The sequence below is a fragment of the Oribacterium sp. HCP3S3_B9 genome (genome assembly GCF_052064255.1).
Lineage (GTDB): Bacteria > Bacillota > Clostridia > Lachnospirales > Lachnospiraceae > Oribacterium.
This window is the reverse complement of sequence record NZ_JBQHVY010000010.1, coordinates 1-57,671: the sequence shown is the minus strand read 5'-3', so window position 1 is coordinate 57,671 and position 57,671 is coordinate 1. Positions and strand designations below refer to the sequence as shown.

Genomic DNA, 57,671 nt, shown 5'->3' with positions numbered 1-57,671 from the left:
GCAGCGACATAAGCATTACCGCCCTCGATCAGGGTCTTGATCAGATCGATCATGCCCTGGATCTCCTCGGTCGCCTTCGGGTGTGCGCTCGCCGGCTCGATGTTCATCGCATCCATGTCCTTCTCGACCTCGGCGATGTACTTCTTCGTGATCTCGCCGCAGCTCACGCCCTCTTCGATGGACTCCTTGATGATCTTGTCGTCGACATCGGTATAGTTCGACACATAGGTCACCTTATAGCCCTGATACTCCATATAGCGACGGAAGGTATCAAACACGATCATCGGACGCGCGTTACCGATATGGATGAAGTTGTAGACCGTCGGTCCACAGACATACATACGGATCTTGCCCTCCTCGATCGGCTTAAACTCTTCCTTCATGCGGGACATCGTATTAAAAATCTTCATAGTATCTCCTCTGCCCATGATTTCTGCCCGCCCGGTAAAATTTCTATGACGGCACATCCTGCGTTCGCCAATGCTTCTGGCGCTACATCATCGCTTCTCATAGGGTCATATAAAACTATTTTAAGGCTTAAAGGCGCGCGCGTCAATGACAATGAGGCCCTGCCGGACGGCCCTCTCATGGAGTAACAAAGAAGCCTTGCCATAGGCAAGGCTCTGAATACGTTCGCCACTAAGGCATCCATGCGCCGCTCCGTCCTTCGGACGGCCCTCTCATGGATTAGCAAAGAAGCCTTGCCATAGGCAAGGCTCTGAATACGTTCGCCACTAGGGCATCCATGCGCCGCTCCGTCCTTTGGACGGCCCTCTCATGGATTAGCGCTGATACTGGTTGAAGAACTGCTGGAACTGCTGCCACAGCTGCTCCTGGTCGCTGCTACCGGAGCCGTTCGAACCCTGGCTGCCGTCCGAGCCGTTGCCGTTTGAGCCATTACCGTTCGAACTGCTGCCGCCGTTCTGAGAGAACGGGTCGTTTGCGGAGCCCTGGTTCTGCTGACTCTGTGTGCCGGACTTCTTGTTGGTGTTCGAGGTCTCGGAGGAGCCCAGGGTGACGTCGACGGTTACCTCGTCATACTGGCTGCCGTTCGGACGCTTGACGGTGACCTTGACAGTCTCGCCGGCCTTATACTTCGAAAGAAGGTTCGAGAGATCGTCGAAGGTGTTGACGCCCTGACCATCCAGTGCGGTGATGATATCCTTCTCCTGGAGGCCGCTGTTCTCAGCATTGGAGCCCTCAGTGAACTTATAGATGAAGACGCCCTGCGGCATGTCGAAGGTCTGTGCGGTCTGCGCATCGATGTTCTTGACCTGGATGCCGAGGTAACCACGCTCATTCTCCGGAACGGCCTGACGTGTAGTCAGTGTGGACAGTGAATCGATGACCTTCTTCGCCTTCGCGGATGGGATGGAGTAGCCCATACCCTCGACATCGGTATCACTGTACTTCGCGACGTTGATGCCGATCAGCTCGCCCTGCATGTTGAGGAGTGCGCCGCCGGAGTTGCCCGGGTTGATGGCGGCATCCGTCTGGAGAAGTCCGGACTCGCTGCTCTCACTGGTCTGTACATCTCTGTCCTTCGCGGAGATGATACCGGTGGTGACGGACTGACCGTAGCCCAGTGCGTTACCGATCGCCACGACCTGATCGCCGACCTGTATGTCATCGCTGTTGCCAATGCTGATGACCTTCAGCGCATCCATCGTCGCCTGAGGAATATCGGAAAGCTTTACAGCGACCACGGCGAGATCCGCGGAGGCATCGGTACCCTTGATTTCAGCATCGACACTCTCGTTATCACAGAAGGTGACGGAGAGGGAGCTCGAATCGGCGACCACATGGTTGTTGGTGACGATCAGAAGCTCGGTATCATTCTTTCCGACGATGACGCCGGAACCACTCGCCGGTACCTCGGTCTCATAATTCTGGTAGTTCCCGAACAGGGAGAAGCCGTTCGCCTGATACTTCATCATATTGGTGATGGCGACAACCGACGGCATCGCGTTCTTCGCGACCTCACTGACGGAGCCATAGCCAAGCGTGGATGCCGGAGCGGTACCACTGCCCGCTGTGCCTGCCGCCTGTGTTTCCGCGGCAGCCTGGGTCGCGGCGGCGGTGGTCTCCGGTGTGACGGCCTGGGCGCCACTGTCACTCTGGTAAGCGATGCCGGCCTTCTGGGCGGCGACATTGACCCCGACCATGGATGCACCGGCGACGGCACCGAACAATACAGCACCTAAAACGATTCCTGCTACTTTTTTCATCATGAACCTCCTGAGAAAGTGTAGTTCCTGATCGATCGTATATGTTCATTCATCGTGATCTGGTAAAGCCGGACTGCGATCGCAACAGACCTTCTGCGTTCTGCTGCCGACCGCCGCTTCGACGATCACGGATGATGCTCATGCACATCAGCTATCTTTCTGTTTACATCGAGTATGATACGTGATTTCTGTGTTGAATTTGTGTCTTAGATTTGGAGAATTTGTGAAAAACGCGCTCGTGTACAGTCGATATAGAAGGTATTCTGAAGCGAAGATTTTCACAGGTGAAGCATAGAATTTCGAAGGGATTCGAAGGGGCAGTTTATAGTCTTTTTAGAGATGAAGCGACTGAAAAATGCTATAATTTTTTCATATAAAGCTTCGGAGGAAGTATGTATTATTTCATCATCAATCCGGAGGCCTCAGGTGGCCGCGGACGAAAAATCTGGGATAAGGTACTCAAATATTTAAAACGGACACATAATACGGAGAACTACGAGGTATATCTTACGGAGAAGGCCGGCGATGCGCGCCGCTACGCACAGCAGCTGTCCGAGCGCTGTCCGGAGAAGCGGACGATCACCGTCATCGGTGGCGAGGGTACGCTGAACGAGGTCGTGGACGGACTGCACATGGACGGTGACCGTGTGTCCGTCGCCTATATTCCGACGAAAACGGATAACGACATCGCGCGCTGCTATCGGAAGCGCTATACACTGCGCGCGCAGCTGAAGCGTCTCCGGAATCCGTCGGATGAGCTGCTGCTCGATTATGGTGTGCTGAACTGTGCGACCATGAATCGCCGCTTCGCGGTGAGCTCCGGGATCGGCTTCGATGCGGCGCTCTTTCCAGCGCTGTATGCCGAGGGGTATGACGGTGCGGGCGACACAAAAAAGCCGTTCTTCCAGCGACGGCGGGCGAGCTATTTCCATATCTTCGTGCGGGAGCTGATCCATGCGCGTCCGAGTCATGGCTATGTGATCCTCGATGGCGATAAGCGCCACGAGTTCAACAACATCCTGTTCATCTCGGCGCATGTACATCCCTTCGATGGTGGCTATATGGTCTGCCCGAAGGCCGACGGAGCGGATGGTTACCTCGATATCTGTATCGTGAGCACGAAGTATAAGTGGCGGCTCCTCCTGATCATGCTGGCGAGCATCTTCGGAAAGCATGTCACCCATACCGGTGTGCATCTCTACCGCTGCCGTGAGGCCGTGATCCATACGGATCGGGCACTTCCGGTGCATGTGGATGGCGAGTCGATCGGTGAGCAGACGGACTATACGCTGACCTGCATTCCGAAGAAGCTGCGGCTGCGGCTCTGAGCGGATATACACTTTCGTCAAAAGACCCGGAGGGCCAGCCCTCCGGGTCTTTTGACGGAAACTTAAATCAGCAGTGCGACGGCCTGTGCGCTGATGCCTTCGCCACGACCGGTGAAGCCGAGATGCTCCTCCGTGGTGGCCTTGATGGACACCTGGTCGACGGAAAGGTTCAGGGCCTTCGCGACATTCATACGCATCTCCGGGAGATAGCTCATCAGCTTCGGACGCTGCGCGATGATAGTAGAGTCGATGTTCTCGATGCTGTAGCCATGAGCGGCGAGGATGAGGCCGACCTCATGAAGCAGCTGTACGGAATCAGCGCCCTTATAGCGCGGATCCGTATCCGGGAAGTGCTGCCCGATATCACCGAGGGCGGCTGCACCGAGCAGTGCATCCATGATAGCATGCACGATAACATCCGCATCGCTGTGACCGTCGAGACCACGCTCATACGGGATGGTCACGCCGCCGAGGATCAGTGCACGTCCCTCGACCAGTTTATGTACATCATATCCTGTTCCGATTCTCATAAATACCTCCATTCATTACATATAGGACTGTGGATCCACATAGCTTCCGTTTTCACGGATGCCGAAGTGGAGATGTGGTCCGGTAGAGTAGCCGGTGGAGCCGACGGAGCCGATGCTCTCGCCCTGCTTGACTTCCTGCCCCTCGGAGACACCGAGGCTTGCCATGTGCATGTAGACGGTATACACACCGCTGCCATGGTTGATCATCACGTAGTTTCCGGCCGAGGCAGAGTAGGTCGCGATCACGACCTCACCGCCGGCGGCCGCCACGACCTTCGAGCCACTGGATGCCGCGATGTCGATGCCCTTATGATAGGTGCTGGCACCCTCGGTCGGCGCTTCACGGGAGCCGAAGCTACTGCTGATGCGTCCCCCCGACGGAACCGGCCAGGTGAATCCGCCACTCATCGTCCGCGACGTGTAGTCCGGCTTCACCTTCTCGACCGAATCCGGATCCTTACCGGCAGCGACGGCCGCCTTCCGGGCCGCCTCTTCCTTCGCCTTCGCCTCGGCTTCGGCCTTCTTCCGTGCCTCCTCTTCCTGCCGTTTGATTTCCTTCTCCATCGCGGCGATCGTGCTCTCCTGCTCCTCGATGTCCGCGTAGAGTGCATTGATCTCACCCTGCTGCTGGTTCGCCGTCGACTGCGCCGAGCGGATCTTCTGATTATAGGCGGCGAGCTCCTGGTTCTTCTGTGCGAGCAGGGTCGCCACGCTCTGCTGCTTCGCGCTCGCGGATGCCTGCATCGTCACCAGCTGCGCCTGCTCCGCCTCGAGCTGCAGATTCGTGTTCGTGATAAACTGCTTCGTCGCCGCAAACTCGTCCAGCTTCTGCCGGTCATACTCCGTGATCTTCGCGATGTACTCCGCCTTGTTGAGGAGATCTGCCCAGCTTTCGGCATTCAGGATCATGTCGATGAAGCTCGTATCACCCTTCTCGTACATGAAGCGGATGCGCAGCTTCATGCTGGCATACTGGTCCGACTCGGTCTGCGCCGCCTCGGCGAGCTGCCCCTGCGTGAACTGGATGTCCAGCTGCTTCTGCGCGATGGAAGCATTGAGCTCGTTCACCTCGTTCGTGAGCTCCGTCATGCTCTGGTCGAGTGCTTTGATGTAGCTCGCGGTATCTGCCTTCTGGTCCTTGAGCCCGCTGATGGTATCGTTCACCTTCGCCTGCTCTTCCTTCAGTGCATCGATGGCCGCCTGATTCGCGTCGATCGTTTTCTGCGCCGACGCGATCTGCTTCTTCTCCGTCTCCGCCGCGAGGTTCGGCTTCGCCGTGCAGCAGAGGGACAGCACGAGCGCCGCCGCAAGCATATTCAGTTTCGCTGATTTCTTTTTTCTCATGTCTTCTTTCTTTCGGCTGATGCCTTCGTCCTTCGCATCCGCATGTCGCGGATCGTCTTCCAGACCTCGATGCATCGACGAGGCTTCGCGCCACCTTGTATTATACCCGGAGCGACTTTCGGATCGTCACGAAGGAGACGACGAAGCCGACACCGACACCGAGGCCCAGCGCGACTGCGACCATCTGCGGATAGATGGTGCTGATCGGAATAGGCTGGAACAGCGTCGAGATCGAGACAAAGTGGCTTGTGACATAGTGGACAGCCTTTTCATAGATGAAGTAGATGCCGGCCAGCGGGATCAGTGCACCGACGAGGCCGAGCATCACACCCTCGACGAGGAACGGCAGGCGGATCATGAGGTTCGTCGCGCCGATCATCTTCATGATCATGTTCTCGCGTCGACGGAACTGTGCCGCGACGGAGATCGTGTTGCTGATCAGGAAGACCGACACCGCCAGCAGTACCGCGATGATCACGGCGCTGAGCAGCGAGATGATGCGGTTCAGCGAGCTCAGTCCCGTGACGGCTGCGTTCGAGTAATTCACCTGACGGACGACCGGGAAGCTGTGAAGCCAGTCCACGATGCTCTGCTGATCCTGGATGTTGTTGAGGAAGATCTCGTAGCTTTGGGAGTTCGCGAGCGGGTTGTCCTCGGCGAATGCCTCTGCGAGCAGCTCGTTGTTATCGAAGTAATCGCTCTTAAACGTTTCCCAGGCCTCCTCGGCAGAGGTATAGTGGGAGCTCTTCACCTCCGGACGCGCCGCGATGGCCTCGCCGACAGCATTGACCTCCTCAGAACTTGCGTCATCGGTAAAGAAGACGGTGATGCCGACGGTGGTTTCTGCGGTTTTCGCGATGTGCTGTACGTTCGTCACGATCGCGAAGAACAGACAGAACAGGAAGATGCAGGCCGCGATCGTCGCTGTAGAGGCGGCGGAAAACAGCTTGTTATGCAGTATGTTTTTGAATCCGGAATGGATACAGTAACCGATGGCGTTCGCTTTCATCTGACGTCACCTCCCTTTCTCCGGCTGACATGACGCGGGCGGTGGCTGCCACCGAGACCGCGCGGGCGTTCCGTGGAAACTGTTTCAGAACTGAGCTCCGACACGTTTTCACGGATGGACGCGGTCTCTTCCGACATACTTTCCTCCGCTGTCGATCGTTTGCGTGATCGACGACGTTGCATCTCCGGGACAGCCTTCTCTGCTTCTGCAGAAGCGACAGACTCGCTCGCCTCTTCTGCAGCGGAATCCGAGATGATCTCGCCGTCGGCCATGTGAACGGTGCGCTTGTTCATCATACGGACGAGCTCGAGGTCGTGCGTGATGACGATGACTGTGGTGCCCTGCGCGTGGATGCGCTCGAGCAGCTTCATGATGCTGACGGCGTTCTCGTGGTCGAGGTTGCCGGTCAGCTCATCTGCGATCAGGATCTCCGGACGGTTGATCAGTGCGCGGGCGATGGCGGTACGCTGCTGCTCGCCACCGCTGAGCTCGCGCGGATAGGCATCGTGCTTCTCGCTGAGACCGACGCGTTCGAGCATCTCCGCGACATCTGCGCGGATTTCCGGGGTGGATTTACCGGCGATCAGCTCGGCGAAGCCGACGTTCTCATAGACGGAACGGTCCTCGAGGAGCCGGAAGTCCTGGAAGACGACACCGAGACGGCGACGGTACTTCGGGACGAGACGTCGCTTCATGTGCTGCAGGGCGAGCCCGTTGACGGTGATCTCGCCCTCCGTCGGCTCGAGCTCCTTCGTGAGGAGGCGGACGAGCGTGGATTTACCAGAGCCGCTGCGCCCGACGATGAAGCAGAACTCGCCATCCGCGATGGTGAGACTGACATTTCGGAGGGCCTCAACGCCGTTTTTATAGCTTTTGGAAACGTTTTTGATTTCAATCATTCTTATAGAAGGTCCTTTGGTGGGGTGTTGCACATCGTATATCGCGCAAGGGCTCGATGCACCTTGCGTCCGGGTTGCCTTCAGAAACAACGCAAGGGGGCTTCCGGAAGACGATGCCGCACTATATAAAATAATAGCAAAAACCGGTCCGTGGTGTATACACCATGGACCGGCTAATTCATGTCAATAATCTTAAGATTTTTTCAGAGACAGGGCTGTCTCCGGACGCTGAGTGAAGCGTCGATGGATCGAAGACTCGAAGAATTAATAGTCGATGGTCTCCATATACTTCATGTACTTTACAACCATGAGTGCGATCTTGAAGGTAATCGCGTCATCAAATACACGAAGGTCCAGACCGGTGGAGCGCTGCAGCTTATCGAGACGGTATACCAGGGTGTTTCTGTGGATATACAGCTGACGGGAGGTCTCGGAAACGTTCAGGTTGTTCTCGAAGAACTTGTTGATCGTGGTCAGGGTCTCCTCGTCGAACTCGTCCGGAGAGACGGTCGTGAAGATCTCGCGGATAAACATCTTGCACAGTGGCAGTGGCAGCTGATAGATCAGACGGCCGATACCGAGACGGTTGTAGGCGATGATGTTCCGCTCTGCATAGAAGATCTTACCGACCTCGAGGGCCATCTTCGCTTCCTTGTAGGACTTCGAAACATCCTTGATCTCGTTCACGACGGTACCGTAGCTGACACGGGCATCGATCATCGCCTCGGTCTCGAGCATATCGAGGATCGTCTCGGCTACATGGTGGAGCTCATCCGAGGTCTCGGTCGGCTTCACTTCCTTTACGACGATGACATTTTTCTCATCGACCGCAGTGACGAAATCGTGAGTCTTTGCAGCGAACAGTGTCTTCAGTGCTTCGAGGGCGCCGGAATCGCTGGTGCTCTTCTTGGTTTCGATGATGTAGACCACGCGCTTCACGCTGACATCGATATGCAGCTTCTTCGCACGGTTATAGATGTCGACCAGAAGCAGGTTGTCGAGCAGGAGGTTCTTGATGAAGTTGTCCTTATCGAACTTCTCCTTATATGCAACCAGCAGGGTCTGGATCTGGAAGGCGGCGAGCTTGCCGACCATGTACACGTCGTCGCTGTCGCCCATCGCGATCAGCACATACTCGAGCTGGTGCTCGTCGAAGATCTTAAAAAACTGATATCCGCCCACGGCCTGGCTGTCTGCCTGTGATTCCGCAAAGGACGAAACCATAGATTCTGTATACTGGTTATCGGTAAAGGTCGATGCAAGCACCTTTCCATCAATGTCCGCAATGGCGATATCAACTCTTGTAATACTCTTGAGAGAATCAATCGTGCTCTGTAAAACCTGATTTGAAATCATTCTCTACTCCTTCTGCACTTAACGACTAGATACGACTAGTACTCCATAATTATTGATATTTTACTAGATTCGATTTCTAAAATCAATCATTGTATCGACCTGATGACTGTCATTTTCCGTCGTTTTGTAAGCGTTCAGGCAGTGCCGCCCCGCCCTCCCTGAGCGTTTCCGTCATTTTTCAGCCTCTTTCGGCCTCTTTTCCATGCATGGCTGTATAAAATGATACGATGAACGAAAAAACACCCGGTGGATCTCCCACCGGGTGCGCTGTGATTCTTTTAGTTTGTGATGGTCTGCTCTGTTTCCTTATCGAAAACGTGGATCTTCGCCTCATCGAGTGCGAACGTAACGGTAGAACCGGTACGAGCAGCGGTCTTCGGGTTTACTCTTGCAACCCAGCCTGCATCGGCGAGGTCGAAGTAGAGAAGGGTCTCTGCACCGAGCATCTCGTATACCTTGATCTCAGCCTGTACGGTCTGCTTCGGGTGAGCAGCTACGAAATCTGCCTCATCGTGCAGATGCTCCGGACGGATGCCGAGGATGACGGTCTTACCGATGTATCCGCCGTCCTTCAGCTTGGCAGCCTTGGCAGCGTCGAGGGTGATGGTGTGGCCTGCGAAGGTAAGGGTTACATCATTACCCTCGGCCTTGCACTCTGCGTCGATCATGTTCATCTGCGGAGATCCGATGAAACCTGCAACGAACTTGTTGCACGGTGTATCGTAGAGGTTCTCCGGTGTATCTACCTGCTGGATGATACCATCCTTCATAACGACGATTCTGGTACCCAGTGTCATCGCCTCGGTCTGGTCATGTGTTACGTAGATGATGGTGGTCTCGAGGGACTTGTGGAGCTTTGCGATCTCTACACGCATCTGTGCTCTCAGCTTCGCATCGAGGTTACTGAGCGGCTCATCCATGAGGAATACCTTCGGTCTACGAACGATCGCACGTCCCATCGCTACACGCTGTCTCTGTCCACCGGAAAGAGCCTTCGGCTTTCTGTCGAGGAGATGCTCGAGATCGAGGATTCTCGCAGCCTCATGCACCTTCTGATCGATCTCTGCCTTCGGAACCTTACGAAGCTTCAGACCGAATGCCATGTTGTCATATACGGTCATATGAGGATACAGAGCGTAGTTCTGGAATACCATCGCGATATCTCTGTCCTTCGGCTCGACGTCATTTACTCTCTTGCCGTCGATGATCAGGTCACCGCTCGAGATATCCTCGAGACCTGCAATCATTCGAAGGGTGGTTGACTTACCACAGCCAGATGGTCCGACGAAAATGATGAATTCCTTATCCTTGATATCGAGGTTGAAATCCTTAACAGCGACGAAGCCGTTCGGATACTTCTTGGTTACATTCTTAAGCTCAACACTTGCCATAATTTTTTCTTCTCCTATAGGGCACAAACGTTTAGTGATCAGGTTCCCCAAGCCTTTTTCAACTGTACTCATCGTACACTTGTGGAAACATTTTCTCAACGGCATTTGTTCCTAGAAAAGACCGGTTGAATTTATACAAACTGTCGAGCGATTTTTTAAAACGGTCAATATACACAAAAGATCGAGGTCTTCGTGATTTTAATTCTTCCTTCTTTCAGCAATTTGCCCACAGCACGCTTGAAAGCGGCCTTTGACATGCCGAAATCCCGCATAATTTCGTCAGGTTGAACAGTTTTATCGGTGTAAGGTACATGTCCTTCGAACTTTTCCGTCAGGATCGCGAGAACCTCATCGGCATTTCGCTCATAATGATAGGTCTTAATTTGATCATTCTGTATAACCGTCGCCTCTTCGTGCTTCTTTGTATACATCGTGGCGGCGAGACGCTGGCTGTGATCGACGTACAGATAGACCTCGACCTGGTCGCCGGCCTTAATCTCGTGGCGCATCTCGTGGTATGGCAGAAGCACATCACGCTCGAGTCCGATGTCCACGAACGCACCGATCTTCGTCACATCCTTTACGAGCACCTTCGCGATATCGCCGACCTGCATGAGCGGCTTTCGGGTCGTCGCAATCAGACGGTCACTCGAATCCTTGTACACAAACACGGAGAGCTCATCTCCGATCGTCTTCCCTGCCGGCACCTGCTTCTTCGGAAGCAGCACCGAAGCACCCTCACTGTCTGCGAGGTACACACCGAAGTCCTTCTCTCGCGCGATCTTCAGTGTCTGGATCTTTCCTAATTCAATCATGTTTTTCCTCTTCTTTCTATTACGTACAGGCTGTCCGCATGCCGCGGTACGCCCTTTTTTTATACTGTATTTCAGGCCAATGTCTCCATCGGCATGCCGCCCGTTCAGCTGCGGATAAACTCTACATTACAGTAGACCTCGCCGGCAGGGCTCTGGAGGCTGACGATCAGCCCGCCGTCTGGTGACGATCCATATTTCGGAAGCATTGTATCCCCGAGCACGGCCGCCTTACGATACTCTGCGCGGATGCGACCAGCGTGAAAACGCTCTTTTCCACCGGCTGCCTCGGTGAGCACCTCGTCGGCGATCGCGATGTACTGTGCGTTGTTGACGTGATGATTACTGTCGATGTGATGCGGCTGCACGAGGATCGGTGCGGCTTCCGTGAGCACTTCCAGTTCCGTGATCTTTCGCTCGCTGGCCGGGAGCGCCAGCACATCCCGCATCTCGCCGAACGGCGTCAGCATATCCTCGGTGATTTTCGCAGGACGCATACGCTCGGTGTCATAGCAGAACCAGAGGCTGTCGGCGCGCAGGATGTAGGCACCGGCTTCGTCCTTGATCCAGAAGTTACGGTGTGCCAGCACGCCGCGGAAGGCATGCGGGCAGGTGCCGATCGTGAGGCGCTCACAGAGCTTCGGCATGCGCTCGATATAGATGTCCCAGTAGCTAAGCAGCCAGGCGCGCTTCATCTCCCGCAGATAATCGACCGTGAGGCCGACCTCCGTCGAGTGGAAGGTACTGCAGTCCTGCAGGTAATTCACGACCGAAAGTATCGTCGCCTGCTCATGCTCGTCTGTCTCGGAATAGCGGACCCGCTCGTTAAATTCGTACATGCGTTACTCTCCTTCTGTGCTGTTGTATGGAACTGTCTTCGCTTCGTCTGTGCCTGCAGTGCAGCCATCATGTGGCTGGACTGCGTCTGTGCCGCCAGTGCCGACGGCACCTTACTGCTTATGTTCTGTGCCCTCTGGCTGCTCTGTGTGTTCGAGATCCTCCGTAGCACGTGCCCGTGCTTCGGCGTCCTCCTCGGCGGAGTGCGTGTGCATGTACGGCTTATCGAGCTGGATGATGCAGCGCACATCCGGATTCTCGATCTGCATCCGGTTCTGGATGCCGTGCAGGAGCTGGTTTTCTTCTTCCTTCGTCAGGTTCCATGGTGTGATGAGATCGAACACCAGGTAGATGAGCTTCTGCGTCTGCGCACCGTTGCTGCCCGCGACGAAGCTGTGCTTCGTATGCTTCTCTTTTACGAGCTGCGCGACGTCGGAGCTGTGCCGGATACGGAAATCGTGGAAGCTGCTCTCCGGGGAGAGCTCGGCGAGGATGTTCGCCAGCATTGCCCTGTAAAAGCGGGTCTCATCGTCGTTATGAATCGGGTCCATGTGAATCACCAGGTGGACGCCGAGCCGTGTTTCGCAGTCATGCTCGATCCGGTCGATGAGGTCATGGGCGCTTTCGATGTCGCTGCGGCCGTCCACCTCGGCATGGATGGTGGCCATGTACTGGTTCGGACCGTAGTTATGGACGATCAGGTCATGACTTCCGAGGATGCCCGGATAGCGCTCGACGAAATCGATGATGGTATAAAAGAGCTCCGGATCGATGGAGTCGCCGATCAGCGGTGCCAGGGTCTCCCGTGCGATGCCGACACCGTTCCAGAGGACGATCAGGGAGACGAGGAGGCCGACATAGGCATCGATGTTCCGGTCGAAGAAATGGAAAATCAGGAGGGACGCGAAGGTCGTCGCGGTCGTGAGGATATCCATGAAGGCATCCTGGCTCGACGCACGGTAGATGTTCGAGTCGATTTTCTCTGCGACGCGACGGTAGAACAGCGCGAGGCCGAGCTTCGCCAGCATGGAAACGAGCAGGATCACGGCGGCATAGATGCTGTAGTGCATTATCTCCGGATGGAGGATCTTCTGAAAGGAATCCTGCAGGGAGCTGAGGCCGACGTTCAGTACCAGGATCGAGACGATGAAGGCCGCGATGTACTCGATGCGCCCGTGCCCGAAGGGGTGATCCTCGTCGGCTTTCTTTCCGGCCATCTTCGAGCCGACCACGGAGATCACGGAGCTGCCGGCGTCGGACAGGTTGTTAAAGCCATCGGCCATGATCGACACGGAGTTGATGATGATGCCGATGGAAATTTTAAATACAAAAAGGAGCAGGTTGCATACGATTCCCGTCAGACCTGCTCTCTCAGATATTTTCGTTCGTTCAGTATGTTCGTTCATATTCGCCTCTGTTAACTCATCCAACAGACTCTTGTTACGGCTGATGTCACCGCCCTGTGCTCACCCGGCGCTGTGCGATCGCACGACGCGGATCTGTGCACTGCTGCCCTTCAGCGGGCCTCAGGATACATAAAACACCTGTGAGCGTTTTAGAATCATAAACGCTCACAGGTGTTTCGTCAAGTGAATTATCTGTGGCTCGGTCGATCGGGTAATCTTCGTACTGTTCCGCCGAGCCACGCCTTGACTTAACTACGTTTGAACAGTAACATCTTCGACGTTTAGCTGTTCAGCTCTGCCGGATCGATCTGAAAGCCCTCCAGCTTCGAGGTGCAATGCGGGCAGCGGGTCGCCTTCACGTCGATCTCCGACATGCAGTACGGGCAGATCTTCGTGGTCGGAGCGGCTGGTGTCGGCTCCGCCTTCGGCTTCCGCAGGTGGTTGATCTCCTTCACGAAGAGGAAGACCACCAGTGCCATCACGAGGAAGGAAATCAGCTCGGTGAGGAAGGCACCATACGCGAATACTGCGCCCTGCTCGACCGCCTCGCTGTAGATCTTCGTGGTCTGTCCGGCGAGCGGGATGAACATGTTGGTGAAATCCAGCTTTCCGGTGAAGATGGACAGGATCGGCATGAAGAGATTGTCGACGACGGACTTCACAAGTGAGGTGAAGGCCGAGCCGATGATCATGCCGACCGCCAGATCGACCATGTTGCCCTTGATGGCAAACTCCTTAAACTCCTGTATAAAACGCTTCATATTTTCCCCCTGCGTCCGGAAGGACGGTTTCAACGTGGTTTACAGTTCTAAGATCAGTATATCAGTGCGCCGTCTGCGCCGACATAGTGTGTGCCGGTGTAGTCCGAGAAAATCAGGTTCTTATCCATGAAGCCGTTTGCACCGATGTGGTAGAGCTTGCCGGAATCCACGATCCACTTGCTGAAGACCGGTGCGCCGTTTACGAGGTAAACGTGGCCGATGCCCCAGTCGGTGATGACACCGTTCGTGAGGAAGTCACCGCTGGTGCTGGTCGACTGAGTTGCCGGTGCGCTGGTGCCGCTAGGACCTGCACTCGGTGTGCCCGGGGTACCCGGTGTGCCTGCAGTGCCCGGTGTCGGGATGGAAGAACCAGGTGTGTTATTTGTATTTACACCACTGTTGGTTGCAGCGGTGGAAGAAAGCTTCTTCATCATATCGGAATCGATCTCGAGGAAATCAGACTCGGATGTGGAAACAGAGGTTTCACCAGTACTCTTTTTACTTGCTGTGATTTTAAAGGTGTAATCGCCGGTTTTTCCATAGGCCTTAATCTTTGGAGTTATATCTACGGAACCGATTTTTGTATTGGTTGTTATGGAAATACCTGTACCGCCATCATTACGACGAACCTTGATTGTTGCTTTAGAACTGTCATCGGAAGCATCCCAAGTGGCATAGATGTGAATCTTGCCGTTGGCGTCCTCCTGTACATCCCATTCTGCGCCTTCACAAGAATAATCATACTCTTCATCGTCATCCTTCTTGGATGCATAGGCTGTGATCTGACCGAGTACGGCACCGGCTGGTGTCGAGGTCGCGACAACAGCGGCCATCATGATTGCGCTTAACTTACGTAATTTCATACTTTTTCCTCCATGGCGTCCATGTATTTTTGTGGGCTCGTCCCACTTTTTCGTATACTCTTATGTTAGCTTTTCAGAGGACAGATGGCAAGGAACATATTCAGTTCTTTTTCTTACAAAAAAATCCCAAGACCTTGATAACCAAAGTTCTGGGATCTTTCGCAGCGCTACCAGGATTCGAACCTGGGAATGACGGAATCAGAATCCGTTGCCTTACCACTTGGCGACAGCGCTATGTGTTTGTGCCGCTCGCTTCAAGCGACTCATATATAGTACCTGACTTTAAAACATTTGTCAACAACTAATTTTAAAATTTTTCGGGGCCCCGGAGGGGCCCGTAGGAGGTATAGTTCAGCCAGGGTCCCCGGCTTAGATTTTACCGGTCTCGGAGTATTGTGCCTCCGTTGCCGCCCCTCCGGGTCCCCTTAGCTGAGCACTTATGCTTTCGTATAGTTCAGGAAGCCATCCGTGTACTCCTGGTGCCCGTCTGCGTCGATCCACATAGCTTCGAGGTCCTCGACCCGGAAGTCGGCACCGAGGGGACTGCTGCCCTCGCGGATGGACTGGATCAGTGCCTTGCCATCCTCGACCGGCATCATAAAGAGCGCGGTCGACAGAGCGTCGGCGAGGCCGGAATCCTCGGTCAGAATTGATACACTGCGATGATACTTCGCCGGATACAGGGTATCCGGATCGATGATGTGATGATAGCGCTGACCGTTCACGACGAAATAGCGCTCATAATCACCGGAGGTGACGAGGGAGCGGCCATCGAGGTAGCAGACGATCGCGTACTGGTCGCCGGTCTGGCTGTCGCGGTATTCCGGACTCTCCACCGGGCAGACCCACTTCGCGCCATCGCCTTTGATACCGATCGCACGCACATTACCGCCGAGGTTCAGGAGGAAGTTTTCCGAGTCCTCGTTCTGAATCAGCTTTGCAGCATTTTCCGTCGCATAGCCCTTGCCGATGCCGCCGACGTCCAGGCTCATCTCCGGGTCCTTCAGGTAGATAGTGCCGGCTGCGTCGTCGATGATGACATCCTCGATGTTTGTATGCTTCGCGGCTTCCTCCAGTGCGGCCTGATCCGGCAGCTCAGCGTGTGCCGGATCTTCGATCCCGGCTTCCCGCTTGTCATGCCAGAGATGCAGCACTGCGCCGTAGGCGATATTGACCCTGCCATCGGTGAGGGTGTAGACCTCCTTGCCCCATTTTATGAGGGAAAGGAGATCCGGATCGACCTTTACCGGCTGAATGCCGGCGTTGTCATTGACGGTTTTCAGGTTGTTGATGCCCTCGTAGTCGTTATAGATGTCGTAGAGCCTATGCTCCTTCAGGAGCTGTGCGTGGGAGCTCTCATAACACTTCTGGAAATCCGCTTCACTCTTCTCGAAGCCGATCTCCATCGAGACGGTGTCGAAGACATCCAGGAACTGCTTGTTGTAGCGCTCGAGCTTCGTCGCGCGGCTGCAGCCCGGCAGGCTGCAGGCCAGTGTGAGGCCGGCGCAGAGAAGCGCCAGCATTTGCTTCAGTTTTATGTTTCTCAATCGATGTTCTCTCTTTCGAAGGATGTAGGCGTAACGGTGCCGGCAGGGGGCCGCTCCCTGCCGGCACTGTTACGTGTACGCGGGAGGGGCTGTATGCGTTTCACTGCCGCTCTCTTTCGGATCGTGGGCAGCTGGAGACATTGGCCTCTGCTGCAGCTTAGAGCCGAGCATTCAGTATAGGGATGCGGGCGCCTTCTGTCAATGCCGGATGATCTTCCGAATCACGGAGAGGACGAGGCCGACGCCGCCGGCCATGAGGATCATCGCGCGGTTCACGACGAGGCGGGTGGAGGCGATGGCGAGGCCCACGATGACGGGCTGCGCAGATTCCATGATCGGGCTCAGGAGCAGGGCGATCACCTCCACGAGGAGCAGGAGGATGAAGGCGGTCATGCCGCGGCCGGTATCAATCGTTTCCAGCGTGCCGTAGCGCACATATTTCTTTCTGGAGAGCATCCAGAAGAGGGAGATCAGGCTGAACAGCGTGATGCTCGCGAAAACCGAGATGAAGGTGATTTCGGCGACATTGTGGTCCGTGATCATCGACTCGATCGGGCCGAGGGCGTTCAGGTTTTCGAGCGCCGGTACGACCATGAGAAGATACAGGAGGATCAGTGCGGCCACAGAGAAGAGCTGCAGGACACGGTTCACGCCCATGAGCATGCGGTCGCGGATGCCGCCATCGACTGGGCCATCCTCCTCTTCGTCGCCGTACGCTGTGTCACGGAAATAGGCGTCCTCTTCTTTCTCTTCTTGGTTCGGAAGTGGATTCGCATGGCGGTTTCGTACGCTGCCTGGTCGTCCGGTGGACGGCTCTGCCGCGAAATCAGAAGCAGCGCGCGGTGTGGAAGGCCGTGTGCTGCCGGAAGAGGCCATGTCTGCCGTGGAAGATGCGGTGTCAGCCACCGGGATCGTGATGGTCGTGGCGTTCAGCGTGGAGCCGGTGGACATGGACGGCTGCGTCCGTTCGGGCATGTCCAGCACGGGCTGCTGGGCTGTGTCGGTCGGCATGTAGGATGGGCTCAGAAGATGCGCGGCTTCGCTGTGCTTCGCGAACCAGTCCACGGCGTAGCTGCAGCTCGGATATGCTTTCAGCTGATTTCGCTCGAGGCAGGTGATGAGCCGCGCCATGAGCTTCCCGGCGAGCCCCCGACCACGCAGACTCTCATCGACATAGGTATGGGTGATTTCGACCGTCCCCGGCTCCTCTTCCATCGCCGGGAAATCGATCTCTGCCAGTGCCTGCTCTTCGTCATCCACCAGCACGATGCGGTTTTTATAGGTTCTGAATTCCATAGTTCACCTCCGATAATTGACAGTATTATAGCATAGACGCAAAAAAAGGCCACCGCCTGTGCGATGACCTTCTTTCTCTTTTTCTGATCTGCAGTACGTCGTTTCTTCGATGAAGTGAGGCATGTCGCAACTCAGAGCTTCTTCAGCATCGCGAGGATGTCTTCCTTCGGGCAGTAGCCGATCGACTGGTCGATCATCTTTCCGTCCTGAATCAGCGCCAGCATCGGGATGCTGGAAACATTGAAGCGCATCGCGAGATCCATTTGCTCGTCGACATTGACCTTTCCTACCTTCAGCGTATCCGCATACTCCTCGGCGATCTCATGCACGATCGGAGACAGCATCTTGCACGGTCCGCACCAGTCCGCGTAGAAGTCGATCAGCACCGGCTTCGTAGAGTGAAGCACTTCGGTTTCGAAATTTGTTGCAGTGATTTTAAGCTCAGCCATACAGGCTCCTTTCTCTTTTTGGCCCTGCCGGTGGATGTGGCGGGCGTGGTCGTTTATGTGTTTCGCCAATGCTGTCAGCCGGATCGTTCGTCACTGGACGGAGAGCGCCTGGCTGCTCGACGCATCGCGCACTCAGTCCTTCAGTGATTTGTAGTACAGCATGCAGTGACAGAAACCCTCATAGTTTGGGTCGGCGATCTGGTCCTTAAATTCCTTACACATGCACTTCGTCTCTTCCGTACGCTCGAGGCGGCATGGACAGTAGCCACCAGTGCGCTTCAGACCTTCACGGACGGTATTCACCACATCCTGATCCAGATTCAGTTCTATTTTCATGTTTCTCACCTCGTCTTTCTGCTGGATGATGGCGGGTGCTTATGGAAAAACATCCGGTGCCGTGAAAGCACCGGATGTGTAGCTTCGCTGGCTCTTTCGGAGGCTTACGATGGCGTTTCGGCTGCGATTTCGTTAAGCCTTCCAGAGGCTGTGGAGGTTACAGTAGGCGTAGACCGCCTCCACCTCGTCGCCCGCACAGAGTGCGAAGTCTGCGACCGGCTTCTCGCCCGGATGCAGTTCCTTATGCTGATAGCCCTGCTTCGTAAAGACGGAGATCCACTCGATGTAGTGCTCCGGCAGCATCGGGTGCTCCACAGAGCCGACCTGTACATGCACGATCCCGTTCTCTACGCTCCATACCGGAACATGCTTCTCCCGTGCACCGTCACTGGTGCCGGCGATGAGCTCCGTCATCGGCTCGCCGCAGCAGACCACCGGGACGCCGCTGTCCTTTGCTTTTAAGACGATGTTTCCACAATGCTTACAAATATAATACTTCTGCTCCATGTTACGATCTCCTTTCTTCGTAGTGTTGAGTTTATGATCATGGCGATGATCTTCTGCTCCCACCGTCGTGTACGTTTATGCTTATGGCGATGCTCTTCTTTACTCACCGTCGTGTGCGTTCATCCTTCGATGAGGTCACATTCTGCCAGTGTTCGCCCGGATAAACGTACAGTGCTATGAAACATAGCGGATCAATAGTTCTCTGCGTGCACCTCGAAATAGCTCTGCGGGTGGTTGCAGGTCGGGCAGACCTCCGGGGCCTTCTCGCCGATGACGATGTGTCCGCAGTTGCGGCACTCCCAGACCTTGACCTCGCTCTTCGCGAAGACCTCGGCCATCTCGACGTTATGCAGCAGTGCGCGATAGCGCTCCTCGTGATGCTTTTCAATCGCGGCTACGAGGCGGAAGCGGTGAGCGAGCTCAGGGAAGCCCTCTTCCTCTGCGGTCTTCGCGAAGCCCTCATACATATCGGTCCACTCGTAGTTCTCACCCTCGGCGGCTGCCTTCAGGTTCTCAGCGGTATCCCCGATGCCGTTCAGCTCCTTGAACCACAGCTTCGCATGTTCCTTCTCGTTGTCCGCCGTCTTCAGGAACAGCGCAGCGATCTGCTCGTAGCCGTCCTTCTTCGCCTTCGAAGCGAAGTAGGTGTACTTATTGCGTGCCTGCGATTCGCCGGCGAATGCCTCCATCAGATTCTTCTCGGTTTGTGTGCCTGCATACTTATTCTTTTCCATCACATATCTCCTTTCGTGCTTTAATCATATCATCATTATACCAGCTTCGCAAAAGGCCGGCGCAGGCCGGCCTCAGAGTTTATAAAAACTTTCGAATTCATGGCTCATTATTAAACAGCGTGTTCAGATTCATAGCTGTCTGAAAATAGGGGCAACTAAAATCTCTTGTGTCCTTGACAAGGGGACTATTCATACGCCGCAATTTGCAGAACTGCAACTTACCGCCTATACAGTTTTTGCGTATGTGCATTCCCAATTACGGCTTACGCTTCGGATACGCGCTTATCTGCAAACGCTCTGTGTTCTCTTAGCTTGCGAGATCGGCATCAGTGGCAGCCGTGATTGCCGCAGCCGTGACTGCCACAGCTGTGTTCGCCCTCGCCGTGCTCGTGATCATGGTGGTTACATTGCACATCCGGGTTATAGCCGAGATTTCCAGCGATGAGTGCATTGACTGCTGCATCTGCGTCCCCGCTGACCCCACCGAAAAGACGGATACCGACCTCGGCGAGTGCCATTTGTGCACCACCACCGATGCCGCCACAGATCAGTGCATCGACACCGAGCTGCATCAGGAAGCCTGCCAGTGCGCCGTGGCCACTGCCGTTCGTATCCACTACTTCTGCACGAACGATTTCGCCGTTTGCGACATCGTAGATCTTAAACTGTGCGGTATGTCCGAAGTGCTGGAAAATCTGTCCGTTTTCATAGGTTACTGCAATTCTCATGATGATATTTCCTTTATGATCACTGGTTAAACCAGAGGTACAGCAAGTGCCGGATTTACCCGCGCTGCCGCATTCGCTTCCAACATCTGGCGTTTCGCTGATGTCATCCTGGCCTGCTTGAGATCCACGAGACGGATGACCTCGTACTCATCGAGCGTCAGCAGAATCGGAGCGCTCTCTGCCACATTGCATGGGCAGAATCGCTCCACCCTGGGCGCACTGCAGATTCGACGGCATCAGGGCGGTCTCGGCATCGCTGTATCCTCCTTTATTTCCGGTATATACCGATTATGCGCAATCAGAAGGGAAAAGTCAATCCGCGAATCGAATATTGACAAGCACGCTGTTTTTTTGTATTATAATTTGGTCCTGCCGGTATGGCGGAATAGGCAGACGCTCAGGACTTAAAATCCTGTGACCAGTGATGGTCGTGTCGGTTCGACCCCGACTACCGGCATTAGAGGATGGTTCGAGAGATCCATCCTCTAGTGTTATAAAATGGAGATGTACCCAAGTGGCCGAAGGGGGCGCACTCGAAATGCGCTAGGCCGGTTAAACGGCGCCAGGGTTCAAATCCCTGCATCTCCGCTCAATGAAAAGCCTGAAACCGATGGAATGAAGGATTCCATCGGTTTCAGGCTTTTTTGCGTCGGAATATACACATAAAGGACGTTTTTTGGTTTTTGCAGAGATATTCGTATACATAATTTTTAAAATGATCCTTGCGTGTACAGTTCGGTTAAAACTATAGAATCAGCCGGGTGATTTCCTCACCCGGCTGAGCTGTTACTGCGAATCACGCGGCGGTTTCTGCGATCGGCCCCGCTTCCGTCGTCTGTGGCGGCGCGACCGGTCCGACCTCCGGGCCGGCATTTTCCGTTTCCTTTACGGATGTGCCACCGTTATGTCGATCAGACGAATCGTTCTGATCAGAGCTGTCCGCTTTTCCGGAGGAAGTATGCTTATCCGAAGACACATTCGTATCCGAGTTGCCATTTGAACCACCGTTTCCGAACGAGGTGTTCTTATCGGAAGCCTCCGGCTCGTTCGAATGCTCGTCCTTCTTCGATTCCTCGCCCTTCGAAAGCTCCTCGATGGTGCTCTCTTCTTCCGTCGTCTGGTCGTTCGCCGTCACTTCGGTGGATTCAAGCGCAGATTCGCTCTCTGCTGCCGCGGCGGTTTCCGGTGCCGGCGTTTCCACAGCCGCAGCCGGATTCTGACCACTGTTTCCGGACTTTCCGCTGTCACCGCTGTTCGCGGCTGCCTCTGCTGCCTTCGTCACACCGGTGCCGCCACCGATCTTCGGGATGTCTGCATTCGGCAGCTCCCCGATGCCGGTCTTCTTCTGGATGTGCGCGGAGATCTCCTGCACCTTCGCACTCGGTGTGTAGCCGGTCGCATCATCGCCATACAGGAACGGGTGCAGCTGCGCTACGTTCGATACGAGCGTCGCCGGCACGACGACATTCATCTTTCCGACGTTTGTGGTATCACGTGAGAACGGGAAGCCGACAGCATTCTGAATCGTATACTTCTTCACGGTCTTCGCGATATCCAGGATATCGTCCGCGCCGATACTCGTCTGGATATCTGGCATGACCTCCATCGCCGTCGCCACCAGCGTCTTCTTGCTGGCCGCCTTCGCCTTCTGCATCGCGAGCTCCAGCACCTTCCGCTGACGCGCCGTACGGTTGAAATCGGTATCCATGAGACGAAGACGCGCATACGCGACGGCCTGTACACCATCGAGATGGTTCATGCCGCTGTGCTCGAGCTGCACGGAGCCGAGCCCCGTACCCTGCACCGTCTCCGTGATGAACGCATTGATATACGCAAATTCTTTATCGCTGATATCGAGATCGACGCCACCGAGCACATTGAGGCCCTCGGCGACCGCCTTCCAGTTGAAGGTCACATAATCATCGATGTCGAGATCGAAGTTCCGGTTCAGCGTTGCGATGGCCTGCTTCGGACCACCCTTGAAGTACGCCTCGTTGATCTTATGGTACTTTCCCTCGTCATCGATCTGAAGATACGTATCGCGGTAAACCGACGTGAGGTTCACATCCCCCGTCTTTCGGTTGATGCTCGCGAGCATGATAACATCACTGAGCGCCCCCGCACCGAGATTTCCGTCACGCGAATCGACACCAAACACCGCCACCGTCCAGTACGTCGACTGACCGAGCGATTTCACGGCACTGCAGCCGAAGAAGCCGCCAATGATGACGACCAGCACGAGGATACCGGCCAGCACACGACGGCCCCAGTTCGCCCTTTTCCTCCCGCGTGCCCGCCGCGGCGCGTTACCGGCCCCGGCAGAAGCATTCGCACGCAGGCCCTGCGCGGTGTTCGACACATCATGATTCATCCGCATATCTCCGACACGCTGTCTCGGCGCGTTCGCTGACATTTCGTCGCTCATCCGCGGATGACCGTTCCGTCTGCCCTGCACACCTGCAACCATCGCATCGTCCATACGACGTCCCTGCGCATTTGTCCGCTCCGCCGTACGGTCATATGCACCGTCCGTGCGATGCGTCTGCCCTGCGCCGCTCATCGAAGAAGCTGCCGCATCCGCATATGCGCTGTCCTCATCCTCCTCGAAGCTCGCCTCGACACGACTCGTCCGGTAGCGAAGCTCCTCCATCCGCTGCTGTGCTGCACGAGACGGCGCTGTCCGCCGAGGCGGACGCGCACCACCCTCACGACGCGGCGCGATATTCGGCACCTCAAGCCCGTCCTGATGATTCTGATGTTCGAAATCCTGATTATTCATATGCATGCATCATCTGAACTGTCCCATAGACAGAAGCGATGATCCTTTCTCCCGCTGTTCCGGGTTTTCTTCTTTTGCTTAATTTATCATCGAGATAGTCGTCAGTTTCTCTTTAGAGGATAACCTACCTGACGATACCTTGTTCCGACGGCATTATAACAGAGCTTAACTTAGAAACAAAGGATATTCACTCGATTGTCATTAGAAATTAATAAAGAATGTCGTGGTGCAGCTTCCGGGAACTGAACTGTCATAAAAAAAGGCCATCGGCGGATGCCGATGGCCTCATCAGAACCTGTTCTGTTGTGCTTTATGCGATGGTTGCTGTGTTGAGAAGCAGCATGCAGAATACCAGTGCGAACACGGCGACGGTCTCAGCGACACCGATCACGACGAAGTAGTTCGCAGTACCCTTACCGGTTGCACCGAGTGCATCCGCAGAAGCAGCGGCTACCTTGCCCTGGAACATAGCGGAGAAGCCGATCGCGATACCACCGAAGATACCGACACCGAGGGACAGTGCAGGATCGATGGTGCCTGCATTGTACGCACTCGCGATGAAGTTCATCAGAAGGAAACCGTAGATGGTCTGTGTCAGCGGTGCGCCGGCAAATGCCGTCATGATGAACGGTGCCTGCTTACCCTGTGCATAGCACTTCTTCCATGCGCCTACAGCGGACTGACCGGCGATACCGGTACCAAATGCGGAACCTAATGCAGAGAGACCAAGTGCTGCTGCCATACCAATAAAAGCGATATTCATAATAATCTCCTTTTTGCTTATCTGAAAAGCTTACTGTTTAATTTTATCGTTTAATCTGAACGGGTTGTACGCGATACCGGTCCACTCCAGTCCTACCTGTCCGGAGAACTCGAGCACGTTCAGACGTACACCATGTACAACGACAGAGAGAATACACATAACGATATTGATGACGTGTCCGATCAGTACGATCACGACGGCAGCAATCATCAAAGGTCCATGTGCAAGACCTGCGGCCATGTTGTTAAAGCTCTGAGCGATCGCGAGTCCCGCCATGCCTACGGCGAAGAGTCGGATGTAGCTCATGATATTACCGAAGCAGCTGATCGTGTTCAGGAAGACGGTAAATGCTCCGCCTAAGCTCGAAGCGATACCTGCGCCGATGCTCTTGCCCGGTGCCATGCCGTTCGTAAAGAGAACCAGTACGAAGCCGATCGCCACCGCTGCAACGACCGGTGTCAGCGGAAGCTGCTCGTGTAATACGAGGTAGAGTGCCAGAAGGTACATGCCACAGATGGTAAATAACCATCCGATATCGGACAGGAAGCTGAGATCCTTCTCTTCCATCTTCTTTTTGACGGCGAGGAGGCTTCCGAGCTCCATCTGCATTGCACCGATGGTGAAGGAGAACTTCATCATGTTGTTCTGCTGCAGTGCGGCCGGTACATCGAAGTACTGCGGATAGTTCGCAAAGCCCGGCAGAACCAGTGCGCGGAGGAACGGAACCTTCATCGCAGATTCCATACCGAACCAGGTACCGGTGATGGCACCCCAGATCACGGTTGAGGTCGACAGTACCAGGAGCAGGAAGCTCGCGGTGTCGATTTTTCCGCTCTTCTTGATCATCACGATGGTGCCGATCAGGAACAGGAGGCCGTAGCCACCGTCTCCGATGATCATCGCGAAGAACAGTGCGAAGAACAGCAGGAACCAGAGTGAGATATCCGTCTCATAGTATCCAGGCAGGATGCCCAGCATATCATAGAGCGGCTTGATCAGCTTGCTGACCTTGTTGTAGCGAAGCTTCGTCGGGATGTGCTCATCCTCAGTGGAAACTTCGTCGATCGCGTATGCCCAGTGATTCTCGCGGGCACCTTCCTTGAACCGGTCGAGATAGATCTCCGGGATGTAACCGGACAGCCATACGAGCTGTGTATCGCCTTCCGCGGTTTCGCTTGCGGAGGAGTACTCCTCTGCGTTCTGCGCGTCGAGCAGCTTCTGATGGAAGCTGTTTTCATGAAGCGCCGCCTTTTGAAGGAGCGCATCACAGGCTGCCTGTGCCTGCTGGCAATCCGCGATATCCTGCTGCAGCTCGGCGAGTCCCTTTTCCGGAAGCGTGAATTCACTCGCGTTATAGCTCATCGGGAGTGTACCGATCACGGCGATGGTGTCTGCCTTATCGACCGATGCGAGACGAAGAACCCGGAGGCTCTCGTCTGCCATGATCGCTGCGCATACATCCTTATCCACACGGTAGAAATGGAGGTCGTAGCCGAGCTTCTGAAGCTCGCGGACATCCCTCGGTGAGAACTGTCCCCATGGCTCGATGCGTTCCATCTCTGTGATGTCGGCGGTGATCTGCTGTGTCAGCTGATCCTTCTTCGCGAGTGCGTTCCGAACCTCCTGGTACAGCTGCTCGAATGCCTCGTCCGAAAGAAGTGCCGGTGCTTCGCCTGCAGCGTCTTTCTTTGTATCCTTGCTTTCCGGCAGATACTCCTGAAGCTTCGAGGAGACACGCGCGAGCTCAGTGAAGCGCTCACTCGCAGCCTGACTCGCCTGCTTCTGCTCTGCCAGATGGAGAAGTCCCAGGGAACGGAGCCCCTCCAGCATGTCATCTTTATGTTCAGCGGTGGTCACGACGTGAACCATTTTCATTTTTTCTATCATCGTCCTGCCTCCACCAGTTTTTTCTTTGCGATCTTGCCGCGTACGACAGCGGCTGTCTGCTGATCACCGAGGTAAACACCGATGATACGGATGTTTTCCTTAGCCTCCGGTATCTTGACCTTCTCGAAGAGGTTTACACGCTGGGATGTGGAACGAAGTTCCTTTTCCAGAAGCTCCACCTGCTTGCGAAGGGTTGAAACCAGCGCATCCAGACGCGCGATCTCACGCAGCTTGATCAGTGCAGTGTCCACCCATAAAGGGTAATCATCCACGTTATAGGAGATGTCCTTGAAGGTCAGCTCCTTGAAGGCCGGGATCTTCACACCGGCGACATTTTCGATACCGGAGATCACCTTGTCCGGCTGTACCAGAGTGTCCAGCTGTTTATCGGTATCAAACAGCGTGTTCTCTGAAAATACAGCTACCCAGTCATCGAGATCGCCGATCATCTGCTCCCGCTCCACTTCCTTCGCGGCCAGATCGTCCTTCACCTGCATGATGACGGACTGCAGCTGCTGCTTTTTCAGCTGCAGGGTCGGCAGGTAACGCTGATACTCTTTCAGGTGATCTTTCTGCACTTTCTGTTCATTTTTCGTGAGTTTGATCGCCATTGACTGCTCCTTTACTCATCCAGCTTCTTCGGCCATCTCTCCTTGATCAGGCTGGTCTTCAGACCGGTCTCGTTCGGCTCGAAGCACTCCGCGAGGATTTCCCAGCCGAGATCCAGTGCCTTCTCGAGAGGAATGTTTACACTGAGGTCCATCAGCTTCGATTCGAAGAGCTGACCATACTTGAGGAGCTTATCATCCCAGGAGCTCATCGCGAAGCCCATGGACTTCTTCTCCAGACTCTCCTTGTACTGTGCATAGAGCTTGATCATACCATCCATCAGTGCACGGTGGTCGTCACGTGTGCTGCCGTTGACGTTCTGCTTTAGTCTGGACAGGGAACCGAACGGCTCGATGTGTCCATTTCGAAGATAGAACTGACCCTCGGTGATGTAGCCGGTGTTATCTGGTACCGGGTGGGTGACATCATCACCAGGCATCGTGGTTACACCGAGAATCGTGATGGAACCTGCGCCATCGATATCCACGGCCTTCTCGTAACGGGATGCGAGCATACTGTAGAGATCGCCCGGGTAACCTCGGTTCGAAGGTACCTGCTCCATGGTGATCGCGAGCTCCTTCTGTGCATCGCAGTAGCTCGTCATATCCGTGAGAAGTACGAGTACCTTCTTGCCCTCGAGGGCGAACTGCTCTGCGACGGCGAGGGACATATCCGGAACCAGCGTACTCTCTACGGTAGGATCCGCTGCGGTATGAATGAACATGACGGTGTGACTCATCGCGCCGCCCTTTTCGAGGGTGTCACGGAAGGTCAGGTAGTCGTCATACTTGAGGCCCATACCGCCGAGCACGATGACATCAACCTCTGCCTGCAGTGCGATACGCGCAAGCAGCTGGTTATACGGCTCTCCGGAGATGGAGAAGATCGGGAGCTTCTGGCTCTCGACGAGGGTGTTAAACACATCGATCATCGGGATACCGGTACGGATCATGTGCTTCGGAATTACTCGCTTCGCCGGGTTGAAGGATGGTCCGCCGATATCGACCATGTTTTCGGTCAGGGCAGGACCGTTATCTCTCGGTACACCGGCACCATCGAAGATACGGCCGAGCAGATGCTCGGAGAAGGAAACCTGCATCGGTCTGCCGAGGAAACGCACCGGGTCGTTCGTGCTGACACCCTGTGCACCGGCAAATACCTGGAGGGATACGAGATCCTTATCCAGCTTGATTACATTCGCGTAACTGTCACCGACCAGTGCGAGGTCTCCGTTTCGGATGCCCTCTGCACGGACGGTAACGACGTTACCGACGATCGACTCAATTTTTGTATATACTTTTTGCATAAGACCTCCTAAGCGATTGCCTTTGATTTATAGAAATCAGCGATCTTATTCTTCTGTGCTTCAAAAGCGTCTGAATTAAATTCGGTTCCGTGCCAGTCCAGGAACTCCTGTCTCAGCTGGTTAAAGAAGGAACGAATCTCATCCTTGTCCTCGAGGTCGTACTGCTGCATCAGTGCATCGTAAAGAAGATCGAACTCGACACGCTGTCTCTCCGGAGAGTCGGCCGCATCGATCGGATCGAAGGAGTTCTGCTGGAGGTAAACGGCATCGAGAAGCTCACCCTTCTGATAGGTGATGTAATCTTCTGCCGTCGTACCTTCCTCACCGACGACCTTCATCATCTGGTTGATTTCGATACTTCTCTTCAGAATACTGCGGCTCTCTTCTACACGATCCATCGGGATGATGCCGGTATACTTCGACCAGGATTCCGTCGGATTGATCGCCGGGTACTTACGTGCATCGGAACGCTCACGGCTCAGTCCGTGGAAAGCGCCGACGACCTTCAGGGTTGCCTGTGTTACCGGCTCATCGAAGTTACCGCCGGCCGGGGATACCGTACCGCCGATGGTGACTGAACCGATGGAGCCATCCTTCAGACGGACCTTACCGGCACGCTCATAGAAGGCGGCGATGGTGGACTCAAGGTATGCAGGGAAGGCTTCCTCACCCGGAATCTCCTCGAGACGTCCACTCATCTCTCGCATGGCCTGGGCCCAGCGGGAGGTAGAGTCTGCCAGAAGAAGAACATTGAGACCCATCTGACGATAATACTCTGCGAGGGTTACTGCGGTATAGCAGGATGCTTCTCGTGCGGCAACCGGCATCGAAGAGGTATTACAGATGATGATGGTTCTCTCCATCAGGGAACGACCGGTACGCGGATCATCCAGCTCCGGGAATTCCTTCAGGATTTCAACGACCTCACCGGCACGCTCTCCGCAGGCAGCGACGATTACGATATCAGCTTCTCCGTTCTTCGCCTCCATGTGCTGAAGAACGGTCTTGCCTGCGCCGAACGGACCAGGTACGCAGAAGGTACCGCCCTTTGCGATCGGCAGGAAGGTATCGACACAACGAAGCTGCATGATCAGCGGCTCATCCGGACGAAGTCTCTCTGCGTAGCACTTGATCGGCTGCTTGATCGGCTGCGTGATCACCATGCTGAGCTCCTTCTGCTCACCGAGGCTGTTCTCGATGACGCAGATGGTGGCACGTACATTATACGTTCCCTTTTCCTTGATGGACTTTACGGTCCAGTCATCCCCCTTCAGGGTGAACGGAACCATGATATGGTGGGTGAAGATACCCTCCGGAACGGTTCCGATGGTATCACCGGCCACAACGCTGTCCCCTGCCTTTACGCTCGGTGTGAATTCCCAGTCCTTATCCGGGATCGCGTCGAGGTATACACCTCTCTGCAGGAAGAAGCCACACTGCTCTGCAAGCTCCGGAAGCGGGTTCTGAAGTCCATCATAGATCTGTGTCAGAAGTCCCGGACCCAGATCAACACTCATCAGCTCACCGGTAAACTCGACCGGATCACCGACCTTGATGCCATTTGACATCTCATAAATCTGCATACTGGCGATTCCGTTATTGATACGAATGACCTCACCCTTCAGGCGCTTTCCGTCGACGAGGATATAGCCTACCTCGTTCTTACGGACGGCACCGTCGAAGCTTACATTTGCCATGTTACTGTTAATGCCAGTTACATGTCCTGTTATTGTTTCCATAAATGTCTCCCGATATTTCTACTTGTTACAAACTGTAAACGCGCTGCTGCACGACACGGAGCAGGCGGCGGAACTCGGCCTGACCCTTCTCGTGTTCGAAGCTTCTCTGACGTTCGAGCAGCTTCAGCTTCAGCGCATAGCCGAACAGTACATAGTCATCAAACATATGAAGACCTACCAGCTGATCCAGCTGCTGGAATGAGAAATCCAGCATGATCTGCTCTGCCTCCAGAGGATTCTTCGCGGTAAGTGCGGAGCCGACGACCTGTGCCGTCACGTAATCCTTCGTGGAAGGTGCAGGATAGCTCTTTCCGAGCTTCATGCTACGCTGATAATTCAGCTCCTTCGTCATCGCACCGTACACCTGGTTCCACTCCTTTACGAGCGGGCCCTCCGCCGAGTTCAGTGTGAGCTCCGATAAGAGCTTATACGTGCCACGGCTGACGGTGGATTCACATAAATCAAGAAATTCCTGATAGCTGAGTGGCATATCTCCGTCACTCCGGAGTTCCGGCAGGCTCGATATCAGATAATAATAATGCGAAGCCATGAGCAGTACCTCCTATCAGATTTCAAGGTTTCTGAAGTACGGCATCATCATCTCTGCGATCGCATCATCGGTACAGTCGAAGTATCCTGATCCATCCTTGGCTGCCAGACGGAAACCGGCATTGACGCCTCTGGTCGGCTTGATCTCGAGGCCGTTTCGAACCTCGTCGGCGAGCTCTGCCTTCAGCTCATCGGATACAGCAGCGACCTCTGCGCTGTACTGCGCCACATCCTCGCCCGCCAGTGCGGCACGAATCAGCTTACCCAGCGCGGCACCGGGCAGTTCCTTGCGGATATCGTTCTTCAGAAGCTTCTCGTATTCCTTCTGAACCTCCGTCTTAAACGAGAGCATGGCGTCACGCTTTGCCTGCTCTGCACTGACAGCGGCACTTTCCTTCATGACTCCGATTTCCTTTTCTGCGCCTGCTTTCGCAGCAGCAGCTTCTGCCTTTGCATCGGAAATAATTGCGTCTGCTTTTTTACGGGCTTCCGCAATGATAGAGTCAGCTTCAGCGTTTGCTGCATCGACACCCTCTTTGCGAATCGATGTAACCAGATCCTGAATCTGTAATTCCATAGGCCTCCTCCTTGTATGCAATGTTAATATTTTGGTAATCCCAATTCAGATAATTATAATTGTTAAAAATTTATTAGTAAAGATTCTTTATGTGATTTTAATATTTCGGAGATTTCTTCCTTTTTTACTATCTATTTTCGGAAACTATAGTACCTGAACTTCGATAGGATCAACATCTTGTATCTTATCATACAGCATGTCTATTTAATACATACAAAAAAGAGCCTGTGTCATAAAAGACACAGACTCTCTTCTATACATATTTATGCTTCCGGCTTCGTAGCCTCTGTTTCAGCGGCCTTCGGCGTCGGTGCAGTCTCTGCAGCCTTCGGAGCGGTCGGAGCAGCCGGCTTCTTGACCACCGGGCGCTTACCAGTGATGGCACCGGTCGGACACTTCTGGGCACAGATACCGCAGTCCTTACAGTTCTCGTTCATCACTGCAAGATCATTCACGATATGGATACCATCGAACGGACAGTTACGCTCGCACATACCGCAGGCGATACATCCGGTCGCGCAGGCATCCTTGACCGCCTTGCCCTTCAGATGGTTCTGGCAGGCAACGTTATGCTTCTTCTTATACGGAACGAGATCGATGATGTGCTTCGGGCAGGCCTTCATGCAGGCACCACAGGCCACACACTTCTCCTTATCGACGACAGCGACACCGTTTACGATGTGGATCGCATCGAATGCACAGGCCTTCACGCAGGTACCGTAACCACAGCAGCTGAATGCACACTCTTTCTCGGAACCGTTTGGTACGACCGCAAGATCGGAACAGTCTGCGATACCGGAATAGTGGTATGCCTGCTTCGCCTTCGAGCAGTCACCCTGGCAGCGTACGAACGCGACCATCTTGCTGGACTCGTCGATCGGCTCCGCCTTGACACCCATCACCTCAGCGATCTTCTCAGCGACCGCAGCACCACCAACCGGACACTGGGTGACGGCAGCTTCACCGCTTGCGATGGCCTTCGCACAGCCATCACAGCCCGGGAATCCGCAGGCACCGCAGTTGTTACCTGGCAGACAGTCTCTGACCTTCGCTTCACGCTCATCTACTTCAACCTTAAACTTCTCGGAAGCCACGCCCAGGAAGATGCCGATGACTAAACCGACAGCGCCGACCAGGATGGCAGCAACAACGACAAATAATACCATTTTCTCTACCCTCCTATCAGATCAGACCCTGGAATCCGAAGAATGCCATGGACATCAGGCACGCCGTCAGAAGAACGATCGGTGCGCCCTGGAAGGAACGCGGGATGTCCTTGTTATCCTCGAGCACATTCTCACGAACATAAGAAAGGAGGAGAATGGCGAGGGCGAAGCCGATACCGATGCCGAGTGCGTATACGATACACTCGATCATGTTGAAGCCATAGCTTACGTTGTTCAGTGCAACACCGAGTACGGCGCAGTTCGTGGTGATCAGCGGAAGGTAAACACCGAGCGCATCATAGAGGCTCTTCATGTTCTTCTTCATGAACATCTCAACCAGCTGCACGAGTGCGGCGATGAGCAGGATGAAGACGATGGTGTTCAGGAAATCGAGACCATCCTTGATGCCCAGTGCCTTACAGATCGGGGAGCTTGCGCTCATGATGCCCACATAGATCAGGTGGGAAACGATCGATGCCAGTACCGTAACGAAGATAACGGCAGCGCCCATACCTTTGGAAGCGGAGGACTTCTTCGATACACCGAGGAAGGCACAGATTCCGAGGAACTGAGACAGAACGACGTTGGAAACAAGAGAATATTTAATTGCAATTAACAGAAGATCTACCATACTCATGCCTCCTTCACGTCAGCGGCATCTGTGCTCTGGTTATATGCACCGAACACATCGCCGGAGGTTACAAATTCGTTTGACTCCTGTCCGCCGTTGGTTGCAGACGGAAGGCCCAGCTTGTTCTGGATCGCGGTAAGGAAAGCGAGCACCAGGAACGCACCCGGAGCCAGAACCATCATACCGATATGGAAATCATCCGGGATGATCTGGAAGCCGAAGATGGAGCCTGCACCGAGGATCTCACGGAATGCACCGAGCGCAACGAGTGCGAAGGTGAAGCCGAGACCCATTCCGAGTCCATCGAAGAAGGACAGGATCGGCGTATTGAACAGCGCAAAGGACTCTGCACGTCCGAGGATGATACAGTTTACGACGATCAGCGGGATATAGATACCGAGCGCGCTGTAAACATCCGGCGTATAGGCCTGCATGAGGAGCTGTACGACGGTTACGAGCGATGCAACGACGACGATCTCACTCGGAAGACGCATACGACCAGGAATCACCTTACGAATAGCGGAAATGAGCATGTTGGACATGACCAGTACGGCGGTCGTGGAAAGACCCATGCCGATCGCGTTGGTCGCACTCGTGGTGGTTGCCAGCGTAGGACACATACCAAGCATCATGATGAAGGTAGGATTTTCTTTAACGATACCGTTATAAATTCTTTCTACATATTTATTCATCTTCTATCCTCCTTCACTTAAGGATGTAATCCTGAACAAATTCAGTAGCGGCATTGACCGTGTTCGTAACCGCGGTCGAGGTGATGGTCGCACCTGAAATTGCATCGATTTCATCCTCACCGGCACCGCCGCCCTTCTTTACAGAGAGCTTCGTGCCCTTGCCGGCAAACTGCTCATAGAATGCAGGCTCTGTAGCCTTCTGACCGAGACCTGCCGTCTCCGGAAGTGTTTCCGGGAAGGAAATACCGGTTACCTTGAGGTCTGCATCGACACCGACGACGACGATGACACTTCCACCGTAACCAGCGGCTGAGCCCTTGACGATGTAGCCGGTTTCTGCACCGGATGCATCCTTCGCAGCGACGACAGAAATCAGGGAAGCGCCGCCATTATCGGCTGCGATCTTTCCATCGCTCTGTGCGGTGGTGAGGGCATCTGCATAGGTTTCATCATCGTACTCCTCTGCCGGCATAACCTGCTTGTAGGATGCGATGGTGGAAGCCATATTGATCTCATAGATCTTCTGCTTCGTCAGGCCGTAGGCACCACCGAGGCAGCAGCCGGAAATCAGTGTAATCAGTGAAAGGACAAGCGCGTCCTTCATAAATGAATCCTTCTTCATTTCTTAGCGCCCTCCTTTCCGAAAGCCTTCGGTACGGTATGCACATTGATCATCGGCACGAGGATGTTGCAGATGATGATGGCATAGGAAACACCCTCTGCGGAGCCGCCGAAGAGACGGAACAGTCCGGTCAGGATACCAAGCATAATCGCGAAGATGATCTGGCCGAGCGGGGTGATCGGGGATGTAACATAGTCCGTCGCCATGAAGAATGCACCGAAGATCAGTCCACCGGCGCAGAGCTCACAGGCGAGATAGTAAAGGTCGAAGCCGTGACCACCGAAAAGCAACGTGAATACGGCAACGGTTCCGATGTAGATCAGCGGGATCTTCGGAGAAATCACCTTACGGATGATGAGGTAGGCTGCACCGATCAGTACGCAGAGCTTCGAAACCTCACCGATGGTTCCAGGGATACGTCCGAGGAAGGCAGCACCGAGGTCGATCTTTGCAATCGCGTCTGGATTTGTCTTCATGAAGGCAAGCGGGGTTGCACCGGAAAGTGCATCTGCGCCGACACCGGTGAAGCTGGTCATCTTACCTGCGAAGGAAATCAGCAGGAAGCATCTGGCAGCGAGTGCCGGGTTCATGAAGTTCTTACCGAGGCCGCCATAGAGCTGCTTTACGATGATGATGGCAAAGACAGCACCGAGGCATGGAATCCATGCCGGGATATTCGGCGGGCAGTTGAGTGCGAGGATGAGACCTGTAACTGCAGCGGACCAGTCCTTGATGGTGATCGGCAGCTTCATGCACTTCTCATACACAAGCTCGGAAATTACAGCAGCAGCGACCGTCAGGATACATACGAGTGCAGCGTTGAAGCCCCACTGGATGATACCGTACAGGGTCGTCGGAATCAGGGCGATGAAGACATCGCGCATGATTTCCGCAGTCGTTACGTTGTCACGAATATGCGGATTTGAGGAAAGATTTAAAAGCTTACTCATTATTTCTGTACCTCCTCCGCTTTCTTCTCAGCGGCCTTCGCCTCTGCTTCAGCCTTTGCCTTTGCAGCGGCAGCTCTACGCTCCGCACCGACACGGCGCTTCATCTCCTTGAAGCCCTGGGTGAGCGGACGCTTCGCCGGGCATACATATGCGCAGGCACCACACTCGAGACACTCCATGCCCTCGAGCACTGTGAAGCGGGCGGTATCCTTCTTCAGTGCAGCCTTGAACATCATGGTCGGCATGAGGTTCTCCGGGCATGCGGAAACACAGCGACCGCAGCCGATGCAGGCTGTGGTCGGCTCATGGGAAACCTGATCATGTGCGAATGCCAGGATGGAGCTCGAGTTCTTCGCTACCGGGATATCCAGCTTAAAGAGCGGAATACCCATCATCGGTCCACCGCAGACGATCTTCTCCGGTTCGGTCTTGAAGCCACCGGCCTGATCCACGATCTCCTGGTAGTTCATACCGGTCGGCACGCGGAAGTTGCCCGGCTTTGCCATCGCATCACCGGTGACGGTGAGGATTCTCGAAACGAGCGGCTTCGATTCACAAACGGCCTCATAGATGGCGAGCATGGTGGCAGCATTGTCCACGACGCAGCCTGCGTCTGCCGGAAGCATACCGGAGTTGATCTTACGACCCGTGATCGCATAGATCAGCTGGCGCTCACCACCCTGCGGATACTTGGTCTTCAGTGACACAACCTCGATGTTGGACTCGCCCTTTGCGGCTTCCGTCATCGTGCGGACAGCCTCTGGCTTGTTGTCCTCGATACCGATTACGCCCTTCGCGTTCGGGAAAATCGAAAGGATGACCTTGAGGCCGCCGATGATCTTCTCCGGCTCCTCGAGCATGATGCGATAGTCGGAGGTGAGGTAAGGCTCACACTCGGCACCGTTTACGAGGAAATAATCGATCTTATCGATGTTCTTCGGTGCCAGCTTCACGGAGGTAGGGAATCCTGCTCCGCCCAGTCCGACGATACCGGCTTCCTTTACGATATTCACGATCTCGTCACGCGTGAGCTTCGTATAGTCTCTCGCCTGACCGAAACCCTCGATCGCTTCATACTGCTGGTCGTTCTCTACTACAATTGCGTCTACCATGGCTCCGCCGGCCGTCAGCTTCTTCTCGATACTCTTTACAGTACCTGATACAGAGCAGATGACAGGTGCGGAAATAAATCCACCAGCCTCAGCGATCTTCTGTCCGACGAGGACACGATCCCCCTTCGCTACAACCGGCTTCGCCGGTGCACCGATATGCTGAGAAAGCGGATAGACCATGAGTCCCTGTGGCTTCAGCTCGACGATCGCCTGATCCTTGGCGAGATCCTTGCCGTCATAGGGATGGACGCCACCTTTAAAAGTGGTAACACCCATGTTCACATACCTCCTAAAATAAAATCATAGACTGATATATTATATCAAATTCGCGAGGCTCGACAACGAATTTTCTTCGAATGTACGCCTTTTTGTGCATGTTTTTAACAAAAAATTTGTTAAAATAATGACATAATGAACAAAAATTTGTCAATATCTGGAAAAAGTCACCAACTCGGAGTTTTTCTCCGGTCTGGTGACTTTTTCTTAAAGATTTACCGCTGCTTTCTTCTGCATGCGAAGCAGCGGAACTGCACGCATGCGGATTCCGAGCGCTCGGTTCTTGAAATCCGATGGTGAGACGGGACCGTGCTTCGGCTCAGCTCACTCCACGGTGACGGATTTCGCGAGGTTTCTCGGTTTATCGACGTCGAGGCCCTTGGCGACGCTCACATAGTAGGCGAGCAGCTGGAGCGGTACGACGGCGAGGCTGGTCGCGAAGTACGGGTCCGTCGATGGTACGTAGACGGTGAAGTCTGCGGTATCCTCGATGCTGTAGTTTCCATAGCTTGTGAGGCCCATGAGGTAGCCGCCACGGGATTTCACTTCGACCATGTTCGACACGGTCTTTTCGAAGAGCTCCGGCTGGGTCAGGATGCCGACCACCAGGATGCCCTTCTCGATCAGGGAGATGGTGCCGTGCTTCAGCTCACCGGCCGCATAGGCCTCAGAGTGGATATAGCTGATCTCCTTCAGCTTGAGCGAGCCCTCGAGTCCGATCGCATAGTCGATGCCACGGCCGATGAAGAACACGTCCTTCGCATTGGCCTGCTTCGCGGCGAACCACTGGATACGCTCCTTATCGAGCAGGATGCGCTCGATCTTCTCCGGCAGTGTTCCAAGCTCTGTGATGAGCTCCGCATAGCGCGCCTCCTCGAGCTCGCCCCGTACCTTCGCAAATTCGATGGCGAGGGTGTAGCCGGCGATGAGCTGGGTGGAGTATGCCTTCGTCGTAGCGACCGCGATCTCCGGTCCGGCGAGGGTATAGAACACGTTATCCGCCTCGCGTGCGATGGAGGAACCGACGACATTGACGATGCCGAGGGTCCGGATGCCGCGTGCCTTCGCTTCACGAAGTGCGGCCAGCGAATCGGCCGTCTCACCGGACTGGCTGATGATGATTACGAGGCCGTTCGGATCGAGGATCGGGTTTCGGTAACGGAACTCGGACGCGAGCTCGACACGCACCGGGATCCGGGCGAGGCCCTCCATCACGTACTGTGTCACGACACCGACATGGTAGGCAGAGCCACACGCGACGATGTAAATCTGCGAAATCTTCTGGATCTCCTCATCACTGAGGCCGACGGGGGACAGATCGATGTGACCATCCTTTACGACGGAAGTGATCGTATCACGGACAGCCTTCGGCTGCTCATAGATCTCCTTCATCATGAAATGCTCGAAGCCACCCTTTTCGGCGGCCTGCGCATCCATCTTGATCTCGACGAGCTCCTTTTCGACCGGCTCCTGATCGAGATTGAAGAACTCTGCCTTTCCGGCGGTGAGCTTCGCGATCTCGGAATTGTCGATGTAGTACACGTTCTTGCAGTACTTGAGAATCGCCGGTACATCGGAGGCGACATAGGTCTCGCCCTCTTCGACGCCGATGATCATCGGTGCGTCCTTCCGGGCGACGTAGATCTCCCCCGGGCAGTCCATGAACATGAATTCGAGGGCATAGGAGCCGCGGATCCGCATCATTGCCCGTGCGATCGCGTCGATCGGTCCCTGTCCGTACTTTTCATAGTAGTAGTCCACGAGGTTGACGGCGACCTCGGTATCGGTCTGGCTGTAGAACTGATAGCCCTTCTTCAGGAGCTTATCCTTGATTTCCTGGAAGTTTTCGATGATGCCGTTGTGAACCGCGACCACCTTATGATGAAAGCTCATATGCGGGTGGGCGTTGGTCTCGGATGGCTCGCCATGGGTCGCCCAGCGGGTGTGGCCGATGCCGGTGGTGCCCTTCATCGCCTTGCCGTCGTTCGTCTTCTCCATCAGATTCTTCAGGCGTCCCTTTGCCTTCACGACCTCGATCTCGCCCTGCTCGTTCCGCACGGCGATGCCGGCTGAGTCATAGCCTCTGTACTCGAGCTTCGAAAGGCCGTTCAGAAGAATTGGTGCTGCCTGCTGCTGTCCTACATATCCTACAATTCCACACATAAAAAATCTCCTCTCACTGATCAGACGCATGCATCCGACGGGCGTTCTGCACAGGAAAGCAGGGCGGGCATCACCGGGAGGTCTGCCGGGTGTTTCTGCTGCCCGCATAGCATGCAGTGCCGCTGCGGTGGGTACAGAACAGGGGCATGCAGCGTGCATGCCCTGTGGATGTATGGGTGTTGTTCAGTGTGGGGAAACTTCTGTTACGGTGTTGATTCCGCTTTTTCTTTTTCCTCTTACGATCACTACTCCGTGACAGCATCCGCCGAGTCTTTCGATGACTGTCATCCTCGTCGACCTTTACGGTCCTGGCGCTAATGGATCACCGGTCTCCAGACGGAAGGATCCATTTGCCGCAAACTATAGCACAAAATGAGGTCTGCGGCAAGGCGGTGTGCAATCATGCCCGGTGCCCATACCCCGGAGAACGGCAACAGAAACACAGTACTGTTCAGACGTGGCTCGGCGGACAACAGCCGAAAACACAGTACTACGAGACCGGTGAAATCTAAGCCGGGGACCCTAAGCGGCACTAGGCCCTCTGCAATCGCTGAGTTTTCTTCATGAAAACTCAGCGTTGCAGAGGGTGCTAAGGAAAATGTACCAAGTGCCGCTAAGGGGACCCGGCTTGATTTCACACGGTCTCTTCGTATGGCTTCCGGCTGCCGTCCGCCGAGCCACGTCTTGACTTAACTACGCTTGAACAGTAACACCGACCTCGTAGTACTGCGCTTTAGTTATCGGTCCTTCGGTTTTCGTGATCAATGCTTTCTTCAGATGAATTTACTGGTGGAGCAACCTTGTCCGCTATGTTCGGGTTTACTTTTTCAGATTTTCTGGTTTTCCTGCGGCTGCGGATGGCCTTCACGATGCGGTAAATAATGAAAAAGAGGATCGCGAGGACGAGGAGTACCGGGATGCTCGCCAGGAACCAGATGAGGAAGCTGGTGACGGCGTCACCGAGGTCTTCGAGGTTCGATTCGAGGTTTGCCTGTACACGGCTCCAGAAGCCGCTCTTTTCCGAGGCGGTGAGGACGGTGGTTTCGCTGACATCGACCGTGACCGTGGAGTAATCGACCTGGTTATCGTAGCGGCGGAGGTCGGATTCGAAGCTGTCGAGCTGGTAGCGGATCTCCGACAGGCGTTGTTCGATGGCGATGACGGCGTCGACGGATTCGGCCTTCGCCATGAGCTGAAGCAGTCGGTCATATTCTGCCTGGAGGGCCTTCTTCCTAGATTCGGTGTCATGATACTGGAGGGTGATGTCCTGGGTATACTCGTACTTTCTTGTGAGATTGGCTTCTCCCTCAGCGAAGCTCAGGAAGCTGTCGACCTGTGGCTTCGGGATGCGCAGGGTGAAGTAGGCGCTGCGGCGACGGTCGGTATAGGCGTTACCGCTTACATCGCTGGACTCGATGTAGCCGCCAAGTGCGGTCGTCTTACTCTGAATATCCTGTACGAAGGTATCGAAATCGGTAGTCTCGAAGCTGAGGTCGACGTTTCGGATGAGCTTACGGGAATCCGGGATCTTCGTGGTATCGACCGAACCGTCGGCGCCGGTGCTGTCTGTGCCGGTATCGCCGCGTTCCTGCAGCGAAACGCTGTTCATTTTCATATTCGCTGCGCTGTCGTAGTCGGCGACGGCCTCTTCTGCTGAGGCTTCGTTATACATGCCACCGCTGGCAGCTGCCATCGTCTCACTTACATAAGCGCTTTTACTGGCACTGGCACCACAGGCCGTGAGGCCGGAGACCAGCAGAAGGCCGGCAGCAGCGAGCGCCAGCAGGCGCACGCTGGTGTTGTTCAGGCGCTTCCGTTTCATTATGGTGGTATCACTCTTTCTTTTCATGGTCAGCTCCTTTCTGTATGGCCATGTGTTTTTCTTATTTCCAGATCGCTGGATCGATGGCTTCTATGAGGCTTCGGATATCATCTTCCGTGAAGTGCTGGTCTTCAGCTACACAGATGGCGTAGCTGAGGTTCAAGCTGTGATTGCTCCAGGTGGCGACGGAGATCGTATCTCCGTTTCCGCGGATCGTGACGGAGCGACCGCCGCTGGTCAGCGTCTTCTCCTGTGCGTAGCTTGTGTAGTCACCGCTGATGTCTTCGGAGCCACGGCTCTTCCGGATACGGAAGCCCTCCTGCCCGTCGGCATCCTGATAGATAATTTCGAGCATCTCGCCATGCATCGAACGGTAAATACGATGATCAAAATTCTGGTAGCTTTCCGGGAGTTCAATCTGGAGTAGTGCATCGGCTTCTGCCTCTTCCAGTGAATCGAAGTCACTCCATGGGTTCGCCAGCTGCATGCTCTCCTGCGCATCCGAGGAGGCTGCCTCCGGTGTGGCACCGGTTTCCGTCACTGAGGATTTCATCCGCGCACTGCCATCCACTTCCATCGTGCCCTGATCCGCATACGGCGCTGCTTCGGCTGCCATCTCCGGATCACCTTCCGCTGCGGCGACGTCCGGATCTGCGCCGGTTTCCATCCTCGCGGATCTTTCCATCGCAGCTGCGCCTGCAGACTCCTGATCAGCTCCGGTGGCCGCGCTCTCGTCCTCACCATCGATAGCCCTCGCCATATCGCTTCCACCGGTGACGAACGCGACCGGTGCCATCGAGTTGCTGGCTTTTTCTGTCTTCATATATGCTCCGAAGCCGATTACGAGAACCGCAGCGGCCGCGATGATACCCATCGGCTTCCAGCGTTTCTGCGGTTTCATATAGAGGACCTTCGGCTCCGAATGACGATCTTCGTCCGGCATATCTGCTTTCGCTGGCGCCTCCGCTTCCTTCTGTGCGTCCATTTTCGTCTTCTCGACGTCCGCGTGCTTCATCTGCACAAGCGTCGCCGTCTCCACAGCCCCTTCCGAAGCCGCGCTATGTTCTGTATTTTCCGGGGCAGCCTCCGCGATATAGCGATCCTCGATCTCTGTCATCGCGTGCAGGAGCTGCCGCGCCTTTTCTTCTCTCGTCAACATGAGATGCCTTCCTTTTCTAACTCAGTCATGAGCTGTGCGCGCATGCGGCTCAGGGTCATCTTGACCTTACTTTCCGTAAAGCCATAGTCACCGGCGATTTCCTTGATTTCCGAAAGGTACCAGTAGCGGCGGACGAAAAGCTTCCTGTTTTCCGGCTTCTGGTGTTCCAGAAAGCGGTTGATACATTCGGTCAATGTCAACTGTTCCGGAAGCTGATCCGGCTGTCCCGCCCGGGTATCTGCCACGCACTCTGTGAGCTCATCGAGCGCCGCTGCGGGTTCACCCCGGCCACGCTTCTCCGCATGGGTATGCTCCCAGCGATTCAGTGCCAGATTCCGGGTGATCTTTCCGAGGAAGGTCCGGAGCATGGCCGGACGCTTCGGTGGAATCGCACCCCAGGCCCGGAGCCAGGTATCGTTTACACACTCCTCACTGTCCTCGTGACTGTAGAGTATGTTCATCGCGACCGTATGGCAGTACTTTCCGTATTTCTCATTCGTTGCGCTGATCGCGCTTTCCGACCTCGCGAAGTAGAGGTCGAGGATATCCTGATCGTTCATGTTGTGCCCTCTGTTTCTGTCCTTTCACCTATATACACCGGGTACATAGAGTGGCGTCACATACATTTCATAAAAATATACTGAATTTTTTCATCTTTCCATGGGTGGTGTCCCCGGAGCGTTCATGATCCACCGGATCACGGTTCTTTCCCAAGTGGCATTTCTTATATGCATACTTTTTATATTCATTTTACCCGATACCATCTGATCAGGCATCTGAAATCATCCTCGGAATTCTTACGAAAGTATGAAAAAAGCCGCCGGGAAAACCTCCCGACGACTTTTCATCATCACTCATGTACATTTATGCGCTGTAACGGTTGAGATAGCCGGCAGCACCGGATACCTTACCAGCTGCAGCATCATGTGCCTTCTGCACAGATCCACCCTCTGTACTTGCAGCATCGGCTGCAGTGCTTTCTGTCGCGACAGCCACGGTAGCATCCGCACTGTAGCGGTTCAGGTAGCCGGCGGCACCCTCTACCTTACCAGCCGCAGCGTCATGCGCCTTCTGTACGGAATCAGCAGTACCCTCCGTTTCGGACTCTGCCGCGCTGGCTTCACTCTCTGACTCCGCAGCTTCGGTCTCTGCGCCCGCTTCGCCGGCATAACCGAAGGTAGCCGGATCGACATCCGCATCCGCGATCGCCTGTGCTACTGCGTTCTTAATCGCTGTAGACGTGATAGTCGCACCGGAAACCGCATCCACATTCAGACTGTTCTCCGCGACGATAGTACCTGGCAGTGCATCGATCGCCTTCGTTCCGATATCCGGCGTCTCATTCGCCTCGGTCACGGTCACACGGTAAATCTTTTCCGGAGAGAACGCGACCTCAACCTTTACCGGTCCGTCCATACCCTGTGCACTTCCGTTTGCGATGATCGAACCCTCCGGAATCGCGTTCGCATTTCTGGACTGCATACCCGTTGCGATCGCAACGATGATACCTGCACCGATAACCACCAGTGAAACCATATTTGTATTCTTCTTCATTTCCTATTTCCCCTCATCCGTGCCGATTAACCCTAGTGGCACTTTTGTCAAACCATTCATACATTATAACACAGGTAGTTAACAGCAACAAGCAGAGATGCTTTTCAATACTTTCTATAATGACGCAAAAAGCGCCCCTTACGGGACGCTTCCAGCGGATAAAACATCTGTCTTATGTTATATATGTCAAACGGGGAACCGCCCCGATATGACCGTGCTTACTCGACATCCTGAATGTCCTCATAGTCTTCCTCGCCGGTACGTACCTTGACGGCACGCATCACATTGTAAACGAAGATTAGGTATAGCAAAAGGGCGTCTGGAAAAACCAGACGCCCTTGCCCATGAATGGTATTATAGTTATGGCTCCGCACGAAGTCTACTGCCATTTAGTTATATCTAAAATGAAATAAGGGAGCCCGGCGGGGTGGCAACAGATGCCATACGTAGAAGCCGTGTGAAATCAAGCCGGGTTCCCTTAGCGGCACTTGGTGTTATCTCTCCTTGGAACCCTCTGCAACGCTGAGTTTTCCTCAAGAAAACTCAGTGATTGCAGAGGGCCTAGTGCCGCTTAGGGGTCCCGGCTTAGATTTCACCGGTCTCGGAGTACTGTGCATCCGTTGCCACCCCGCCGTGGTCCTTCACCACAACATAAAGAGCGTCCCTTTCGGGACGCTCTCTGATCGCCATACAGGCATCGTATCAGTTAAAGTACTCCTTCGCTGCACGGAAGAGACCCATATCATAGTTACCAGGTACGTTCTTATACAGTCCGCTGCCCCAGCGCTCTGCGTGACCCATCTTACCGAGGACACGACCATCCGGCGAGGTGATACCCTCGACCGCATAGTAGGAGCCGTTCGGGTTGTACTGGATATCCATGGTCGGATGACCCTCGAGATCCACGTACTGGGTTGCGATCTGACCGTTCTCGACGAGCTGCTGGAAAAGCGCCGGCTCACAGAGGAAGCGGCCCTCGCCGTGAGAGATCGGTACGCTGTAGATGTCGCCCGGCTCCGTGTCAGCAAGCCACGGAGACATGTTCGAAGCGACACGGATGTTGACGATCTTCGACTGGTGGCGTCCGATCGTGTTGAAGGTCAGGGTCGGACAGTGCTCATCGGTATCACGGATCTCACCATACGGTACGAGACCGAGCTTGATGAGGGCCTGGAAGCCGTTGCAGATACCGAGCATGAGACCATCCCGCTTGTTCAGCATATCCATGGTTGCGTTCTTCACTGCCTCATTTCGGAAGAAGGAGGTGATGAACTTCGCAGAGCCGTCCGGCTCGTCACCACCGGAGAAACCACCTGGGATGAAGATCATCTGGGACTCGGCGATCCGCTTCGCAACCTGCTCGACGGAATCACTGATGTCCTGCTTCGTCATATTGCGTACGACGATGATCTCAGGATCGAGTCCTGCGTCGGCGCAGGCCTTCGCAGAATCATACTCACAGTTGTTGCCCGGGAAGACCGGAATCAGGACGTGCGGCTTCTCCACCTGGATGGCCGGAGCGACCCACTCCTTCTCGGTATAATCCGGAATCGTCACATCTGCTGCACTCTCCTCACTGTCCTTCTCGAGGTTCATATTGCAGGTGAAGACCTTCTCAAGCTTATCCTCGTAAGATGCCTCGAGATCACTGAGCTTCAGGGTCTCGTCGTTGTAACGGATCTCTGCATTGTCCGTGGTGACACCGAGGTCTGCCACGATGATGTTCGCTGCCTTCACAGCCGGATCATTATAGATCGCGTCACGGTCTGCTGCGTCACGGAGCTCCAGCAGGAAGCTGCCGTACTGATAGCCGAAGATGTCCTCGACACTCAGGCTCGGTGCGAAATCAAAGCCGATGTCGTTACCCATGCACTGCTTCAGTACCGCCTCGGCGGCACCACCGTAGGTCGGGGTGTAGATGGACGCGAGCTTACCGTCGAGCACGAGCTGATGTACGTACGCGAACAGGGCGAGGAGGGACTCCTTCACCGGAAGCTCATCACGGTACTGCGGCTTCAGCCAGAGCACCGGATGACCGGCTGCCTTGTACTCCGGGCTCACGATGTTCTTCGCATCCTCTGTGGTGATGGCGAAGGAAACGAGCGTAGGCGGAACATCGAGCTTCTCGAAGGTTCCAGACATGGAGTCCTTACCACCGATTGCAGCGATACCGAGGTCGAGTTGTGCGTTAAATGCACCGAGCAGTGCCTCGAGTGGCTGTCCCCAGCGCTCCGGCGTACGACCCGGCTTACCGAAGTACTCCTGGAAGGTGAGGTAGGTATCCTCGAAGCCTGCGCCGGTTGCAATCAGCTTCGCCGCAGACTCAACGACGGCGAGGTACGCACCCTTGTAGCAGTTCTTCTCAGTGATAAACGGGTTATATCCATAGGCCATGACGGATGTGTCATCGGTATGACCCTTTTCAATGGAGATCTTCGCCGCCATCGCCTGTACCGGTGTACGCTGATTCTTACCGCCGAACGGCATCAGCACGGTACCTGCACCGATGGTGGAGTCGAAGCGCTCGCTGAGACCACGCTTGCTGACCACGTTGAGATCCTCGGCCAGTGCCTCATAGTTCTCGGCGAAGCTGCCCCTCACCTCACGGGCAATGTGCTCGCCCGCCGCAGTCGTCACGCTGATGTGCTTCTCGGCACCGTTACTGTTCAGGAAGTCTCTCGAAAGATCGATGACATTCTTTCCGTTCCAGTGGGCGACGAGACGATTGGTGTCGGTGACGTCTGCCACGTGGGTCGCCTCGAGGTTCTCCTCATGTGCGAGCGCAAGGAAGCGCTCCATATCCTCCGGCGCGACCACGACCGCCATACGCTCCTGCGACTCGGAGATCGCAAGCTCTGTGCCATCGAGACCGGCATACTTCTTCGGAACCTTATCGAGGTTGATGTCGAGACCATCCGCGAGCTCACCAATCGCGACGGATACACCGCCAGCACCGAAGTCGTTGCAGCGCTTGATCAGCTTACTTGCCTCCGGATTACGGAAGAGACGCTGCAGCTTACGCTCCTCAGGTGCATTACCCTTCTGCACCTCTGCGCCGTCCTTCTCGAGGGATTCCACATTGTGCGACTTGGAGGATCCGGTAGCGCCACCGATACCATCACGGCCGGTACGACCGCCGAGGAGGATGACGACATCACCCGGTGCCGGAACCTCACGGCGTACGTTCTCTGCCGGTGCGGCTGCGACGACGGCACCGATCTCCATACGCTTAGCGACATAGCCCGGATGATAGATCTCATCGACGAGACCGGTCGCGAGGCCGATCTGGTTACCATAGCTGGAGTAACCGTTGGCCGCGGTCGTCACGAGCTTACGCTGTGGCAGCTTGCCTTTCATGGTCTCCTGTACCGGTACGGTCGGATCGCCGGCACCGGTGACACGCATCGCCTGATATACATAGCTTCTGCCGGACAGCGGATCACGGATCGCGCCACCGATACAGGTGGCCGCACCACCGAACGGCTCGATCTCGGTCGGGTGGTTATGGGTCTCGTTCTTAAAGAGCAGGAGCCAGTCCTGATCCTCGCCATCGACATTGACCTTGATCTTTACGGTGCAGGCATTGATCTCCTCCGACTCATCGAGCTTCTGGAGCTTTCCTTCCTTCTTCAGAACTTTCGCAGCGAGGGTACCGATATCCATGAGGTTGATCGGCTTCGTGCGGTTCAGCTCCTTGCGGGCTGCGATGTAACGATCCCATGCCTTCTGGAGCGCCGGATCAGCGAAATCGACATGGTCGATCGTGGTCAGGAAGGTGGTATGACGGCAGTGATCGGACCAGTAGGTATCGATCATGCGGATCTCCGTGATGCTCGGGTCACGATGCTCGGACTTGAAGTAATCACGGCAGAACTCGAGATCGTCGAGGTCCATCGCGAGGCCCTTCTCCTGACGGAAGGCATCGAGCTCCTCGTTCGGTGCATCGATGAAGCCCGTGAGGGTCTCGACCTCGGTCGGGATGTCATACTTTACATCCAGGGTCGCATAGGTGTCGAGGGAAGCCTCTCTCGACTCTACCGGGTTGATGACATACTTCTTGATTTCTGCGATCTCATCCGCGCTGAGCTCTCCGTAGAGGAGGTACACCTTCGCGGAACGTACCTTCGGGCGCTCACCCTGGGTGAGGATCTGGATACACTGTGCGGCAGAGTCTGCGCGCTGGTCGAACTGACCCGGCAGGAACTCGACGGCAAACACATACGCACCGTCCTGCTTCGGAAGCTCAGTCGATACATCATCGAGCTGCGGCTCGCTGAGGACGAGCTGTACAGCCTTATCAAAGGTCTCCTGGTCCAGTCCCTCGACGTCGTAACGGTTCAGAAGCCGTACGTCCGTGAGGTTCTTGATCAGAAGGATGTGACGGATATCATGGCGGAGTCCCTGTGCCTCGTGGCGGAGACCCTGCTTCTTCTCAACATAAATTCTATTTACCATGGATCGTAATCCTCCTTAACTCAGTGCCTTCAGTGCACGCTGTCCGATGTCCTTCCGCATGTGCATCTTTTCGAAGCTGACCTTCGCTGCACTTGCATACGCCTTATCGATGGCCTCCTTCAGGGTCGGTGCGGTCTCAACGACGCCGAGCACACGACCGCCGTGGGTATAGAGCTTTCCATCGCGGAGGTCTGCACCTGCGACGTAGACATGATCCACCTGATCGACACCCGTGATCTCGAAGCCGGACTCGTACGCCACCGGATATCCGCCGGATGCCTCGATGATACAGCAGGCGGATTCATCCTTCCACTTCACTTCGACATCCGCGAGTCTGCCCTCGGTGACGGCCTGCATGATGGTCAGCAGGTCAGAATCCAGCAGCGGCAGTACGACCTGCGCCTCCGGATCGCCGAAACGGCAGTTGTACTCGATAACCTTCGGGCCATCCTTCGTCAGCATGAGACCGAAGTAGAGGCAGCCCTTGAAGGTGCGGCCCTCACTCTTCATCGCTTCGATGGTCGGCTTGAAGATGGTCTCCATGCAGACAGCGGCGATCTCCTTCGTGTAGTACGGGTTCGGTGCGATGGTGCCCATACCGCCGGTATTGAGGCCCTCATCGTTGTCATTGGCACGCTTGTGATCCATGGAGCTGATCATCGGCACGACGACGTTACCGTCGGTAAAGCTGAGGACGGAGACCTCCGGACCCTCGAGGTACTCCTCGATGACGATCTGGTCGCCGGAGTGGCCGAACTTGTGCTCTGCCATGATGGTCTTGATGCCTTCGATCGCCTCTTCACGGGTCATCGCGATGATGACACCCTTTCCGAGTGCGAGTCCGTCCGCCTTGATGACGGTCGGGATCGGGCAGGTCTCGACATATGCTTCTGCAGCATGAATATCGGTGAATACCTCATAGCCCGCGGTCGGGATGTGGTACTTCTTCATCAGGTTCTTCGAGAATACCTTCGAGCCCTCGATGATCGCTGCCTTGCCCTCCGGTCCGAAGGCCGGGATGCCGGCTGCCTCGAGTGCATCGACCATGCCCGCAACGAGCGGATCATCCGGTGCGACGACCACATAATCCAGCTTCTGTTCGACGGCGAACTTTACGACGCCCTCGACATCGGTTGCCTTGATCTCTGGTACGCACTCGGCGTCTCTTGCGATACCGCCGTTGCCAGGGATCGCATAGAGCTTCTCGACCGAAGGATTCTTCTTGATTGCTTTGATGATGGCATGCTCACGTCCGCCACCACCTACGACGCCAATTCTCATCGTTTATGCCTCCTGTTCACGCTTCTGTTCACGGATTTCCTTACTCATCAGCTCGGCTGCGGCCGGCAGAAGCTTCCACTCCGCCTGCTCCATCACGCGCTTCTGAAGGATCTCGGGCGTATCGCCTTCCTCGATCGCGACGGCCTTCTGGAGAAGGATACGTCCGCCATCCGGAATTTCGTTTACGAGATGTACGGTTGCACCGGTCACCTTCACACCGTAGGCGAGTGCGGCCTCATGCGGGCGAAGCCCGTACATGCCCTTGCCGCAGAAGCTCGGGATCAGGGACGGATGGATGTTGATGATGCGATCCGCATACGCATGGATGAAATCCGGGCCCAGGATCGTCAGATAGCCGGCCAGGATGACGAGGTCGATGCTGTGGGACTGTAAGGTTTCGATCAGCTTCGGCTCATCCTTATGCACGACGGTATGCTCGATGCCGGCCTTCTCTGCACGTTCCAGTGCATAGATCCCCTCACGGGAGCCGACGACGAGGACGATCTCGCCATCCGGGATCTCACCACGATGCTGTGCATCGATCAGCGCCTGGAGGTTGGTACCACCGCCGCTGACCAGCACGGCAATTCTAGTTTTATTCTTCATTTGTATATATCCCTCTCAATCTACAAGGAGACAATGCCATTATATGCGCCTTCGGGTGCACCCCATGTGATTAATGGTGGAAGAGACGCATGCCGGTGAAGCACAGCACCATACCGTACTTATCCGCGGTCTCGATGACATTGTCATCACGGATGGATCCGCCCGGCTCTGCGATGTAGCTGACACCGGACTTCCGTGCACGCTCGACATTGTCACCGAACGGGAAGAACGCGTCGGAGCCGAGGGCCGTTCCGGTGAGTGTAGCGAGATACGCCTTCTGCTCTGCTCTCGTAAATGGAGCCGGCTGCTCGGTGAAGTACTGCTGCCATGCGCCATCCTTCAGGACATCCTCGCACTCCTCGGAGAGGTATACGTCGATGACATTGTCCCGATCGGCACGACGGAGGCCCTCCTTGAACGGAAGGTTCAGGACGCGGTCGGTCTGACGAAGGTGCCAGTGATCCGCCTTATCACCTGCGAGACGTGTGCAGTGCACTCTGGACTGCTGTCCGGCACCGACACCGATGGCCTGACCATCCTCTGCATACGCTACGGAGTTGGACTGCGTGTACTTGATGGTGATGAGGGCGATGGTCATGTTGAGACGCGCCTCCTCGGTGAGCTCCTTGTTCGCACTCACGATGTTTGCGAAGGCCTCCTCGGTCACCTTGTACTCGTTGCGGCCCTGCTCGAAGGTCACACCGAATACCTGCTTGTGCTCGACCGGATCCGGGCGGTAGCTCGGGTCGATCTTGATGATATTGTAGTTTCCCTTCTTCTTCGTCTTCAGGATCTCGAGCGCTTCCTCCGTGTAGCCTGGGGCAATGACGCCATCCGACACTTCGCGGTGGATGATGCGTGCGGTCGTCGCATCACAGGTATCCGACAGGGCGATGAAGTCACCGTAAGAAGACATACGATCGACACCACGTGCTCTCGCATACGCACAGGCCAGCGGAGACTCGTCGAGTCCTTCGATATCGTCTACGAAGCAGGCCTTCTTCAGCTTGTCGGAAAGCTTCCGTCCGATCGCGGCACCGGAAGGAGAAACGTGCTTGAAGGATGCGGCGGCGACCATGCCGGTGGCTTCCTTGAGATCGGAAACCAGCTGCCAGCTGTTCAGTGCGTCGAGGAAGTTGATATAGCCAGGACGGCCATTCAGAATCTCGATCGGAAGATCAGAGCCGTCGTGCATGTAGATCTTCGCCGGCTTCTGATTCGGGTTCATACCATACTTTAATTCAAACTCTTTCATCTCTGCCCTCTCCTCTTATGCGTTCACCTTTGTGAACTTGTTAATCATTCTGTTTGTTACGCTACCGTCTACGACATTGATATAGCGTACGTACATGGAAATCTTATTATCCTCGTTCAGGCTGTTCCAGATCGCCTCTGCGAACTCCTCCGCGCTGTTCGGGATCGCGACACGCTCCGGCTCTCCCTCGAAGGTCGGAATCGGATTACCGTTCTGTTTGTAGGTATGGATGAAGTGGCCAAGACCATTCTGCAGCTTGTAGCTGTAGGTATAGCGTGCACAGTCGGTGCCCTCTGCATCCTGGGACTTGAGAATCGACATCTTATAGCGGTCGGAATCATCGAGCATCACGAGGCCGCTGATACGCGGTGTCCAGTTCGGACCATCCGGCTCGAATTCACGTGTTTCGAGGGCTTCCTCGAAGGTGTTGCCCTCCTTCAGGAAATCATAGATGGTATCCGTCTGATCGCCGTTGGTCACGATCAGATTATCACCGATCTTACGGATCGGGCTGTAGATGATGAGGCTCGGGTCCTCGACCTTGCTGGCGTCTGCCGGGTAGATGGTGACGGTGTCACCATCCTCGATAAATAAGCGGTTTCTGGAGTTTGCGCTACGCCCCATGATGAAGTAAGCGATGGCGATGGACTGTCCATCCGCGGACTTGCCGATCACGATGCCACGGCCAGGGTACTCGTTGTTTTTCAGCAGCTCTGGAAGCTGTGCTACATCATATGTTGCCATGTTTTTACTCTCCTTACTCTAAAACGACCTTATCGTCGGACGCGATGATCTCACCGAGGTGGTATGCCTCGACACCATTTGCACGAAGTACCTCGAGTGCTGCCGCCTCATCCTCCTTCGCTACGACAACGCTCATGCCGACACCCATGTTGTAGGTATTGAACATATCGTGTGTGGATACATCGCCGGTCTTCTGAATCAGCTTGAAGATCGGAAGCACGCGTACGTCATCCATACGGATCTTTGCACCGAGGCCATCCGGGATGGATCTCGGGATATTCTCATAGAAACCACCGCCGGTGATGTGGCTGATGGCCTTCACAGTCACCTTCTCAAGCAGCTGGAGCACCGGCTTTACATAGATGACGGTCGGTGTCAGCAGGGTCTCACCGAGGGACTGACCACCGAGCTCCTCGAGCGGCTTACGAAGCTCCTCCTTCGTGATATGGTCGATGTCGAAGACCTTACGTACCAGTGAGAAACCGTTGGAGTGCACACCGGAGCTTGGAAGTGCGATTACGACATCACCTGCCTTCATGGAGTTGTTGTCGATGACCTTCTCCTTATCCACGATGCCGACAGAGAAACCGGCCAGATCGAACTCATCCTCCGGATAGAAGCCCGGCATCTCTGCCGTCTCACCACCGATCAGCGCACTGTCACTCTGAACACAGCCCTCGGCTACGCCCTTTACGATGTCGGCGATCTTCTCCGGCACGTTCTTGCCGCAGGCGATGTAATCGAGGAAGAACAGTGGCTTCGCACCACAGCAGATGACATCGTTTACACACATCGCAACGCAGTCGATGCCGACGGTGTCATACTTCTCCATCAGGAAGGAGATCTTCAGCTTCGTGCCGACACCGTCGGTACCGGACACGAGAATCGGGTGCTTGTAGCCCTCCGGAAGCTCGAACAGACCGCCGAAGCCGCCGAGACCGGATGCGACACCTTCGGTCATGGTTCTCGCAACGTACTGCTTCATCAGCTCTACGGACTTGTAGCCGGCCGTGATATCAACACCTGCCTCCTTGTATGCCTCACTGTAGCTCTTTGTATTCATATCTAAACTCCTTTATCGTTTGATCGTCATGATACTTCGAATTACATTTTATCGTGAAATGTCATGATATTATTTCATTCGGATAGCTTATATGGATATTTCGTGTGGATACGTTTATTCCATGCGTCTCTTCCATGCCTCACGTGGCTTATGCATTGGCCTCGCTGTTCGGATTCCACTTCTTGTTCGGGTCATCCGTGTGTGCATCTCTCCAGGCCTTTGGAATCTTCTCTTCGAAACGATTCTTCTCGCTGACGCTTGGCAGCTCCGTTGAATACTGACCATTGAAGCACGCGGCACAGTAGCCTGCATTCGGATCATTCTTCGCGATACGGAGCACATTCTCCACACTGAGGTATCCGAGCGAATCAACCCCGATGATCTTCGCAATCTCATCGACGGTATGGTGGCAGGCGATCAGATTGTCCTGACTGTCGATATCGGTTCCATAGTAGCAAGGGTACAGAAATGGCGGTGCGGTTATACGCATGTGGATTTCCTTCGCGCCGGCCTCCCGCACGAGCTTGACGAGACGTGCGCTGGTGGTTCCACGTACGATAGAGTCATCGATCAGGACGACACGCTTGCCCTCGATTTCGGAGCGGATCGTGTTCAGCTTGATCTTGACGAGATTCTCACGCTCCGTCTGTCCTGGTGCGATGAAGGTTCGTCCGATGTACTTATTCTTGATGAGACCGATACCATACGGGATACCGGACTTCCGGCTGTAGCCGACCGCGGCATCGAGGCCGGAGTCAGGAACGCCGATCACGACGTCTGCATCGACCGGATGCTCCTCTGCGAGGAACTCACCGGCACGCATTCTGGCATCGTGTACAGATGCACCATCGATGATGGAATCCGGACGTGCGAAATAGATATACTCGAAAACGCAGGTAGACGGTTTCACCGTCTTGCAGTGATCCTTGATGGAGCGGAGACCATTCTGGTCCATGACCATGATCTCACCCGGCTCGAGGTCACGCACCAGCTTCGCACCGACTGCATCGAGTGCACAGGACTCACTGGCAAATACGACGGAACCGTCCTCGGTTTCACCATAGCAGAGCGGACGGAAGCCATGCGGATCACGTACGGCGATCAGCTTCGACGGCGACATGATGACCAGAGAGAAGGCACCGTGCAGCTTCTCTACAGAATTGGTCACCGCCTCTTCGATCGACTTCGTCTTCAGACGCTCACGCGTGATGACATACGAGATCGCCTCGGTATCCGTAGTGGACTGGAAGATACAGCCCTCCAGCTCGAGGTTACGGCGAAGCTCTGTGGAATTGACCAGATTTCCGTTATGACAGAGTGCCATACGGCCCTTCACATGATTTACGACGATCGGCTGCGCATTGATACGGTTTGTGATGCCGGAGGTGGAGTAACGCACGTGACCGCAGGACATCTGTCCGTCGCCCAGACGGTCGAGCTGTTCCTTCGTCATCGCCTCGCTGACGAGACCGAGCTCACGATAGAAACGGAAGACACCCTCGTCGTTTACGACGATACCGGCCGATTCCTGGCCACGGTGCTGTAACGCAAACAGCCCATAGTAGGTCAGTCTTGCAAGTGGCTTGGTTGTCTTCGAGTACATGCCAAATACGCCACACTCGTCATTAATTTTTCCCATAGATTCCCCTTTAGATGTATAGAAATATAATTGCGCCTGCGATGGTCATGAAATAAAGTACGTTTATGTGCATGCCTCCGATACTGCCGGCGCGTAATCGTTACTATGTGTGATTTCGCCCCTACCGATCGCTCAGCTGTTAAACTGCGCCTCGATGGCGGCATTCTTCTCCAGGATCGTCTGATGATTCTTATCACGCTCATCCTGAAGCTTCTGTGCGAGTGCGGCATCTTCGATCGCCAGCATCTCGATGGCGAGCAGTGCTGCGTTCTTTGCGGTATTGACGCCGACCGTGGCAACCGGAATTCCAGGTGGCATCATGATCGTGGAAAGAAGTGCATCCATGCCCTCAAGTACCTTCGATGAACATGGGATACCGATCACCGGAAGTGTGGTATTCGCTGCGATGGCACCTGCGAGGTGCGCAGCCATGCCGGCAGCGGCGATGATGACACCGAAGCCGTTTTCACGTGCGGATTTCGAGAACTGTGCAGCCTCCTCCGGTGTTCTGTGGGCACTGTATACATGAACTTCAAAAGGTACTCCGTACTCCTTCAGGACACTGATGCCTTTTTCAACTACTGGAAGATCTGAATCACTTCCCATGATGATCGCAACTTTTTTCATGCAAACTCCTTTCCTGATCCGTGGAAGCACCGCTTCCGATATCACTCTGAATACGTACGCCCGGAGGGCATCACAGAGAACTCATGCCAGAAGCGTGAGCCTGTAATCAACAACAAAAAGAGAGAACAGCGCAGGCTGTTCCCCCCTCTATTATTTTACGGTATTCGAATAGATGTCGTTATTAATTTCGCAGCTTACACTAAGCCCGATAAATCCGGCCTGTCCTGAGAATCCGAGTGCACACATCGCTAAAAGGTGATTCGTATGTCTGTTTCCAGCCATGTGCTTCATCCCCAAATCCTTTCGCCCGAGAAACTTGTGAACAACGACAACAAAATTATATTAGATGCCGTCTGCTCCGTCAAGCTGTCACTTTGCCATTTTAAGAAGGATTTCGTTTGAACGGCTTATGAACTTTGTCATCTCGTCTGCACTCAGCGGGGACTGCTGCAGCTTCGCAAGATCGTAGAGCTGCTCGGAGATCATGTCGACGGTCTCCTTCGCTGCTTCATCCGTACGATGCTCGATCAGATACTGTACCAGCGGATGTTCGGTATTGAGAATCAGTGTCTCATCGACCGGCATATCGCTCATCGGCATACCACTCATCGCATACATCTTCATCATGTCATTCATACGACGGCTCTCCTCGGAGATGGAAAGCATCGCCGCGATGGAGGACTGTGTCAGCTTCTGAAGCTTTACCGTCAGCTTATCCTTCTTCGATGCGGCACGGATCTCGGTTTCCAGATCCTTCTGCTGCTCGTCGAGGGTCTTCTGCTCATCCGCACTTACCGCTGCCTTGAACTCCTCACTGAGATCAGCATCGATTCTGCGGAAGTGAACGCCCTGGTTCTTCGCTTCGAGCTCAGAGATGAACGGCTGGTCGATGCGCTCCGGCAGGATGACGGCATCCTTACCTGCATTCTTAAACATCGCGATGTACTGACTCTGCTGAACAGGGTCGGTGACATAGTAGATGACCTTGTTCTTTTCAGGCTTGTCACTGTTCTCCGCGGTCTTCGCTGTATCTCCCGTGGAAGCAGCCGTCTCGTCCGCTGCGCTGTTCTCAGCACCGGCCTTTTCTGTGGCTTCGTCGACGTCACTCTTCTCGACTTCGAGGCACTCCGGCAGGGCGAGGAACTTACCGTTGATGTCCTTGAAGAGGATGTAATCGGTCATCTTCTTACAGAACTTATCGTCGCGGAGGCAGCCGTACTTGATGAATGGTGCGATATCGTCCCAGTACTTCTCATAGTTCTCACGATCGGTCTTGCAGAGGCCGGACAGCTTATCGGCGACCTTCTTTGTGATGTAATCCTGAATCTTCTTTACGAAGCCGTCGTTCTGGAGCTGGGATCTCGATACGTTCAGCGGCAGATCCGGACAGTCGATGACGCCCTTCAGGAGCATCAGATACTCCGGGATGACTTCCTTGATGTTGTCTGCGACGAAGACCTGGTTGTTATAGAGCTTGATGGTACCCTCGGCAGACTCATACTCCATGTTGATCTTCGGGAAGTAGAGGATGCCCTTCAGGTTGTACGGGTAATCCATGTTCAGATGGATCCAGAACAGCGGCTCCTTATAGTCGCGGAATACCTTATGATAGAAGTCGATATACTCTTCCTTCGTGCACTCGGATGGCGTCTTCCCCCAGAGCGGATGTGTATCGTTCAGGAGCTGCGGACGCTTCTCGATCTTCAGCTTCGTCGGTGTCTTCGTCTCCTTGCCATCAGCATCCTTCTCGACCTTCTCAGGGATCTCCTCTACGACGACATCACCGTCCTTCTTCTGATCCGCCTGGATCGTCTCAGTGTCCTTCGGAAGCTTCGTGATATAGACCTCGACCGGCATGAAGGAGCAGTACTTCTCGATGATCTCACGCATCTCCCACTCGTTATCGTACTTGAGACAATCGTCGTTCAGATGGAGGGTGATGGTGGTACCGACGGTTTTCTTGTCGCCATCGGTCATCTCATATTCCGTACCACCGTTGCAGGTCCAGTGAATCGCTGTCGCATCCTGCTTATAGGACAGAGTGTCGATGTCGACCTGATCTGCAACCATGAAGACACTGTAGAAGCCGAGGCCGAAGTGTCCGATGATCTGATCATCGTTGGCCTTATCCTTATACTTGTTGATGAAGTCCGTCGCACCGGAGAAGGCGATCTGATTGATATACTTCTCGACCTCCTCTGCGGTCATACCGATACCGTTATCCTGGAAGGTGATGGTCTTATGCTCGGAATCGACGATCACATCGACTCTGCCCTTATAGTCTGCAGGCTTCGTCCACTCGCCGATGAGGCTCAGCTTCTCCAGCTTCGTGATCGCATCACATGCGTTGGAGATCTCCTCACGTACGAAGATATCCTGATCGGAATACATCCACTTCTTGATAATCGGGAATATGTTTTCAGAATTGATCGAAAGTGTACCCTTCTGTGCCATAACATTTACCTCTTATACTATGTAGATTTCATCTCGTATCGTCCTTCTTCGTGCCGGACAGACGCATACTGTCCATTGAAGGCGGATACAGATGATTCATTTTATTCACAACGAAAAGAAGTATAGCACCGATGTTAGCACTCTACAAGCTGTACTGCTAATAATTCATAGATAATTCATAATTAGTGTATCAGATCAGCCAAGGGGACCCGGAGAGGCTGATCTGATACACTAATTAGAAGAATTAAAAAAGGCCCCATCACTGGGGCCTGAAGCGTGGAACTGCGGGGACTCGAACCCGGGACCGATCGGTTATGAGCCGACTGCTCTAACCAGCTGAGCTACAGTTCCATCTTATATAAATATCGAGGAATCGATATTCATCAGTTTAAAAAAGCCTTAGCTCTAAAAGCTAAGGCTGAAAGCCGGGATTCGGACTCGAACCGAAGACCTACTGATTACAAATCAGTTGCTCTACCAACTGAGCTATACCGGCACAACTCCCCCAGTCGGACTCGAACCAACGACACCGCGGTTAACAGCCGCGTGCTCTACCGACTGAGCTATGGAGGAATAGCTGCCCCGCGAAGGGAACAAATTATATATATCGTGCCTTGAAAACTATATACCGCTTATATATTATTCTGTAGATAAAACATCAAACCTACCAGCACATCTACTGTCGTAGATGCCGCATACTCGTGAATGTGGAAGTAAATCTTCACGCTTCACTCGTCTTGCGCACATTGGATAAGCCCTCGACCTATTAGTAACTATCACCTGAATGCTTTGCAGCACTTACAGCTTAGCCCTATCAACCTTGTAGTCTT

49 protein-coding genes, 6 tRNA genes, 1 rRNA gene and 1 pseudogene (1 of these 57 running past the window's edge) are annotated in these 57,671 nt (G+C 54.6%); 3 read left to right on the top strand and 54 right to left on the bottom strand.

Translation table 11 applies throughout. The features are described from left to right. On the bottom strand, window positions 1-410 hold the start of the coding sequence (gene cysS, locus ACTNC3_RS06710) for a cysteine--tRNA ligase (RefSeq protein ID WP_410043723.1). It extends 1,000 nt beyond the left edge of the window; only the first 410 of its 1,410 coding nucleotides appear in the window; it begins with the start codon at window positions 408-410; its stop codon lies off the left edge, out of view. A 372-nt stretch (window positions 411-782) separates the two neighbouring features. Then, complete coding sequence (locus ACTNC3_RS06705; RefSeq protein WP_441226883.1) at window positions 783-2,228, bottom strand: S1C family serine protease; 1,446 nt, start codon at window positions 2,226-2,228, stop codon at window positions 783-785. Window positions 2,229-2,620: 392 nt separating this feature from the next. On the opposite strand from ACTNC3_RS06705, the gene ACTNC3_RS06700 reads away from it, so the two are divergent. After that, entirely contained in the window at window positions 2,621-3,556 is a 936-nt protein-coding gene (locus ACTNC3_RS06700) for a diacylglycerol/lipid kinase family protein (protein ID WP_441226882.1), read from the top strand. Window positions 3,557-3,618: 62 nt separating this feature from the next. On the opposite strand, the gene ispF is transcribed toward ACTNC3_RS06700, so the two are convergent. The 20 genes and pseudogenes from ispF to ACTNC3_RS06600 all read right to left on the bottom strand — a co-directional run bounded on the left by ispF (window position 3,619) and on the right by ACTNC3_RS06600 (window position 20,546). Next, window positions 3,619-4,086 carry a 2-C-methyl-D-erythritol 2,4-cyclodiphosphate synthase gene (ispF, locus tag ACTNC3_RS06695; protein WP_410043726.1) on the bottom strand — a complete coding sequence of 156 codons (468 nt, stop codon included), beginning with the start codon at window positions 4,084-4,086 and terminating at the stop codon, window positions 3,619-3,621. Window positions 4,087-4,101: 15 nt separating this feature from the next. Continuing rightward, window positions 4,102-5,430: a murein hydrolase activator EnvC family protein gene (locus ACTNC3_RS06690; protein ID WP_441226881.1), complete on the bottom strand. Its 1,329-nt coding sequence runs from the start codon at window positions 5,428-5,430 to the stop codon at window positions 4,102-4,104. A 100-nt stretch (window positions 5,431-5,530) separates the two neighbouring features. Further along, window positions 5,531-6,439 carry a cell division protein FtsX gene (locus ACTNC3_RS06685; RefSeq protein ID WP_410043728.1) on the bottom strand — a complete coding sequence of 303 codons (909 nt, stop codon included), beginning with the start codon at window positions 6,437-6,439 and terminating at the stop codon, window positions 5,531-5,533. A gap of 245 nt (window positions 6,440-6,684) precedes the next feature. After that, a pseudogene (gene ftsE / locus ACTNC3_RS06680) lies at window positions 6,685-7,338 on the bottom strand (cell division ATP-binding protein FtsE); the annotation flags it as partial. A gap of 264 nt (window positions 7,339-7,602) precedes the next feature. Continuing rightward, window positions 7,603-8,694, bottom strand: a complete 1,092-nt coding sequence (locus ACTNC3_RS06675; RefSeq protein WP_410043729.1) for a PucR family transcriptional regulator — start codon at window positions 8,692-8,694, stop codon at window positions 7,603-7,605. A gap of 278 nt (window positions 8,695-8,972) precedes the next feature. Beyond that, a complete protein-coding gene (locus tag ACTNC3_RS06670) occupies window positions 8,973-10,085 on the bottom strand; it encodes an ABC transporter ATP-binding protein (protein ID WP_410043730.1) in 1,113 nt (370 codons plus the stop codon). 164 nt (window positions 10,086-10,249) lie between these two features. Further along, complete coding sequence (locus ACTNC3_RS06665; protein WP_441226880.1) at window positions 10,250-10,900, bottom strand: S1-like domain-containing RNA-binding protein; 651 nt, start codon at window positions 10,898-10,900, stop codon at window positions 10,250-10,252. A 104-nt stretch (window positions 10,901-11,004) separates the two neighbouring features. Then, window positions 11,005-11,736: an acyl-[acyl-carrier-protein] thioesterase gene (locus ACTNC3_RS06660; protein WP_441226879.1), complete on the bottom strand. Its 732-nt coding sequence runs from the start codon at window positions 11,734-11,736 to the stop codon at window positions 11,005-11,007. Window positions 11,737-11,847: 111 nt separating this feature from the next. Next, complete coding sequence (locus ACTNC3_RS06655; protein ID WP_441226878.1) at window positions 11,848-13,140, bottom strand: cation diffusion facilitator family transporter; 1,293 nt, start codon at window positions 13,138-13,140, stop codon at window positions 11,848-11,850. 281 nt (window positions 13,141-13,421) lie between these two features. Then, window positions 13,422-13,901: a large conductance mechanosensitive channel protein MscL gene (gene mscL / locus ACTNC3_RS06650; protein ID WP_410043734.1), complete on the bottom strand. Its 480-nt coding sequence runs from the start codon at window positions 13,899-13,901 to the stop codon at window positions 13,422-13,424. Between the two features lie 53 nt (window positions 13,902-13,954). After that, the gene (locus tag ACTNC3_RS06645; protein WP_441226877.1) at window positions 13,955-14,764 is read right to left on the bottom strand and encodes a hypothetical protein; all 810 of its coding nucleotides are present in this window, start codon (window positions 14,762-14,764) and stop codon (window positions 13,955-13,957) included. A gap of 162 nt (window positions 14,765-14,926) precedes the next feature. Beyond that, window positions 14,927-14,998: transfer RNA gene (locus ACTNC3_RS06640), tRNA-Gln, on the bottom strand. A 203-nt stretch (window positions 14,999-15,201) separates the two neighbouring features. Next, complete coding sequence (locus ACTNC3_RS06635; RefSeq protein ID WP_441226876.1) at window positions 15,202-16,311, bottom strand: FAD:protein FMN transferase; 1,110 nt, start codon at window positions 16,309-16,311, stop codon at window positions 15,202-15,204. 198 nt (window positions 16,312-16,509) lie between these two features. Continuing rightward, window positions 16,510-17,607 (bottom strand): GNAT family N-acetyltransferase, encoded by a 1,098-nt coding sequence (locus ACTNC3_RS06630; protein ID WP_441226875.1) that lies wholly within the window; start codon window positions 17,605-17,607, stop codon window positions 16,510-16,512. A gap of 131 nt (window positions 17,608-17,738) precedes the next feature. Continuing rightward, on the bottom strand, window positions 17,739-18,056 hold the full coding sequence (gene trxA / locus ACTNC3_RS06625) for a thioredoxin (RefSeq protein WP_410043738.1): 318 nt from the start codon (window positions 18,054-18,056) through the stop codon (window positions 17,739-17,741). A 132-nt stretch (window positions 18,057-18,188) separates the two neighbouring features. Beyond that, a complete protein-coding gene (locus ACTNC3_RS06620; protein ID WP_410043739.1) occupies window positions 18,189-18,392 on the bottom strand; it encodes a ferredoxin-thioredoxin reductase catalytic domain-containing protein in 204 nt (67 codons plus the stop codon). A 132-nt stretch (window positions 18,393-18,524) separates the two neighbouring features. Next, window positions 18,525-18,899, bottom strand: a complete 375-nt coding sequence (locus ACTNC3_RS06615) for a desulfoferrodoxin family protein (RefSeq protein ID WP_410043740.1) — start codon at window positions 18,897-18,899, stop codon at window positions 18,525-18,527. Window positions 18,900-19,090: 191 nt separating this feature from the next. After that, the gene (rbr, locus tag ACTNC3_RS06610) at window positions 19,091-19,633 is read right to left on the bottom strand and encodes a rubrerythrin (protein WP_410043741.1); all 543 of its coding nucleotides are present in this window, start codon (window positions 19,631-19,633) and stop codon (window positions 19,091-19,093) included. Window positions 19,634-19,959: 326 nt separating this feature from the next. Then, window positions 19,960-20,361: a NifB/NifX family molybdenum-iron cluster-binding protein gene (locus tag ACTNC3_RS06605; RefSeq protein WP_441226874.1), complete on the bottom strand. Its 402-nt coding sequence runs from the start codon at window positions 20,359-20,361 to the stop codon at window positions 19,960-19,962. Between the two features lie 26 nt (window positions 20,362-20,387). After that, window positions 20,388-20,546 (bottom strand): hypothetical protein, encoded by a 159-nt coding sequence (locus tag ACTNC3_RS06600; RefSeq protein ID WP_410043743.1) that lies wholly within the window; start codon window positions 20,544-20,546, stop codon window positions 20,388-20,390. 186 nt (window positions 20,547-20,732) lie between these two features. Here ACTNC3_RS06600 and ACTNC3_RS06595 point away from each other — a divergent pair. Both ACTNC3_RS06595 and ACTNC3_RS06590 read left to right on the top strand, forming a co-directional pair. After that, window positions 20,733-20,818: transfer RNA gene (locus ACTNC3_RS06595), tRNA-Leu, on the top strand. Between the two features lie 43 nt (window positions 20,819-20,861). Next, window positions 20,862-20,949, top strand: a tRNA-Ser gene (locus tag ACTNC3_RS06590). Window positions 20,950-21,157: 208 nt separating this feature from the next. Here the strand turns inward: ACTNC3_RS06590 and ACTNC3_RS06585 are convergent. The 32 genes from ACTNC3_RS06585 to ACTNC3_RS06430 all read right to left on the bottom strand — a co-directional run. After that, a complete protein-coding gene (locus tag ACTNC3_RS06585) occupies window positions 21,158-23,140 on the bottom strand; it encodes an LCP family protein (protein WP_441226873.1) in 1,983 nt (660 codons plus the stop codon). 310 nt (window positions 23,141-23,450) lie between these two features. Then, window positions 23,451-23,903: a V-type ATP synthase subunit K gene (locus ACTNC3_RS06580; RefSeq protein ID WP_410043745.1), complete on the bottom strand. Its 453-nt coding sequence runs from the start codon at window positions 23,901-23,903 to the stop codon at window positions 23,451-23,453. Window positions 23,904-23,933: 30 nt separating this feature from the next. Then, on the bottom strand, window positions 23,934-25,790 hold the full coding sequence (locus ACTNC3_RS06575; RefSeq protein WP_441226872.1) for a V-type ATP synthase subunit I: 1,857 nt from the start codon (window positions 25,788-25,790) through the stop codon (window positions 23,934-23,936). Further along, window positions 25,787-26,401: a V-type ATP synthase subunit D gene (locus ACTNC3_RS06570; protein ID WP_441226871.1), complete on the bottom strand. Its 615-nt coding sequence runs from the start codon at window positions 26,399-26,401 to the stop codon at window positions 25,787-25,789. The genes ACTNC3_RS06575 and ACTNC3_RS06570 overlap by 4 nt, the downstream gene beginning before the upstream one ends. Before the next feature lie 11 nt (window positions 26,402-26,412). Beyond that, window positions 26,413-27,705, bottom strand: coding sequence for a V-type ATP synthase subunit B (locus ACTNC3_RS06565; protein WP_441226870.1), 1,293 nt, complete (start codon window positions 27,703-27,705; stop codon window positions 26,413-26,415). Window positions 27,706-27,713: 8 nt separating this feature from the next. Then, window positions 27,714-29,444 carry a V-type ATP synthase subunit A gene (locus ACTNC3_RS06560; protein ID WP_441226869.1) on the bottom strand — a complete coding sequence of 577 codons (1,731 nt, stop codon included), beginning with the start codon at window positions 29,442-29,444 and terminating at the stop codon, window positions 27,714-27,716. A gap of 25 nt (window positions 29,445-29,469) precedes the next feature. Beyond that, complete coding sequence (locus tag ACTNC3_RS06555) at window positions 29,470-29,994, bottom strand: hypothetical protein (RefSeq protein WP_410043750.1); 525 nt, start codon at window positions 29,992-29,994, stop codon at window positions 29,470-29,472. Window positions 29,995-30,009: 15 nt separating this feature from the next. Continuing rightward, window positions 30,010-30,570: a hypothetical protein gene (locus ACTNC3_RS06550; protein WP_441226868.1), complete on the bottom strand. Its 561-nt coding sequence runs from the start codon at window positions 30,568-30,570 to the stop codon at window positions 30,010-30,012. Between the two features lie 263 nt (window positions 30,571-30,833). Continuing rightward, entirely contained in the window at window positions 30,834-31,736 is a 903-nt protein-coding gene (locus ACTNC3_RS06545) for an RnfABCDGE type electron transport complex subunit B (RefSeq protein WP_410043752.1), read from the bottom strand. 16 nt (window positions 31,737-31,752) lie between these two features. After that, the gene (locus ACTNC3_RS06540) at window positions 31,753-32,367 is read right to left on the bottom strand and encodes an electron transport complex protein RnfA (RefSeq protein WP_410043753.1); all 615 of its coding nucleotides are present in this window, start codon (window positions 32,365-32,367) and stop codon (window positions 31,753-31,755) included. Window positions 32,368-32,369: 2 nt separating this feature from the next. Continuing rightward, window positions 32,370-33,059, bottom strand: coding sequence for an electron transport complex subunit RsxE (gene rsxE / locus ACTNC3_RS06535; protein ID WP_410043754.1), 690 nt, complete (start codon window positions 33,057-33,059; stop codon window positions 32,370-32,372). A gap of 13 nt (window positions 33,060-33,072) precedes the next feature. Beyond that, window positions 33,073-33,681 carry an FMN-binding protein gene (locus ACTNC3_RS06530; protein WP_410043755.1) on the bottom strand — a complete coding sequence of 203 codons (609 nt, stop codon included), beginning with the start codon at window positions 33,679-33,681 and terminating at the stop codon, window positions 33,073-33,075. After that, a complete protein-coding gene (locus ACTNC3_RS06525) occupies window positions 33,678-34,631 on the bottom strand; it encodes an RnfABCDGE type electron transport complex subunit D (protein WP_410043756.1) in 954 nt (317 codons plus the stop codon). The genes ACTNC3_RS06530 and ACTNC3_RS06525 overlap by 4 nt, the downstream gene beginning before the upstream one ends. After that, on the bottom strand, window positions 34,631-36,019 hold the full coding sequence (gene rsxC, locus ACTNC3_RS06520) for an electron transport complex subunit RsxC (RefSeq protein ID WP_441226867.1): 1,389 nt from the start codon (window positions 36,017-36,019) through the stop codon (window positions 34,631-34,633). Before rsxC ends, ACTNC3_RS06525 begins: the two co-directional genes overlap by 1 nt. 324 nt (window positions 36,020-36,343) lie before the next feature. Next, window positions 36,344-38,182 carry a glutamine--fructose-6-phosphate transaminase (isomerizing) gene (gene glmS / locus ACTNC3_RS06515; protein ID WP_410043758.1) on the bottom strand — a complete coding sequence of 613 codons (1,839 nt, stop codon included), beginning with the start codon at window positions 38,180-38,182 and terminating at the stop codon, window positions 36,344-36,346. 733 nt (window positions 38,183-38,915) lie between these two features. Then, window positions 38,916-40,031, bottom strand: a complete 1,116-nt coding sequence (locus tag ACTNC3_RS06510; protein WP_410043759.1) for a DUF4349 domain-containing protein — start codon at window positions 40,029-40,031, stop codon at window positions 38,916-38,918. Window positions 40,032-40,065: 34 nt separating this feature from the next. Beyond that, entirely contained in the window at window positions 40,066-41,163 is a 1,098-nt protein-coding gene (locus ACTNC3_RS06505; RefSeq protein ID WP_441226866.1) for a hypothetical protein, read from the bottom strand. Further along, a complete protein-coding gene (locus tag ACTNC3_RS06500) occupies window positions 41,157-41,723 on the bottom strand; it encodes an RNA polymerase sigma factor (RefSeq protein ID WP_441226865.1) in 567 nt (188 codons plus the stop codon). The genes ACTNC3_RS06505 and ACTNC3_RS06500 overlap by 7 nt, the downstream gene beginning before the upstream one ends. A gap of 304 nt (window positions 41,724-42,027) precedes the next feature. Next, on the bottom strand, window positions 42,028-42,717 hold the full coding sequence (locus ACTNC3_RS06495) for an FMN-binding protein (protein WP_410043762.1): 690 nt from the start codon (window positions 42,715-42,717) through the stop codon (window positions 42,028-42,030). A gap of 702 nt (window positions 42,718-43,419) precedes the next feature. Continuing rightward, window positions 43,420-47,172, bottom strand: a complete 3,753-nt coding sequence (locus ACTNC3_RS06490) for a phosphoribosylformylglycinamidine synthase (protein WP_441226864.1) — start codon at window positions 47,170-47,172, stop codon at window positions 43,420-43,422. Window positions 47,173-47,187: 15 nt separating this feature from the next. Beyond that, window positions 47,188-48,453: a phosphoribosylamine--glycine ligase gene (gene purD / locus ACTNC3_RS06485; RefSeq protein ID WP_410043764.1), complete on the bottom strand. Its 1,266-nt coding sequence runs from the start codon at window positions 48,451-48,453 to the stop codon at window positions 47,188-47,190. A gap of 3 nt (window positions 48,454-48,456) precedes the next feature. Further along, window positions 48,457-49,059, bottom strand: coding sequence for a phosphoribosylglycinamide formyltransferase (purN, locus tag ACTNC3_RS06480; RefSeq protein ID WP_410043765.1), 603 nt, complete (start codon window positions 49,057-49,059; stop codon window positions 48,457-48,459). A 70-nt stretch (window positions 49,060-49,129) separates the two neighbouring features. Beyond that, window positions 49,130-50,314 (bottom strand): phosphoribosylaminoimidazolecarboxamide formyltransferase, encoded by a 1,185-nt coding sequence (locus ACTNC3_RS06475; RefSeq protein ID WP_410043766.1) that lies wholly within the window; start codon window positions 50,312-50,314, stop codon window positions 49,130-49,132. 15 nt (window positions 50,315-50,329) lie between these two features. Beyond that, entirely contained in the window at window positions 50,330-51,058 is a 729-nt protein-coding gene (locus tag ACTNC3_RS06470; protein WP_441226863.1) for an IMP cyclohydrolase, read from the bottom strand. A gap of 13 nt (window positions 51,059-51,071) precedes the next feature. Beyond that, window positions 51,072-52,121 carry a phosphoribosylformylglycinamidine cyclo-ligase gene (gene purM, locus ACTNC3_RS06465; protein ID WP_410043768.1) on the bottom strand — a complete coding sequence of 350 codons (1,050 nt, stop codon included), beginning with the start codon at window positions 52,119-52,121 and terminating at the stop codon, window positions 51,072-51,074. Between the two features lie 148 nt (window positions 52,122-52,269). Then, a complete protein-coding gene (purF, locus tag ACTNC3_RS06460; protein ID WP_441226862.1) occupies window positions 52,270-53,760 on the bottom strand; it encodes an amidophosphoribosyltransferase in 1,491 nt (496 codons plus the stop codon). Between the two features lie 132 nt (window positions 53,761-53,892). After that, window positions 53,893-54,387 carry a 5-(carboxyamino)imidazole ribonucleotide mutase gene (gene purE / locus ACTNC3_RS06455; protein ID WP_410043770.1) on the bottom strand — a complete coding sequence of 165 codons (495 nt, stop codon included), beginning with the start codon at window positions 54,385-54,387 and terminating at the stop codon, window positions 53,893-53,895. Between the two features lie 369 nt (window positions 54,388-54,756). Continuing rightward, window positions 54,757-56,841 (bottom strand): molecular chaperone HtpG, encoded by a 2,085-nt coding sequence (htpG, locus tag ACTNC3_RS06450; protein WP_441226861.1) that lies wholly within the window; start codon window positions 56,839-56,841, stop codon window positions 54,757-54,759. Window positions 56,842-57,118: 277 nt separating this feature from the next. Next, window positions 57,119-57,192 (bottom strand) — tRNA-Ile (locus tag ACTNC3_RS06445). A gap of 72 nt (window positions 57,193-57,264) precedes the next feature. Beyond that, window positions 57,265-57,337 (bottom strand) — tRNA-Thr (locus ACTNC3_RS06440). A 4-nt stretch (window positions 57,338-57,341) separates the two neighbouring features. Continuing rightward, window positions 57,342-57,414 (bottom strand) — tRNA-Asn (locus tag ACTNC3_RS06435). 173 nt (window positions 57,415-57,587) lie between these two features. After that, window positions 57,588-57,671: ribosomal RNA gene (locus ACTNC3_RS06430) — 23S ribosomal RNA — on the bottom strand; the annotation flags it as partial.

Coding starts and splice junctions, on each gene's coding strand:
- ACTNC3_RS06705 (WP_441226883.1), bottom strand. CDS start 2,228: ATGAAAAAAGTAGCAGGAATCGTTTTAGGTGCTGTATTGTTCGGTGCC.
- ACTNC3_RS06700 (WP_441226882.1), top strand. CDS start 2,621: ATGTATTATTTCATCATCAATCCGGAGGCCTCAGGTGGCCGCGGACGA.
- ispF (WP_410043726.1), bottom strand. CDS start 4,086: ATGAGAATCGGAACAGGATATGATGTACATAAACTGGTCGAGGGACGT.
- ACTNC3_RS06690 (WP_441226881.1), bottom strand. CDS start 5,430: ATGAGAAAAAAGAAATCAGCGAAACTGAATATGCTTGCGGCGGCGCTC.
- ACTNC3_RS06685 (WP_410043728.1), bottom strand. CDS start 6,439: ATGAAAGCGAACGCCATCGGTTACTGTATCCATTCCGGATTCAAAAAC.
- ACTNC3_RS06675 (WP_410043729.1), bottom strand. CDS start 8,694: ATGATTTCAAATCAGGTTTTACAGAGCACGATTGATTCTCTCAAGAGT.
- ACTNC3_RS06670 (WP_410043730.1), bottom strand. CDS start 10,085: ATGGCAAGTGTTGAGCTTAAGAATGTAACCAAGAAGTATCCGAACGGC.
- ACTNC3_RS06665 (WP_441226880.1), bottom strand. CDS start 10,900: ATGATTGAATTAGGAAAGATCCAGACACTGAAGATCGCGCGAGAGAAG.
- ACTNC3_RS06660 (WP_441226879.1), bottom strand. CDS start 11,736: ATGTACGAATTTAACGAGCGGGTCCGCTATTCCGAGACAGACGAGCAT.
- ACTNC3_RS06655 (WP_441226878.1), bottom strand. CDS start 13,140: ATGAACGAACATACTGAACGAACGAAAATATCTGAGAGAGCAGGTCTG.
- mscL (WP_410043734.1), bottom strand. CDS start 13,901: ATGAAGCGTTTTATACAGGAGTTTAAGGAGTTTGCCATCAAGGGCAAC.
- ACTNC3_RS06645 (WP_441226877.1), bottom strand. CDS start 14,764: ATGAAATTACGTAAGTTAAGCGCAATCATGATGGCCGCTGTTGTCGCG.
- ACTNC3_RS06630 (WP_441226875.1), bottom strand. CDS start 17,607: ATGGAATTCAGAACCTATAAAAACCGCATCGTGCTGGTGGATGACGAA.
- trxA (WP_410043738.1), bottom strand. CDS start 18,056: ATGGCTGAGCTTAAAATCACTGCAACAAATTTCGAAACCGAAGTGCTT.
- ACTNC3_RS06620 (WP_410043739.1), bottom strand. CDS start 18,392: ATGAAAATAGAACTGAATCTGGATCAGGATGTGGTGAATACCGTCCGT.
- ACTNC3_RS06615 (WP_410043740.1), bottom strand. CDS start 18,899: ATGGAGCAGAAGTATTATATTTGTAAGCATTGTGGAAACATCGTCTTA.
- rbr (WP_410043741.1), bottom strand. CDS start 19,633: ATGGAAAAGAATAAGTATGCAGGCACACAAACCGAGAAGAATCTGATG.
- ACTNC3_RS06605 (WP_441226874.1), bottom strand. CDS start 20,361: ATGAGAATTGCAGTAACCTATGAAAACGGACAGATTTTCCAGCACTTC.
- ACTNC3_RS06585 (WP_441226873.1), bottom strand. CDS start 23,140: ATGAATAATCAGGATTTCGAACATCAGAATCATCAGGACGGGCTTGAG.
- ACTNC3_RS06580 (WP_410043745.1), bottom strand. CDS start 23,903: ATGAATATCGCTTTTATTGGTATGGCAGCAGCACTTGGTCTCTCTGCA.
- ACTNC3_RS06575 (WP_441226872.1), bottom strand. CDS start 25,790: ATGATAGAAAAAATGAAAATGGTTCACGTCGTGACCACCGCTGAACAT.
- ACTNC3_RS06570 (WP_441226871.1), bottom strand. CDS start 26,401: ATGGCGATCAAACTCACGAAAAATGAACAGAAAGTGCAGAAAGATCAC.
- ACTNC3_RS06565 (WP_441226870.1), bottom strand. CDS start 27,705: ATGCAAAAAGTATATACAAAAATTGAGTCGATCGTCGGTAACGTCGTT.
- ACTNC3_RS06560 (WP_441226869.1), bottom strand. CDS start 29,444: ATGGAAACAATAACAGGACATGTAACTGGCATTAACAGTAACATGGCA.
- ACTNC3_RS06555 (WP_410043750.1), bottom strand. CDS start 29,994: ATGGCTTCGCATTATTATTATCTGATATCGAGCCTGCCGGAACTCCGG.
- ACTNC3_RS06550 (WP_441226868.1), bottom strand. CDS start 30,570: ATGGAATTACAGATTCAGGATCTGGTTACATCGATTCGCAAAGAGGGT.
- ACTNC3_RS06545 (WP_410043752.1), bottom strand. CDS start 31,736: ATGGTATTATTTGTCGTTGTTGCTGCCATCCTGGTCGGCGCTGTCGGT.
- ACTNC3_RS06540 (WP_410043753.1), bottom strand. CDS start 32,367: ATGGTAGATCTTCTGTTAATTGCAATTAAATATTCTCTTGTTTCCAAC.
- rsxE (WP_410043754.1), bottom strand. CDS start 33,059: ATGAATAAATATGTAGAAAGAATTTATAACGGTATCGTTAAAGAAAAT.
- ACTNC3_RS06530 (WP_410043755.1), bottom strand. CDS start 33,681: ATGAAGAAGGATTCATTTATGAAGGACGCGCTTGTCCTTTCACTGATT.
- ACTNC3_RS06525 (WP_410043756.1), bottom strand. CDS start 34,631: ATGAGTAAGCTTTTAAATCTTTCCTCAAATCCGCATATTCGTGACAAC.
- rsxC (WP_441226867.1), bottom strand. CDS start 36,019: ATGGGTGTTACCACTTTTAAAGGTGGCGTCCATCCCTATGACGGCAAG.
- glmS (WP_410043758.1), bottom strand. CDS start 38,182: ATGTGTGGAATTGTAGGATATGTAGGACAGCAGCAGGCAGCACCAATT.
- ACTNC3_RS06510 (WP_410043759.1), bottom strand. CDS start 40,031: ATGAAAAGAAAGAGTGATACCACCATAATGAAACGGAAGCGCCTGAAC.
- ACTNC3_RS06505 (WP_441226866.1), bottom strand. CDS start 41,163: ATGTTGACGAGAGAAGAAAAGGCGCGGCAGCTCCTGCACGCGATGACA.
- ACTNC3_RS06500 (WP_441226865.1), bottom strand. CDS start 41,723: ATGAACGATCAGGATATCCTCGACCTCTACTTCGCGAGGTCGGAAAGC.
- ACTNC3_RS06495 (WP_410043762.1), bottom strand. CDS start 42,717: ATGAAGAAGAATACAAATATGGTTTCACTGGTGGTTATCGGTGCAGGT.
- ACTNC3_RS06490 (WP_441226864.1), bottom strand. CDS start 47,172: ATGGTAAATAGAATTTATGTTGAGAAGAAGCAGGGTCTCCGCCACGAG.
- purD (WP_410043764.1), bottom strand. CDS start 48,453: ATGAGAATTGGCGTCGTAGGTGGTGGCGGACGTGAGCATGCCATCATC.
- purN (WP_410043765.1), bottom strand. CDS start 49,059: ATGAAGAATAAAACTAGAATTGCCGTGCTGGTCAGCGGCGGTGGTACC.
- ACTNC3_RS06475 (WP_410043766.1), bottom strand. CDS start 50,314: ATGAAAGAGTTTGAATTAAAGTATGGTATGAACCCGAATCAGAAGCCG.
- ACTNC3_RS06470 (WP_441226863.1), bottom strand. CDS start 51,058: ATGGCAACATATGATGTAGCACAGCTTCCAGAGCTGCTGAAAAACAAC.
- purM (WP_410043768.1), bottom strand. CDS start 52,121: ATGAATACAAAGAGCTACAGTGAGGCATACAAGGAGGCAGGTGTTGAT.
- purF (WP_441226862.1), bottom strand. CDS start 53,760: ATGGGAAAAATTAATGACGAGTGTGGCGTATTTGGCATGTACTCGAAG.
- purE (WP_410043770.1), bottom strand. CDS start 54,387: ATGAAAAAAGTTGCGATCATCATGGGAAGTGATTCAGATCTTCCAGTA.
- htpG (WP_441226861.1), bottom strand. CDS start 56,841: ATGGCACAGAAGGGTACACTTTCGATCAATTCTGAAAACATATTCCCG.